Source organism: Chitinophaga terrae (ex Kim and Jung 2007), from assembly GCF_900107795.1.
In the GTDB taxonomy this organism is placed as follows: domain Bacteria; phylum Bacteroidota; class Bacteroidia; order Chitinophagales; family Chitinophagaceae; genus Chitinophaga; species Chitinophaga terrae.
Map to the genome: position 1 here is coordinate 1 of NZ_FNRL01000033.1, position 57,671 is coordinate 57,671.

56 protein-coding genes are annotated in these 57,671 nt (G+C 45.4%); 26 read left to right on the forward strand and 30 right to left on the reverse strand.

The genetic code is table 11. The features are described 5' to 3' along the window. The 5 genes from BLV62_RS24470 to BLV62_RS24490 form a co-directional block, all read right to left on the reverse strand. The coding region (locus BLV62_RS24470) for a transposase (RefSeq protein WP_211118336.1) at positions 1-376 on the reverse strand (376 nt) is incomplete at its 3' end. A 204-nt stretch (positions 377-580) separates the two neighbouring features. Continuing rightward, positions 581-2,239 carry a L,D-transpeptidase family protein gene (locus BLV62_RS24475; protein ID WP_089765190.1) on the reverse strand — a complete coding sequence of 553 codons (1,659 nt, stop codon included), beginning with the start codon at positions 2,237-2,239 and terminating at the stop codon, positions 581-583. A 155-nt stretch (positions 2,240-2,394) separates the two neighbouring features. Then, the gene (locus tag BLV62_RS24480) at positions 2,395-3,945 is read right to left on the reverse strand and encodes an Rne/Rng family ribonuclease (RefSeq protein ID WP_089765191.1); all 1,551 of its coding nucleotides are present in this window, start codon (positions 3,943-3,945) and stop codon (positions 2,395-2,397) included. Between the two features lie 457 nt (positions 3,946-4,402). Then, positions 4,403-5,245 carry a tetratricopeptide repeat protein gene (locus BLV62_RS24485; RefSeq protein ID WP_089765193.1) on the reverse strand — a complete coding sequence of 281 codons (843 nt, stop codon included), beginning with the start codon at positions 5,243-5,245 and terminating at the stop codon, positions 4,403-4,405. Between the two features lie 24 nt (positions 5,246-5,269). Next, entirely contained in the window at positions 5,270-5,557 is a 288-nt protein-coding gene (locus tag BLV62_RS24490; protein WP_073084475.1) for an HU family DNA-binding protein, read from the reverse strand. Between the two features lie 220 nt (positions 5,558-5,777). On the opposite strand from BLV62_RS24490, the gene mutY reads away from it, so the two are divergent. The 6 genes from mutY to BLV62_RS24520 all read left to right on the forward strand — a co-directional run bounded on the left by mutY (position 5,778) and on the right by BLV62_RS24520 (position 11,696). Then, a complete protein-coding gene (gene mutY, locus BLV62_RS24495) occupies positions 5,778-6,851 on the forward strand; it encodes an A/G-specific adenine glycosylase (RefSeq protein ID WP_089765195.1) in 1,074 nt (357 codons plus the stop codon). Between the two features lie 195 nt (positions 6,852-7,046). After that, positions 7,047-7,505 carry a single-stranded DNA-binding protein gene (locus BLV62_RS24500; RefSeq protein WP_089765197.1) on the forward strand — a complete coding sequence of 153 codons (459 nt, stop codon included), beginning with the start codon at positions 7,047-7,049 and terminating at the stop codon, positions 7,503-7,505. A gap of 130 nt (positions 7,506-7,635) precedes the next feature. Continuing rightward, positions 7,636-8,979 carry a gliding motility-associated protein GldE gene (gldE, locus tag BLV62_RS24505; RefSeq protein ID WP_225889700.1) on the forward strand — a complete coding sequence of 448 codons (1,344 nt, stop codon included), beginning with the start codon at positions 7,636-7,638 and terminating at the stop codon, positions 8,977-8,979. A 23-nt stretch (positions 8,980-9,002) separates the two neighbouring features. Further along, positions 9,003-9,602 carry a gliding motility lipoprotein GldD gene (gene gldD / locus BLV62_RS24510; RefSeq protein WP_089765201.1) on the forward strand — a complete coding sequence of 200 codons (600 nt, stop codon included), beginning with the start codon at positions 9,003-9,005 and terminating at the stop codon, positions 9,600-9,602. Positions 9,603-9,665: 63 nt separating this feature from the next. Beyond that, the gene (locus BLV62_RS24515; protein WP_089765202.1) at positions 9,666-10,235 is read left to right on the forward strand and encodes a DUF3109 family protein; all 570 of its coding nucleotides are present in this window, start codon (positions 9,666-9,668) and stop codon (positions 10,233-10,235) included. Positions 10,236-10,319: 84 nt separating this feature from the next. Beyond that, a complete protein-coding gene (locus BLV62_RS24520; RefSeq protein WP_089765204.1) occupies positions 10,320-11,696 on the forward strand; it encodes a LutB/LldF family L-lactate oxidation iron-sulfur protein in 1,377 nt (458 codons plus the stop codon). On the opposite strand, the gene BLV62_RS24525 is transcribed toward BLV62_RS24520, so the two are convergent. The 7 genes from BLV62_RS24525 to BLV62_RS24555 all read right to left on the reverse strand — a co-directional run bounded on the left by BLV62_RS24525 (position 11,687) and on the right by BLV62_RS24555 (position 22,719). Next, on the reverse strand, positions 11,687-12,787 hold the full coding sequence (locus BLV62_RS24525) for an energy transducer TonB (protein WP_168927982.1): 1,101 nt from the start codon (positions 12,785-12,787) through the stop codon (positions 11,687-11,689). The two genes, BLV62_RS24520 and BLV62_RS24525, sit on opposite strands and share 10 nt — an antisense overlap. Before the next feature lie 13 nt (positions 12,788-12,800). After that, positions 12,801-13,358 carry an RNA polymerase sigma factor gene (locus BLV62_RS24530; RefSeq protein WP_168927981.1) on the reverse strand — a complete coding sequence of 186 codons (558 nt, stop codon included), beginning with the start codon at positions 13,356-13,358 and terminating at the stop codon, positions 12,801-12,803. A 132-nt stretch (positions 13,359-13,490) separates the two neighbouring features. Further along, positions 13,491-15,008 (reverse strand): bifunctional phosphoribosylaminoimidazolecarboxamide formyltransferase/IMP cyclohydrolase, encoded by a 1,518-nt coding sequence (purH, locus tag BLV62_RS24535; RefSeq protein WP_089765210.1) that lies wholly within the window; start codon positions 15,006-15,008, stop codon positions 13,491-13,493. Between the two features lie 167 nt (positions 15,009-15,175). Next, positions 15,176-17,230, reverse strand: a complete 2,055-nt coding sequence (locus tag BLV62_RS24540) for a ComEC/Rec2 family competence protein (protein ID WP_089765211.1) — start codon at positions 17,228-17,230, stop codon at positions 15,176-15,178. A gap of 469 nt (positions 17,231-17,699) precedes the next feature. Then, positions 17,700-20,516, reverse strand: coding sequence for a carbamoyl-phosphate synthase large subunit (gene carB, locus BLV62_RS24545; RefSeq protein WP_089765213.1), 2,817 nt, complete (start codon positions 20,514-20,516; stop codon positions 17,700-17,702). 271 nt (positions 20,517-20,787) lie between these two features. Beyond that, the gene (locus BLV62_RS24550) at positions 20,788-21,945 is read right to left on the reverse strand and encodes an MFS transporter (RefSeq protein WP_089765214.1); all 1,158 of its coding nucleotides are present in this window, start codon (positions 21,943-21,945) and stop codon (positions 20,788-20,790) included. A gap of 27 nt (positions 21,946-21,972) precedes the next feature. Then, positions 21,973-22,719 carry a DeoR/GlpR family DNA-binding transcription regulator gene (locus BLV62_RS24555; RefSeq protein WP_089765302.1) on the reverse strand — a complete coding sequence of 249 codons (747 nt, stop codon included), beginning with the start codon at positions 22,717-22,719 and terminating at the stop codon, positions 21,973-21,975. Positions 22,720-22,802: 83 nt separating this feature from the next. On the opposite strand from BLV62_RS24555, the gene BLV62_RS24560 reads away from it, so the two are divergent. Then, complete coding sequence (locus BLV62_RS24560) at positions 22,803-23,339, forward strand: 5' nucleotidase, NT5C type (RefSeq protein ID WP_089765216.1); 537 nt, start codon at positions 22,803-22,805, stop codon at positions 23,337-23,339. Positions 23,340-23,356: 17 nt separating this feature from the next. Here BLV62_RS24560 and BLV62_RS24565 read toward each other — a convergent pair whose 3' ends face one another. Beyond that, the gene (locus BLV62_RS24565; RefSeq protein ID WP_089765218.1) at positions 23,357-23,902 is read right to left on the reverse strand and encodes a hypothetical protein; all 546 of its coding nucleotides are present in this window, start codon (positions 23,900-23,902) and stop codon (positions 23,357-23,359) included. Positions 23,903-24,024: 122 nt separating this feature from the next. After that, a complete protein-coding gene (locus tag BLV62_RS24570; protein WP_089765220.1) occupies positions 24,025-24,615 on the reverse strand; it encodes a helix-turn-helix transcriptional regulator in 591 nt (196 codons plus the stop codon). Positions 24,616-25,048: 433 nt separating this feature from the next. On the opposite strand from BLV62_RS24570, the gene BLV62_RS24575 reads away from it, so the two are divergent. The 4 genes from BLV62_RS24575 to BLV62_RS24590 all read left to right on the forward strand — a co-directional run bounded on the left by BLV62_RS24575 (position 25,049) and on the right by BLV62_RS24590 (position 29,609). Further along, positions 25,049-25,324 carry a hypothetical protein gene (locus tag BLV62_RS24575; RefSeq protein WP_089765221.1) on the forward strand — a complete coding sequence of 92 codons (276 nt, stop codon included), beginning with the start codon at positions 25,049-25,051 and terminating at the stop codon, positions 25,322-25,324. A gap of 145 nt (positions 25,325-25,469) precedes the next feature. Continuing rightward, entirely contained in the window at positions 25,470-26,591 is a 1,122-nt protein-coding gene (locus tag BLV62_RS24580; RefSeq protein ID WP_089765223.1) for a tetratricopeptide repeat protein, read from the forward strand. Positions 26,592-26,693: 102 nt separating this feature from the next. Beyond that, a complete protein-coding gene (acs, locus tag BLV62_RS24585; protein WP_089765224.1) occupies positions 26,694-28,607 on the forward strand; it encodes an acetate--CoA ligase in 1,914 nt (637 codons plus the stop codon). 60 nt (positions 28,608-28,667) lie between these two features. Next, entirely contained in the window at positions 28,668-29,609 is a 942-nt protein-coding gene (locus BLV62_RS24590; protein WP_089765226.1) for an alpha/beta hydrolase, read from the forward strand. A gap of 168 nt (positions 29,610-29,777) precedes the next feature. Here the strand turns inward: BLV62_RS24590 and BLV62_RS24595 are convergent, their stop codons facing one another. The 6 genes from BLV62_RS24595 to BLV62_RS24620 all read right to left on the reverse strand — a co-directional run bounded on the left by BLV62_RS24595 (position 29,778) and on the right by BLV62_RS24620 (position 36,445). Further along, positions 29,778-30,341: a L,D-transpeptidase family protein gene (locus BLV62_RS24595; RefSeq protein ID WP_089765228.1), complete on the reverse strand. Its 564-nt coding sequence runs from the start codon at positions 30,339-30,341 to the stop codon at positions 29,778-29,780. Between the two features lie 116 nt (positions 30,342-30,457). Continuing rightward, positions 30,458-33,397 carry a M16 family metallopeptidase gene (locus tag BLV62_RS24600; RefSeq protein WP_089765229.1) on the reverse strand — a complete coding sequence of 980 codons (2,940 nt, stop codon included), beginning with the start codon at positions 33,395-33,397 and terminating at the stop codon, positions 30,458-30,460. Positions 33,398-33,551: 154 nt separating this feature from the next. Then, on the reverse strand, positions 33,552-33,824 hold the full coding sequence (locus BLV62_RS24605; protein ID WP_139170388.1) for a hypothetical protein: 273 nt from the start codon (positions 33,822-33,824) through the stop codon (positions 33,552-33,554). A gap of 114 nt (positions 33,825-33,938) precedes the next feature. After that, a complete protein-coding gene (locus tag BLV62_RS24610) occupies positions 33,939-34,880 on the reverse strand; it encodes an outer membrane beta-barrel protein (RefSeq protein ID WP_089765233.1) in 942 nt (313 codons plus the stop codon). Positions 34,881-34,904: 24 nt separating this feature from the next. Then, positions 34,905-35,939 (reverse strand): anti-sigma factor family protein, encoded by a 1,035-nt coding sequence (locus tag BLV62_RS24615; protein WP_089765235.1) that lies wholly within the window; start codon positions 35,937-35,939, stop codon positions 34,905-34,907. Between the two features lie 20 nt (positions 35,940-35,959). Beyond that, complete coding sequence (locus tag BLV62_RS24620; RefSeq protein WP_089765237.1) at positions 35,960-36,445, reverse strand: RNA polymerase sigma factor; 486 nt, start codon at positions 36,443-36,445, stop codon at positions 35,960-35,962. Between the two features lie 377 nt (positions 36,446-36,822). Here BLV62_RS24620 and kbl point away from each other — a divergent pair, with 377 nt between their 5' ends. From kbl to BLV62_RS24640, 4 genes are all read left to right on the forward strand, one after another. Continuing rightward, complete coding sequence (gene kbl, locus BLV62_RS24625) at positions 36,823-38,010, forward strand: glycine C-acetyltransferase (RefSeq protein ID WP_089765239.1); 1,188 nt, start codon at positions 36,823-36,825, stop codon at positions 38,008-38,010. 139 nt (positions 38,011-38,149) lie between these two features. After that, positions 38,150-38,935, forward strand: coding sequence for a penicillin-binding transpeptidase domain-containing protein (locus BLV62_RS24630; RefSeq protein ID WP_089765304.1), 786 nt, complete (start codon positions 38,150-38,152; stop codon positions 38,933-38,935). 181 nt (positions 38,936-39,116) lie between these two features. Continuing rightward, entirely contained in the window at positions 39,117-40,136 is a 1,020-nt protein-coding gene (locus BLV62_RS24635; protein ID WP_089765241.1) for a VWA domain-containing protein, read from the forward strand. 11 nt (positions 40,137-40,147) lie between these two features. Beyond that, a complete protein-coding gene (locus BLV62_RS24640; RefSeq protein WP_089765242.1) occupies positions 40,148-40,939 on the forward strand; it encodes a tetratricopeptide repeat protein in 792 nt (263 codons plus the stop codon). A gap of 106 nt (positions 40,940-41,045) precedes the next feature. Here BLV62_RS24640 and BLV62_RS24645 read toward each other — a convergent pair whose 3' ends face one another. Then, positions 41,046-41,825 (reverse strand): helix-turn-helix domain-containing protein, encoded by a 780-nt coding sequence (locus tag BLV62_RS24645; RefSeq protein ID WP_089765244.1) that lies wholly within the window; start codon positions 41,823-41,825, stop codon positions 41,046-41,048. 75 nt (positions 41,826-41,900) lie between these two features. On the opposite strand from BLV62_RS24645, the gene def reads away from it, so the two are divergent. Continuing rightward, on the forward strand, positions 41,901-42,422 hold the full coding sequence (gene def, locus BLV62_RS24650; RefSeq protein ID WP_089765246.1) for a peptide deformylase: 522 nt from the start codon (positions 41,901-41,903) through the stop codon (positions 42,420-42,422). A 294-nt stretch (positions 42,423-42,716) separates the two neighbouring features. On the opposite strand, the gene BLV62_RS24655 is transcribed toward def, so the two are convergent. Further along, entirely contained in the window at positions 42,717-43,583 is an 867-nt protein-coding gene (locus BLV62_RS24655; RefSeq protein WP_089765247.1) for a helix-turn-helix domain-containing protein, read from the reverse strand. A gap of 120 nt (positions 43,584-43,703) precedes the next feature. Between BLV62_RS24655 and ispG the strand changes: the two genes are divergently transcribed. The 6 genes from ispG to BLV62_RS24685 all read left to right on the forward strand — a co-directional run bounded on the left by ispG (position 43,704) and on the right by BLV62_RS24685 (position 49,550). Then, positions 43,704-45,653 carry a (E)-4-hydroxy-3-methylbut-2-enyl-diphosphate synthase gene (gene ispG / locus BLV62_RS24660; protein WP_089765306.1) on the forward strand — a complete coding sequence of 650 codons (1,950 nt, stop codon included), beginning with the start codon at positions 43,704-43,706 and terminating at the stop codon, positions 45,651-45,653. Between the two features lie 74 nt (positions 45,654-45,727). Beyond that, a complete protein-coding gene (locus BLV62_RS24665; RefSeq protein WP_089765249.1) occupies positions 45,728-46,048 on the forward strand; it encodes a hypothetical protein in 321 nt (106 codons plus the stop codon). A 243-nt stretch (positions 46,049-46,291) separates the two neighbouring features. Beyond that, positions 46,292-47,284: a c-type cytochrome gene (locus tag BLV62_RS24670; RefSeq protein ID WP_089765251.1), complete on the forward strand. Its 993-nt coding sequence runs from the start codon at positions 46,292-46,294 to the stop codon at positions 47,282-47,284. 2 nt (positions 47,285-47,286) lie between these two features. After that, the gene (locus BLV62_RS24675) at positions 47,287-47,712 is read left to right on the forward strand and encodes a DsrE family protein (protein ID WP_089765253.1); all 426 of its coding nucleotides are present in this window, start codon (positions 47,287-47,289) and stop codon (positions 47,710-47,712) included. Between the two features lie 9 nt (positions 47,713-47,721). Further along, on the forward strand, positions 47,722-48,636 hold the full coding sequence (locus BLV62_RS24680) for a molybdate ABC transporter substrate-binding protein (RefSeq protein ID WP_089765254.1): 915 nt from the start codon (positions 47,722-47,724) through the stop codon (positions 48,634-48,636). A 20-nt stretch (positions 48,637-48,656) separates the two neighbouring features. Beyond that, the gene (locus BLV62_RS24685; protein WP_089765256.1) at positions 48,657-49,550 is read left to right on the forward strand and encodes a LysR family transcriptional regulator; all 894 of its coding nucleotides are present in this window, start codon (positions 48,657-48,659) and stop codon (positions 49,548-49,550) included. Here the strand turns inward: BLV62_RS24685 and BLV62_RS24690 are convergent. The 7 genes from BLV62_RS24690 to BLV62_RS24720 all read right to left on the reverse strand — a co-directional run bounded on the left by BLV62_RS24690 (position 49,519) and on the right by BLV62_RS24720 (position 53,527). After that, positions 49,519-50,013, reverse strand: a complete 495-nt coding sequence (locus BLV62_RS24690) for a GNAT family N-acetyltransferase (protein ID WP_168927980.1) — start codon at positions 50,011-50,013, stop codon at positions 49,519-49,521. The genes BLV62_RS24685 and BLV62_RS24690 overlap by 32 nt on opposite strands. Before the next feature lie 52 nt (positions 50,014-50,065). Next, a complete protein-coding gene (locus tag BLV62_RS24695) occupies positions 50,066-50,818 on the reverse strand; it encodes a metal-dependent hydrolase (protein ID WP_089765259.1) in 753 nt (250 codons plus the stop codon). Positions 50,819-50,939: 121 nt separating this feature from the next. Then, positions 50,940-51,431 (reverse strand): lipocalin family protein, encoded by a 492-nt coding sequence (locus tag BLV62_RS24700; RefSeq protein WP_089765261.1) that lies wholly within the window; start codon positions 51,429-51,431, stop codon positions 50,940-50,942. A 126-nt stretch (positions 51,432-51,557) separates the two neighbouring features. Then, on the reverse strand, positions 51,558-52,046 hold the full coding sequence (locus BLV62_RS24705; RefSeq protein ID WP_089765263.1) for a hypothetical protein: 489 nt from the start codon (positions 52,044-52,046) through the stop codon (positions 51,558-51,560). Between the two features lie 104 nt (positions 52,047-52,150). Beyond that, positions 52,151-52,618, reverse strand: coding sequence for a hypothetical protein (locus BLV62_RS24710; RefSeq protein WP_089765266.1), 468 nt, complete (start codon positions 52,616-52,618; stop codon positions 52,151-52,153). Then, positions 52,609-53,121 (reverse strand): RNA polymerase sigma factor, encoded by a 513-nt coding sequence (locus BLV62_RS24715; protein WP_089765268.1) that lies wholly within the window; start codon positions 53,119-53,121, stop codon positions 52,609-52,611. Before BLV62_RS24715 ends, BLV62_RS24710 begins: the two co-directional genes overlap by 10 nt. Before the next feature lie 55 nt (positions 53,122-53,176). Next, complete coding sequence (locus BLV62_RS24720) at positions 53,177-53,527, reverse strand: hypothetical protein (protein ID WP_089765270.1); 351 nt, start codon at positions 53,525-53,527, stop codon at positions 53,177-53,179. A 120-nt stretch (positions 53,528-53,647) separates the two neighbouring features. Here BLV62_RS24720 and BLV62_RS24725 point away from each other — a divergent pair, with 120 nt between their 5' ends. Genes BLV62_RS24725 through recR form a run of 4 tightly spaced genes read left to right on the forward strand, consistent with a single transcriptional unit; the run spans position 53,648 to position 57,364 of the window. After that, entirely contained in the window at positions 53,648-54,655 is a 1,008-nt protein-coding gene (locus tag BLV62_RS24725) for a lipid A deacylase LpxR family protein (RefSeq protein WP_168927979.1), read from the forward strand. A 21-nt stretch (positions 54,656-54,676) separates the two neighbouring features. Then, entirely contained in the window at positions 54,677-55,201 is a 525-nt protein-coding gene (locus BLV62_RS24730) for a hypothetical protein (RefSeq protein WP_089765273.1), read from the forward strand. A gap of 45 nt (positions 55,202-55,246) precedes the next feature. Next, positions 55,247-56,707 carry an Ig-like domain-containing protein gene (locus BLV62_RS24735; protein WP_089765275.1) on the forward strand — a complete coding sequence of 487 codons (1,461 nt, stop codon included), beginning with the start codon at positions 55,247-55,249 and terminating at the stop codon, positions 56,705-56,707. Positions 56,708-56,743: 36 nt separating this feature from the next. Then, positions 56,744-57,364, forward strand: coding sequence for a recombination mediator RecR (gene recR / locus BLV62_RS24740; RefSeq protein WP_089765277.1), 621 nt, complete (start codon positions 56,744-56,746; stop codon positions 57,362-57,364). Positions 57,365-57,448: 84 nt separating this feature from the next. On the opposite strand, the gene BLV62_RS24745 is transcribed toward recR, so the two are convergent. Next, positions 57,449-57,655 (reverse strand): hypothetical protein, encoded by a 207-nt coding sequence (locus BLV62_RS24745; RefSeq protein ID WP_089765279.1) that lies wholly within the window; start codon positions 57,653-57,655, stop codon positions 57,449-57,451. Between the last annotated feature and the right edge of the window lie 16 nt (positions 57,656-57,671).

Genomic DNA, 57,671 nt, shown 5'->3' on the forward strand with positions numbered 1-57,671 from the left:
CAGAAATGTCCCGAAGGCTCATGCCATGGCCGTACATACCGATAATCTTATTCTCAAGGCTCTCAGCAAGGATGGTTTCGCGCTTTTTGATAATCTGTGGCTCAAAACTGCTTGCCCTGTCGCGGGGTGTCTCCAGGTCGATTGTACCATCCGCTGTTTTAAGCCGTTTGCGGTTTTTACCGTTCTTCCGGTTACCATTTGCACGCTGCTCATCGTCTAAATAGGCTTCCATTTCTCCCTCCAGCGCGGCTTCCAGAATATCCTTTAGCAGGGGGGCAAAAGCACCATCTTTACCAAACAAGGACTTGCCAGAGCGCAGTTGCTCCAAAGTCTTGCGTTTGAGTTCTTCGTAGTCAAATTTTTCTTGTTGTTCCATAAAAAAAAACTGTGTTAAAGGTCTTGTTTTTTTAGCCTTTGACACAGTTTATTTTACAGTCTCGGAGCGAAGATTGTGTAGTGTTGTACAACATAATTTTTCGTTTCCTTTGCTTCTTAATCAACTTCTTCTCCCTTTGCTTTCTTATTTCCCTTAAAAAAATTCCTTACGCCTCTTTGCCCCCCTTTGCCTCTTTGCGTGAAACTACCTGCGCGCGAATAGCGTGGAAGCCAACTTCGCATCGTGGCCGTATACGTCGTCACGGAAATTGAGTCGTCCCTTTTCATCCACAAAGGCGGTGAAGTAAACGATGTATACAGGTATCTTATCCTTGATCGTTACATACTTTTCTTTGTTGCCATTCATCGCTTCATCGATCTTCTGTTCTGTCCAGGAAGAGTCGTCGCGCAATAACCACATGGCTAAACGTTTCGGCTCCTGAACCCGGATACATCCATGGCTGAACGAACGTTTGTCTTCGCCAAACAGGTACCTGGCCGGCGTATCATGCAGGTAGATATTATATTCGTTAGGGAACAGGAATTTCACTTTACCCAGCGAGTTTTTGCCTCCTGGTTTTTGTCTTACTATGTATGGAAAATTCCTTCCTGAATACTTGCTGAAATTGATAGACCCCGGCGATACTACTTTCCCGCTGCCGTTTACGATCTCCATATTTTGCCTTGCCAGGTAGCTGCCGGCGCCTCTTTTAAGGCCCGGTAATACTTCGTTCGACAAGATGCCCGGAGGAACGTTCCAGTAAGGACTGAATACAATATACCGGAGGTCTTTGGTGAACACCACAGTGCTGGTACCGGGCCGGCCAACCACTACATTGCAGGACCAGTCGAGCCTTCCGCTGTCGTATACCATCATTTTGAACTGCGGGATATTGACAACTATATGGTCGGAAGTTGGATCGATAGGCACCCAGCGGAGACGCTCCATGTTCAGCAACACTTTCTGTATCCTTTGCTGCATAGGAACATTCAGGGCGTCCAGTACATTTTGTTTCAGGATACCGTCCACTTTCAGTCCCATCCTGTCCTGGAAACTGCGCAAGGCGGTATCCAGGGCTGCGTCAAACGTGTTGGTGCTGTCGTTGACCGGCAGGTCGCCCAGGGCATTCAGTTTTGCTTTTACTTCAGCTATAACAACTGCTGAATCGCCGCGTTTCAGGGCTTTCTGGGTCATTTTTATAGAGTCCCATTTCTGGTTGCTGACAGCGACCAGTTTTTTCAGTTTTTGTTTCAGCAGTACGTACTGGCGGTTTACCGGTTCTTCTTCCTCAAAGGTATTGTTAGGCTTGCGGGTCATAGAATCCAGCAGGCTAGCCATATCAATTTTCTTGCGGGGAATGAACCATTCCAGGTCTTTGGCGGTATCGGTAGTAAGTCCGCCCCAAACTTTGTTGCCATAGGCAAAGAACTGGGAGGTAAGCAGCAGTTCGATCCGGGGCGCGGAGCTGTCGCCCTGCTTCAGCGGTACTTCGCGGGTGAGCAGGGTATCCAGCACGGCCGGGATCAGGCTACTATCGCCGATGCCGTAGGCGGCGTCGTTCTTCATCATGTTAATGAAGTTGCCTGCCTGTTCTGTTAGTCCGTCCTTATTGATCCAGGCGTAATGGAAATCCCTATTCCTGTAGAAATTCAGGATATAGTCGTTGTACGCGTTGTAGGAGGGATTTGATTCCAGGAATTTGTGAGCGTAGTTGCTGTCGACGGTGAGATCGATGTAGGCTTGTTTTGTGTAGTGAGAAGTATCTCTGGCCTTAGATCTTTTTCTGGAACCGCTTTGTTGTACGCATGCGGTAGTAGCAACCAGGAACAGTAGTGTTAGTACGGTATAGATACGTATAGTCATAATGTAATGGATGTGATTAAAACATGACAACCAATTAACAGGGGTAAAGGGTCATTTGTTGGTAAATGTATGAAATATATGGAGTTATAAGCCAGTGTCGATAAAAAAACAACGCTACCGGGGGATGGTAGCGTTGTTTTGAATTTCTTTGGAATTTATAGTTTGATTTCCTCGTCGTTCGCATCGAAGAACCTGTATTCGGTAAGGTGATAGTTGGAGTCGGCTTTCAATCGTATCCATTTTTTGTAGTGGAAGTACCATTTCCACTGTTTAGATACCAGGAATCCTTTGGTCAGGTAAGCGTATAAGATCGGGTGTATTCTGATGGTTAATCCTTTATGTTGATGATTGAGGAGGTATTGGAGATTTTTCTCAATATCCTCGAGGATTAGCATGGAAGCACCTATTTTTCCGGTACCTCTGCAGGTAGGGCAATCTTCTGCTACGGAGATGGTGATTTCTGGTTTCACCCTTTGGCGGGTGATCTGCATCAATCCGAATTTGGAGATTGGCAGAATGGTATGTTTAGCCCTGTCTTGGGCCATGAATTTCTCCATGGCTTCGAAAATGGCTTTTTTGTTTTCGGGGAGTTTCATATCGATGAAATCGATGATGATGATCCCTCCCAGGTCGCGTAGTCGTAGTTGCCGGGCTATTTCGGCGGCGGCTTCCAGATTGGATGCCAGCGCGTTTTGTTCCTGGTTGTTGCTGGAGCTTTTGTAGCCGCTGTTCACGTCGATAACGTGCAGGGCTTCAGTAGCTTCTATAATGAGATAAACACCGCTATCGAGATTGACTGTTTTACCGAAAGAGGCTTTAACCTGGCGGGTGATGCCGAAGTTATCGAAGATGGGGGAACCGTTGTTGTAATAGTTAACGATATCAGATTTTTCGGGCGCAATTTTCTGGATGTACGTCTTGGTATCTGTATAGATGTTTTTATCGTTGACAACGATCCTGTTGAAGCTTTCGTTGAGCAGGTCCCGGAGGATGCTGGTTGTTTTAGTTTGTTCGCTCAGGATCTTTTGAGGGGCCTGGGCGCCGTTCAGGTTTGACTGGATATTTTTCCAGGTTTGAACGAGGGTAGTCAGATCTTCGTGTAATTCTGCCGTTTTCTTTCCTTCAGCCGCTGTTCGTACGATGACGCCAAAATTCGGAGGTTTGATAGCTTCTACGATTTTTTGCAGTCTTTTTCTTTCTTCGGAAGAGTGGATCTTTTTAGATACGGCAACAATATCGTTGAAGGGCGTTAACACGATAAACCTTCCTGGTAAAGAAATTTCGCAGCTAAGGCGGGGGCCTTTAGAAGAGATGGGTTCTTTCAGAATTTGTACGAGGATATTAGGTTTACCCCCTAAAACATCGGTGATCTTTCCAGTCTTAACAATTTCCGGTTCATTTTTAAATTTAGTGAAATCGAAACCATCGGGTGTTTTATCACTGATGGCCATTGCAGTAAATTTAAGGATGGAACGGATATATGGACTGAGATCCGTGTAGTGTAAGAAGGCGTCTTTCTCGAAGCCTACGTCGACAAATGCGGCATTTAAGCCGGGTATAAGTTTCTTTACTTTACCCAGGTATAAATCACCTACTGCGAAGTTAGGATTGCCACTTTCGTGATGTAGTTCGACAAGCTTCTTATCTTCCAGTAACGCAATTTCTACCCCTGTGGGAGCCGCATTTATAATAAGTTCCTTATTCAAGCGTCCAAAATTTTAACCTTTAAAACTTCACCTTTATGCTATGCACACGGCTATTGAGAACAGCTTACTGCATACCAAAACAATAGCTCACCATAAAAAGTCAGCGTATTTCTTTCACGTTCGTGATGATGGATTGCTTAAGGGTTCAGCGATCACTGCAGGTAATGTCCGGAGAAAACAATTGCGGAGTCTATGGAAACAACCTGCATGACTATAGCAATTTAAGAAGTAAATGCTAAAATCATGCAGGATATATGAAAATTTTTATCCGACTACCGCGCCGGGAGAATACCATGTTAGTATAAATGGCGGGAAACTGGAGTAATTATTTCTTCTTACTTTTATGCCGGTTCTTTCTCAGTCTTTTTTTACGCTTGTGAGTAGCAATTTTATGTCTTTTTCTTTTCTTACCGCAAGGCATACGCTGATACGTTTTTAAATGATTGAAAAATAAATATTATTTAATGCTTTTGATATAAGTATCTACTTCCTTTTTGAGCTCCGGATCGCTCATGAATTCTTTGCTTTTTTCAAACAATTCAATGGCTTTTGCTTTATCGCCATTGCTTTTGTAAGCTTCTGCCAGAACGAATAACACTTTTGCATTATCCGGATGTTTTGCCCTTACCCCTTCCAGTCTTTCTATCGCTTTATCATATTGTCCTGATGTGATAGCCAGATTTGCCAAAGTTACCTGAGCATCAATGTTATCCGGATGTGCGGCAACTACTTCTCTTAATTTGGCAACACCTTGCATAGGCTCTCCGGTACTCATATATACCATAGCCTGAGATATTTTTAAGGTATCGTTGTCAGGATTCAATTTAATTGCCTGGTCGTACAGGGAGATAGCCTGCTCGGCTTCCCATTTTGCTACACGTGGATCTTCAGCGTGTTGCAGGTGGGCAGAAAATAAATTGGCTGCAAAGGTGAGGCTTTTTTCGGAATTTTCCAACTTAGCGGCTTCGCTAAGATAATATGCTGCTACCGGGAGCTGGTTCAGACTGTCCCAAATATTGTACAGTTGACGGAATGCGGCGATCTGCTGGGATTTTACATCCCCGCGGACAACATTGGTTTCAATAGTATTAACCTGTAATAATTTTTCTGAAGGGATCTTACTCTTAGCTACAGAGAGCAGTTCAGAAAAGGCAATAGGTTCCACATCCTGTCCGCCCTGCGCTGGGGCAGCAGATGACATAGGTTGCTTGCCTGACCGGGGCACGGTCTTGCCAAAGGCGAATAATATCACCAATAGTGCTACCGCGGCACCTACCAGAAGAACTTGTGATTTTTGCATCGCCTAAAATATTAGGCTGCAAAATTAAGAACTTTTAAGCTTCTTTACCTCAGCAACAAATTCTTTCGACGGTTTGAACGCCGGAATAAAATGCTCAGGTATCTCCACAGCCACGTTCTTCTTGATGTTACGCCCAATTTTAGCGGCTCTTTTTTTAGTGATGAAACTTCCAAAGCCACGGATATAAATATGTTCTCCATTAGCCAAGGCTTCTTTCACCTCTTTAAACATAGCCTCCAGTGTGACTAATACATCAACTTTGGGGATGCCGGTTTTTTCAGCAATGTTGTTTATTAAATCAGCTTTTCTCATATGAAAGCGAGAGGATTACTTTACTCTCAAAGTTAACTTAAAATTTCTAATTGCTGAATTTTAAGCAAATAAATTTTATCATTTTTTCTTATAACTCGTATTGGCGATAAATACATTTATTTGCGTTTCAGAAATCTCTATCTGTTGAACCTAAATAGGGTTTTTTCTACAGCATTTGCCATATCAATATACTAAATAATTTTATTAAAATAATATATAAATGGGCTCAGGCGAAATTTTTTTTACGGAAAAATTACTGGAATGGAATAAAGAGCAGAATAATCGCAACATGCCCTGGAAAGGCGAAAAAGATCCTTACAGGATCTGGCTCTCCGAAATCATCCTCCAGCAAACCCGCGTAGAACAGGGCTGGCCCTATTACGAACGGTTTATCAGCCACTACCCTACCGTGCAACAACTGGCCGCAGCGCCCGAAGAAGAAGTCTTCCGCCTCTGGCAGGGACTCGGATATTACGCCCGGTGTAAAAATATGCTGGCAGCTGCCAGGGATATCACTGAAAATCACGGGGGTAAATTTCCCTCAACCTACGAGCAGATCAAATCCCTGAAAGGGATCGGCCCTTATACAGCCGCAGCAATCGCGTCTTTTGCCTTCAATCTTCCCCATGCTGTGCTGGATGGCAACGTGTACAGGGTACTCGCCCGCTTCTTTGGCATCGACACGCCTATCGACAGCCATGCAGGAAAAAAACAATTCGCCGGACTGGCGCAATCCCTCCTGCCAACCGATAACGCAGCCTCTTATAATCAAAGCATTATGGATTTCGGCGCCGTGGTATGCAAACCTCAGCAACCAGCCTGCGACGATTGCCCTCTTCAAAAAAAATGTGTTGCCTGCCATCAACAACTGATCAGCCTGCTGCCGGTGAAAACTAAAAAGATCCAGGTGAAAAAGCGCTACTTCAACTATATCATTCTTCAACACAACGATAATATTTATATCCGTAAAAGAACAGCCAACGACATCTGGCAGAATTTACACGAGTTTATTCTCGTGGAAACGGACTCTGCTACAGATATTACGGCGCTGCAATCTCACGCCATGTTTAAACAACTATTAGGAAACATTCCTTTCTCTATAGAAAAAGTTTCGGCTGTCTCGAAGCAACAACTTACACATCAAACCATCTTTAGCCAGTTTATCACCCTCCGGGTGGCGGATCTGCCAACATTGAACGGATATATTCCGGTACAGCAGCAGCAATTGAACAACTATGCGTTCCCAAAGACTATTACCACTTACTTAGAGCGTAACAGCTTACAATTGTTCTGACACACGCATAAAAATTAAAAATATACATTAAGCGCTAACCTACTTCAGCAGAGATTCGTAACGGCTAAATCCGTTACAATCGGCTGCCAGTAAAGAAATTTTTCCTGTCGATTAGAAAAAAATATTAACTTTAAGAAGGTTGTTTATTTATTTAAAAGAAGAACATTTTAACAACAGGCTAAAAAACCTACAACTATGAGAGGTGTTAATAAAGTAATCCTGATAGGCAATTTGGGCAGAGATCCGGACGTACAGTTTCTTGAAGGGAACATAGCAGTAGCTAAATTTTCGCTGGCCACTACTGAAACCTTTAAAGACAGGGCCGGCAAGCTCATCTCACAAACGGAGTGGCACACTGTGGTTTTATGGCGGGGACTGGCAGAACTTGCGCAGAAATACCTGCACAAAGGGAGTCTTGTTTACATTGAAGGGCGTTTACGTACCCGTAGCTGGGAGGACAAAGAAGGCAATAAAAAATTTGCCACCGAAGTTGTAGGAGACAACCTTGTTATGCTTGATAAACGCATGGACCTCAACAACCAAGATCACCCCATTGCTCACCACAGCGGCTCAGGTTCAGGTAGTGGAGACAATTATTCAGGACTGGATATTCCCCCTTCTCTGAATGAACCAGCAGATGATCTGCCGTTTTAAACGTTTCTGAAATATTAACTTGTGAACGCAAGTAATGCCGTATAAGGACATTACTTATATTTGCGTGCCGGGAAAGCAATTCCTTGAATTACTTTCCCATATTTCTGTTTTTTCACCAAAGTTGAACATCTTGGGTATCCTTTCGGCAAGCAACGTATCCTATTTATTACAAGCCAGTGCACCCATTGCAACTCCGAATGTAGTGGTGTTCCTGCTGGTAATTTTTGTCTTATTGCTACTTACCTTCATCGTTTCCGGTGCAGAAGTAGCTTTTTTTTCCTTGAATTACAAAGACTTAAATGTCCTTAAAACAAGGCAGAACTCTTCCGGCAAACTCATCACCAAACTGCTGGAAAAACCAAAATCATTACTGGCATCCCTGCAAATTGCCGGTATCCTCCTAACCATCGCGTTCATCCTCATCACCAATTACCTGGTAACCCAGATGGAAGACCTGCAAACATTGCCGGTTGTTTCGTTTGTGGTACGGATAGCCGCCATCTGCGTTATTCTACTGTTCTTCGGACAAATACTCCCAAGGGTCTGGGCCGCCCAGAACAACATACGTTTTGCCACCTATTTTGCCTGGTTCGTTAGCCTGATCCATGCAACCCTGGAACCGGTAAGCGATTTCTTTGTAAGCCTCAGCGGCAACATAGAAGCTAAACTGTTCCACCGGACAACCGGACCGGTCAACTACCACGAAATCGATGAAGCCATCGAAATGAGCGTGGACCCAACCGCTTCCCAGGAAGAAAAAAATATCCTCAAAGGCATTCTTAAATTCGGCAATATCACCGTAAAACAGATCATGAGAGGCCGGCTCGATGTTAATGGCGTGGAGTACGACAGCTCTTTTGACGAAGTGGTGAAACGGGTAGCCGATCTTCATTACTCCCGTTTACCCGTCTACAAAGAAAACCTCGACAATATAGTTGGCGTCATCCATACCAAAGACCTGCTTCCTCATTTGGATAAAGGTTCATCTTTCGACTGGCATGAAATCATGCGCCAGCCATTCTTCGTACACGGCCATAAACTGATAGAAGACCTGTTGTCTGAATTCCAAAGCCGCCGTATGCACTTTGCCGTAGTAGTAGACGAATTCGGAGGCACCTCCGGTATCGTAACCCTGGAAGATATTATGGAAGAAGTAATAGGGGATATTAAAGATGAGTTTGACGAAGAAGAATTCAATTACAGCAAGTTAGATAACTTCACCTATGTTTTTGAAGGTAAAACCATGCTGAATGATGTTTGCCGGATCATGGACCTCCCTCCCGATACTTTTGAAACAGTGAAAGGAGAAAGTGATTCATTAGGCGGACTGATTTTGGAACTCGCCGGAAAATTCCCTGAAGAAAATAGCGTTATTAACTACAATAATTACGATTTTACTGTACTTGAGGTCAATAAAATGCGTATCCAGAAAGTGCAGGTAACTGTTCGTCCTGATGCTTCTGAGAAAGTATAATTAAGTAGTTAAATAGAAAGACAATGCCGAATTTAAATGGAAAGACGCTGGTAGTAAGCGTCTTGTTGTTGCTTGCATTGGTTGCCTGTGATAACGTGCCAACTCCTAAGCCCAGGGGATATTTTAAGATCAGGTTCCCTGAAAGGAAATACAAGAAGTTCGATATGCCGGACTACCCTTATACTTTCGAATACCCGGAATATGCCAATATCGTTAAAGATACTTCCTTCTTCGGCGAAGCTCCCGAGAATCCTTACTGGATCAACGTTGATTTCCCTTCCCTGAACGGGAAGATCTATATGAGCTATAAGATCATAGGCGGCAAAAATACCTTCTCCAAACTGGTAGACGACGCCTTTAAAATGACCTATAAACATACTTACAAGGCTTCCTACATTGATGAAAATGCCATTCACACCAACAATAACGTGATGGGCACTTTTTATGAAGTAGGAGGCAATGCTGCCTCATCCAAGCAATTTTTTGCTACAGATTCTACCAGGCATTTCCTTAGAGGGGCTTTATACTTCGATGCCACGCCCAACGCAGACTCCCTGGCCCCGGTTTCCAAGTTCCTGGAAGAAGATATGTGGCATCTTGTAGAAACCCTGCAGTGGAGATAATTATCTAATGATGTAACTTTGTGAGCAGACGTAGCCTGCAATCGGGCTACCGACCCTTTTCAGATGATAATTATCGACGATAAATACATAAGTGACGAAGTAATTGAAGAGCAGTTCGTATGCAATCTGTCGGCCTGCAAGGGCGCATGCTGCGTGGCAGGTGACTGTGGCGCCCCCCTGGATAAAAACGAAACGAAGATTCTCAAAAAGATTTATCCTCAACTCAAACCTTACCTGCGCGAGGAAGGCATAGCAGAGATCGAGCAAACAGGCACCCACACTACCGATAAAGAATACGGCTATGTTACGCCCATCGTCAATAAAGGCATCTGCGCTTATGCCTCTATAGATGAACATGGCGTTGTTGGATGCGCCATTGAGAAAGCATACAAAGACGGAGCAGTAGATTTTAAAAAGCCTATCTCCTGTCACCTCTACCCCATCAGGGTAACGAAGTACGAATCGTTTGAAGCGGTGAATTATGATCACTGGGATATCTGCAAACCTGCTTGTAAAAACGGTAAAGCATTACAGGTTCCTGTCTATCGTTTCCTTAAAGAAGCGATCATCAGAAAATACGGCACGGAATTTTATGAAGTGTTGGACAAAATAGCAAGAAAACAGTACAAGTAAGGATTACTGGTTAACCGATATTCAATTATCGTTTCTAAAAATCCCAAATCCTGAATTATCTTTAATGAGGAATATCGCAGGCTTATGCATCAAATAGCAGCTACCTTTCTTGAGAAAAGTGAAATTAAAGCGAGTGACTTAAGTCATAGGGCTACCATCAACTTCAATATCGGCAAATACAACAATGCAGTAAAGAATGGCAAATTGCAATTCGCCGATCTGGCTGTAGCGCGGGAAAGAGCCAAGAATATCAAGTGGCGGGCTATTGAGCACCTGGATAATCACCTCGAAGAATTTGAACAGAACTTTACCCGCCGCGGAGGCAAAGTGATCTGGGCAGAAACAGCCGAACAGGTACAACAGGAAATACTGGCAATATGCAGGGCCAAGAACTGCAAAAGCATCGTGAAAAGTAAATCCATGGCTACCGAAGAGGTACACTTGAATTCCTTTATGGAATCCAATGGCATTGAATGCGTGGAAACCGACCTTGGCGAATATATCCAGCAACTCGATGGCGAACCTCCCTATCACATTGTTACTCCTGCCATGCATAAAAGCAAGGAAGACGTTGCCCGCCTCTTCGCAGAGAAGCTCGGTACCGACCCTTCTTTAACACCTGAACAACTTACGCTGGTTGCAAGGGAAAAACTCAGGAATAAATACCTCGAAGCCGAAATAGGTATCACCGGCGCCAACTTCATCATTGCAGATACCGGCTCTGTTGCCGTTACTGAAAATGAAGGAAATGCCAGGCTTACCACCGCCTTTCCAAAAACCCATATCGTATTGGTGGGTATTGAGAAGGTGCTTCCTTCTATCACCGACCTTGGCCTCTTCTGGCCATTGCTGGCCACCTACGGCACCGGGCAGCATGTAACGGCGTATAACAGCATCTTCAGCGGCCCAAGACAGGAAGGAGAAGTAGACGGCCCTGAAGAAATGTATGTGATCCTGATGGATAACGGCCGTACCAATATCCTGCAGGATACCGTAGCCAGGGAAAGTCTTTATTGCATTCGCTGCGGCTCCTGCCTGAACGCCTGCCCTGTGTACAAGAACATTGGCGGCCATACTTACGATACTACTTACAGCGGACCTATAGGATCTGTTATCACCCCGCATTTGCAGGGAATGGATTCGTATATGCACCTTAGTTTTGCGTCTTCCCTGTGCGGCAACTGTACAGAAGTTTGCCCTGTGCGCATCAACCTGCATGAATTATTGCTCCATAACAGGCAGAAAGCCGTGGAAGAGAACTTTACTTCCGGGGGAGAAAAGTTTGCCTGGTTTGTATGGAAGCAGGGATGTACCAGCAGAAAAATGATGAATATGGCCAGCGGCAAATGGAAGAATTTCTTTTTCCGCAGGTTCTTTTCCAAAGGATGGGGAGATAACAGGGAATTGCCTGTTTTTGCTGCAAAGTCGTTCAACCAGCTCTGGAAAGAACGTCATTCCTGATTTTTACCGGCTACAAATCTTATTTTTTGTGTAACCCTGGTTGGTTTACCGTCTGAAGACGGTTTCCAGGCCGGACCTTCTTTGATCAGCCGGATCGCTTCCTCATCGCATTCTTTACTCAGGTGATTCTTAATCCTGAAGTCCTGGAGCGAGCCATCAGGCATTACCACAAAAGATACTTTTACTGTTCCTTTAACATTATTCGGGTTCCTGGTATTGGATTTCAGGTAACGCTCATAAGCCGTTTCTCCATTCACGGGAACAGGCGATACATAGTCGGTAGTTGATGCTTCTTCATCCGCCGGGCGTTTGCCAGCCTTTACTCCTCTGACAACCACTGTTTCATTCAGAGAACTATTGCCCCGGATCACAATTTTGTTGTTGTTCCGGCCTGCCAGATCTCCGTTTGCAGAGTCATACTTCGGTTGGGGTGTGTAGCCGATAACTACCTCATTCAAATGCTTATTAGAATCCTGCACCTCAACTCCTGCTATCTTTCCTGATAAAAGACCTGCCGATGTTGAATCGGCTACTTCGGCCTGCTGTTCTGCAGCCACTGTTTTAGCGGCTTTCGCAACTTCTGCCATTGGGGCAGGAACCGGGGCCGGTGGTTTTGGCTCAGCCTTGGTTATTTGCCTGGCAGGTTTATTCGCCTGTTCCGGCGAATCTGCTTTTTCTTTATATGAATCGGCTGCTGCCAGGGAAGGGGCCGGGGTTGGCGCAGTATCGGCAGGTACTGCCTTCTCCTGCTGCACTGAAGCTACATTTGGCGTTACTTTCCTGGTTTGGTCAACCAGGTACCAGCCTAATCCCATTAACAATATAATAGCGGCTGCCGCTGCCATCCTGTACAGCGTCCTTATTTTGCCGCCGGCTCCGGCCTGCGGCTTTTCGGCCACTCTTTTGTTTAAGGCTTCATTTAAGGCTTGCTGATGAATACGCTGATCTGGGTTATGTTGTTCATACCCTTCCAATGCCTCGGCTAAAAACGGATCGTCCAACGCCTGCCGTTCGAGTTGGTGCATAGCCCGGTCGTCCAGCTCTCCAGCCAGGTACTGACGTATTAATTTAGCCAGCTCCTCCGAGTTCATATGTGGTTGACGATCAGGCATTTTGTTGCTCAATACATATTTTTAGATTACGCTTCCCGTTTTGAATATAACTTTTCACTTTATTCATCTCGTAACCCGTAATACTGCTTACTTCCCGGTAACTTTTCTCCTGAAGGTAAAACAGGTCAACGCTCCGTTTTTGTTCTTCCGGCAGCGTTTCCATGCACTTTTCCATCTGTTGAAGATGATCTTCCAGCGTTATTCCACCTTCATGATGATTTATTTCTTCATTTTCCACAACAGTAGTGTCGTCAATTGAGACTTGTAAAGATTCTTTATGTTTCATTGACCGGATCTTCATCAGGCAATGGTTCCTGGTCAGCACATGCAGCCAGCTTTTAAAGTTCTGAACTTCATACTGTTGCAGCTTGGTGATCAACTCTTCGAAGATCTGCATCACTGCGTCCTTACTTCCTTCTTCATCAAAATATTTCAGGCAAACACCGTACACCAACGACATATATCGCTGGTAAAGTGCGGCCAGGATGTCGAGATTGCCAGTTTTTTTATATTCCTGGATCAATTCGGCATCCGAAGCCTCCTGCATCATATTTTGGCGAATAAAGGACAAAGGGTCTTAAGTAATTAAAACAATACTATTAAATTTTTCCGAATATCTGATTGCCTAAAAAAGAAAGCACTAGCCAATGCCAGTGCTTTCAAATATTTGGTATACAACAAATTAGTGTCTGAAGTGACGCATACCGGTAGTAACCATCACCATTCCGTTCTGTTTGCAGTATTCGATAGAGTCGTTATCTCTAACTGATCCGCCAGGCTGAATAACCGCGTTGATACCATGCTCGTGGGCAATAGTAACGCAGTCATTGAATGGGAAGAAGGCGTCGGATGCCATTACCGCTCCTTTCAGATCGAAATTGAACTGGCCTGCTTTTTCGATGGCGTGACGGAGCGCATCGATGCGGGAAGTCTGCCCGCAACCTTTACCAATCAGCTGCTGGTTTTTAACCAGGGCAATGGCGTTAGATTTCAGGTGTTTAGCGATCAGGTTAGCGAATTCCAGGTCTGCTTTTTCTTCAGCAGTAGAAGGACGTGCCCCTACTTCATTCCATTCAATATAGTTTCCTTTATCGCTGTCTTGCAACAATACGCCGTTCAATACATTCTTGAACATGTATTTGCTTTGAACCGGTTGTTTTTGTTCCAGCAGGATGCGGTTCTTTTTAACCTGCAATACAGCTAATGCATCCGCATCGAAGCCAGGAGCAATGAGGATTTCGAAGAAGATCTCGTTGATAGATTCGGCTGTTGCTTTGTCAATAACCTTGTTAGTTACCAATACGCCGCCAAATGCACTTTCCTTATCTCCTGCCAGCGCCGCTTCCCAGGCTTCTTTCAGGGTATTGCGGGTAGCAACGCCGCATACGTTGGTGTGTTTGATCACCGCAAAAGTGGTTTTGCCTTCAAACTCCTGGATCAGCTGGCAGGCTGCATCTACGTCTACCAGGTTGTTGAACGACAGTTCTTTACCGTGCAGTTTATTGAAGACTTCATCCAGTTTGCCATAGAACACGCCTCTCTGGTGAGGATTTTCGCCATAGCGGTTCACCTGGCCCTGGGGAACAGAAACCTGGAAATAATCTCCCGGTTCGTTGTTCAGGAAGTATTGAGAGATCGCTACGTCGTAGTTCGCACAAACCTCAAATGCTTTGGAAGCAAAGTTCCTGCGATCCTGGATCGAAGTAGCGCCATTATTTTCTGTAAGTACTTTTTCCAGGTCAGCATACTGATCTTTAGAAGCAACGATTACAACATCTTTATAGTTCTTAGCAGCAGCGCGGATAAGGCTTACGCCGCCAATGTCGATCTTTTCAATGATGGCCTGTTCTTCTGAAGTGCTTTTTACTGTTTCTTCGAACGGATACAGGTCTACAATCACCAGGTCGATTTCCGGGATCTCGTATTGTTTCAGTTGCTCCAGGTCCTGTGGATTATCGCGGCGTGCGAGGATACCACCGAATACTTTAGGGTGAAGTGTCTTAACACGACCGCCCAAAATAGAAGGATATGCAGTCAGGTCTTCCACCGCTACACATTTCACTCCCTGTTCTTCGATAAATTTCTGAGTACCACCGGTAGAGTAGATTGTTACTCCCTGTTCGCCTAACTTTTTAACGATATTCTCCAGGTTATCTTTATAGAAAACGGAGATCAAAGCTGTTTTAATTTGCTTTTGCATGAATGGAAAACATTAGAATTTAATAACTAGAGGCCGTTGATCTTGGACCGAAAAGAGTCGCAAAGTTAATACGTAACAATCATTTTTCCATTTTCGTTCAGCCAGTTAGCCAGTGATATTTAGAGATTTAGATAATAGCTATTAAAAATCAGCTGATTTATAAAGTATCAATATTTCATATTTATCATTAAAGCTTTTTGCTCATCCACATCATAGTATGCTTGTTGTGCCTGCCGGCAGTCTGCCCGCCATTGTTCACGCTTATGCTTCCTTATACCGGCAGGCAATACCAGGAGTTTAAAATCGTATAGGCGCCGCAGTTGGGACAGGCGACTGCTGGTCTGGTCTGTTACCACCAGGTAATCCAATTTCAGGGGTTGCCTGGTATAACAACGTGGCAGGGCGCCGGCCAGCATGATCCTTTTTCCTCCAAAAGCAATATAGTTGCCGTAATGCGATAGTTTTAAAGTGGCAGTTACTCCCAATGCCGATCTTGCCAGGCGCACCAATTCCGGCAGCGTATCTGTTGTTGCCAGGTGCATGGCTTTATTTCCCTGTATGCAGTCTATAATCGTTTGCCTGGGCGAATGATAGACCATCAGCCATTTTTGCTCCCGTATCCTGAGCTGCCAAAGCGCTTCATCTGCCGCCATTCCCCAACAGCAAAGCAATGCGAACAGGCAACCCTGTTTCCAGCCACGCATCCACCAACCGGCCAAGCTACAGATAAGCCCATAACACAACCACATTTGCAGGGCGCTAAAATGAATTCCTTCAATAACAGCTCCGGGCAAATGGCCCAGCCAACTGATGACCCGGTTCATAAAATGGATCAGCCAATACACTGCCTTTCCCATCCAGGCCGCCAGCAACGGGAAAGGAACAAGCATCAGTAAAAATGCTTCCAGGTAAATAACAACTGTAGACAAAGGAACCGCAACCAGGTTAGCCAAAAGGAAATAACTCGGAAACTGGTGAAAGTAGAACAAAGTAACCGGAGTGGTTAATAATTGCGCCGCCAGTGAAATGGCGACGGATTGCCAGATCAGTTTAATAAATTTAGACCTGGTGCTTACCAGTTCATAAATACGGTTATAGAACAGCATAATACTGCCTACTGCCAGGTACGATAGCTGGAATCCCAGGTCGAAGAGCAGGTAAGGATCATAACTTAATACCAGGAAAGCGGAGGCTATAAACGTGTTGTAGCTATGCCCCTGCTGTTGAATCACGAATTTCCCTGTTACCATAACACTGCACATTACCACCGCTCTTAATACAGAAGCGGAAGCGCCGGTGATCAGTGCAAACGTCCATAATACAAAAAGGATAATAACTGCCTGGAGCAGACCTGTATATTTTCGTATAGGCAAGAACTTTAGTAACACCAGCAGCGAACTGTATAGCAATGCCAGGTGCATTCCTGATATCGCAATTACATGCACAATACCGGCGTTGGAGTAAGCGCGGGCCACTTCTTTATCCATATCCTGCCGGTAGCCAATCAATAAGGCTTCCGCCATCCCGGCTTCGGGACCGTTTCCTATGTATTTTTTCAGTTGTTGCAGGCACCAGCCGGCCAGGTTTTCAATCCAGTCGGTGTGCCGACGGGTTTGCAGCGGAAAATAAGCAGCCTGGGTGATGTATGCCTGGCAGAATAGTTGCTGCCGGGCGCAGAACTGTTCGTAATCGAAGCTTCCGGGGTTCCCGGAATTAGCGATCCTTTGTGGAACCGCCCTTGTTAAAAAGCGGCTGCCTTTACGCAATTGAAGTTGTTTTGGCCAGTAGAGGATCAGCTGACCGCTTGTTGAAACCAACCCGCAAGGGCCAATAACGGCACTCACCATACCCAGCGCTTTGTATGAATTAGCCTTTTCTTCCGGTAAGGAATTTACTTCTATCAGCAGGAATGCTCCCCCTGCATACCTGTTGCCGAAATAACGGCGATCCTGTTTAATATCTACCTTCCAGGTTATCCAGGCGCCGGCAGCAAACAATAACGCCAATACAATAAAACCGGATATTGCGTTGTAATATCCTTTGGTTGCAATTGGCAGGTTTTGCAGCAATACCAGGCAAACGATGCAACCAATAAAAACACATTTTATGGCCGGAACGGGCAGCGGATAATATACCTGCCCCAATATGCCTCCTGTGAAAGGAAGGATAAGCCGAATAAAAGGATGGCGATTCCAGGGACTAACAACGCTCTCAGGTTCCATAGAAAAAGGTTAACTAACGGCTGTAAAAATAGGGAATGAAGCACCTCGAAATGTTTTACGAATGTTAAGACCCGCCTGTCTTCCAGCCATAATATTTATATATGAACACTTGAAAACTTGCTGAAAATAGCCTGCAAACTCATTAGATTAAAAATTGATACTATATTTTTAATATATTTAAAATCAATTATTAAAATATTATAGTTTCACTCATCTGTTATTAATTAGTTAACATCTCTTTTAAATATAATATTATTTGTAAAATGCATTACCGGTCACGCTATATGGATTGTATCAAGATTCAATAGTCGTGTCTTTAATGGTTATTTTGAGGGAAAAGAAGGAGCCTGATTTTCATCAGGCTCTGTTTTTTTAAAGGACTATATCAACAATTTTATTGTGTGAGCATAAAAACAAAGGGCTGTCTCTACCTGGTAGAAACAGCCCTTTGCCCGTTATGTGAATACCCTTACTTGCTCAGGTACATGCTCTTTTCTTTGAACAGTTGTCTGAAGTACGGATCGCGCAGATCTTTAATAAAGCGGATAGCTTCACCGGTAGATTTCATTTCAGGTCCGAGTTCTTTGTTTACACCCGGGAATTTATTGAATGAGAACACTGGTTCTTTGATCGCAAACCCTGTAAGTTTCTTTTCGATCTTGAAGTCTTTCAGTTTTTTCGCACCGATCATCACTTTGGTAGCAATGTTCAGGTATGGTACCTGGTACGCTTTGGCGATGAAAGGAGTGGTCCTGGAAGCACGTGGGTTAGCTTCGATCACATACACGTTGCCATCTTTGATCGCGAACTGGATGTTGATCAACCCGCGGATGTTCAGCGCTCTTGCGATCTTCTCTGCATAATACTCCATAGTAGTTACTTCGATCGGCGAGAGGTTGAACGCTGGCAGCAATGCATGGCTATCGCCACTGTGGATACCTGCCGGCTCTATGTGTTCCATTACACCCATCACATGGAAGTCGGTGCCATCGAAGATACCATCGATCTCTGCTTCCTGGCAACGATCAAGGAAGTGGTCGATCAGGATCTTGTTACCCGGCAAGTGTCTTAACAGGCTAAGTACTGATTCTTCCAGTTCATCTTCATTGATCACTATACGCATTCTTTGTCCGCCCAATACATAAGAAGGACGCACCAGTACCGGGTAACCTACTTCCTTGGCTACTTCGATAGCTTCGTCGGTATTGTAAGCGGTACCGTATTTAGGATAAGGAATACCTAAATCTTTCAGCATGTCGGAGAAACGGCCCCTGTCTTCAGCAATGTCCATATTGTCGAAAGATGTACCGATGATCTTAATGCCATTTGCTTCCAGGCGTTTCGCCAGTTTCAAGGCTGTCTGTCCACCTAACTGAACGATCACACCTTCTGGTTTTTCCAGGTCGATGATCTCCCTGAGGTTTTCCCAGAATACCGGCTCGAAGTACAGCTTATCTGCCATATCGAAGTCGGTGGATACGGTTTCAGGGTTGCAGTTCACCATGATCGCTTCGTAACCGCAATCCTGGATGGCTTGCAAACCGTGCGTACAGCAGTAGTCGAACTCGATACCCTGACCGATCCTGTTAGGACCTGATCCCAGTACGATGATCTTTTTCCTGTCGGTAACCTTGCTTTCGTTCTCTGTATCGAAGGTTGAGTAGAAGTATGGCGTTTTAGCTTCGAATTCGGCACTGCAGGTATCTACCATTTTGAAGGTACGGTTGATGCCTAATTCTTTACGTTTCGCATATACTTCGTCCTCGTCGCAGTTGCCCAGGATCACTGCCAGCTGCGCGTCGGAGAAGCCCAGTTTCTTGGCATCTCTCAACAGTTCTGGCGTAATGGTTTCGAGGTCCAGTTCTCCCAGTTGCTTTTCCATGTTCACGATATCCTGGATCTGGTTCAGGAACCAACGATCGATATACGTGAGCTGGTGAATATGTTTTACAGAAACACCTGCCATCAGCGCATCTTTAATACGGAAGATGCGATCCCAGGTCGGGCGTTTCAGTTTTTCCATCAGTTGTTCAGACTTCATCAGCGACTTGCCATAGTAGCCAAGACCCAGTGCATCGTTTTCGAGGCTCTGACAGGCTTTTTGAAGCGCTTCAGGGAAGGTGCGGCCGATAGCCATTACCTCGCCTACAGATTTCATCTGAAGACCTAAAGTATCGTCTGCTCCTTTGAATTTGTCGAAGTTCCAGCGAGGCATTTTTACGATCACGTAGTCTAATGCCGGTTCAAAGAAAGCTGAAGTAGTTTTTGTGATTTGGTTTTCCAGTTCATCCAGGGTGTAGCCAATTGCCAGCTTAGCGGCAATTTTAGCGATAGGATAACCGGTTGCTTTGGAAGCCAGCGCAGAGGAGCGGCTTACGCGGGGATTGATCTCGATGGCGATCAGTTCTTCGGTTTCAGGATTGAGAGAGAACTGTACGTTACAACCGCCGGCGAAGTTACCGAGGTCGCGCATCATCATCATTGCCTTGTTACGCATATCCTGGAATGCGGTATCACTGAGCGTCATTGCAGGAGCAACAGTGATGGAGTCGCCCGTGTGAATACCCATCGGATCAAGGTTTTCAACGGTACAGATAATAACTACGTTGTTGTTTTTATCTCTCAGGAGTTCCAGCTCAAATTCTTTCCAACCCAGTACTGCTTTTTCTACGAGCACTTCGTGGATAGGAGAAGCTTTCAAACCACGGTCGAGCGCTTCATCCAGTTCATCTTTACTGTGAACGAAACCGCCGCCGGTTCCACCCAGGGTGAAAGAAGGACGGATCACTAACGGGAAACCTATCTCCTGTGCAAATTCTTTTCCTTCCAGGAAAGAGTTGGCAGTTCTGGCAGGAGCTACAGGTACGCCGAGCTGGATCATCCACTGGCGGAACTGTTCGCGGTCTTCCGCTTTATCGATCGCTTTAATGTCGACCCCAATCAGCCTGACATTGTTTTTCTCCCAGATGCCCAATTCATCAACTTCTTTACAGAGGTTGAGTGCGGTTTGGCCGCCCATGGTCGGTAATACGGCATCGATCTGGTTTTCTGCCAGTATCTGTTCAATGCTTTCCACGGTTAATGGCAGCAAATAAACCTTGTCGGCCATCATTGGATCCGTCATAATAGTAGCCGGATTGGAATTAATCAAAATCACTTTAATTCCTTCTTCCCTTAACGAACGTGCCGCCTGGGATCCAGAATAATCAAATTCGCAAGCCTGCCCAATAATGATGGGTCCGGAACCAATAATTAATACTGACTTGATAGATGAGTCTTTTGGCATTTGTGTAATCTATTGAAAATGAAAAACCAAATTGATCTTTCTGCCGTATGAGGGACCAAAAAAATCGTGCAAAGTTACGGAGAATGAAACTTTTTACACAATCTTTTTTATCAAAAAGTATAGTTTTTTCTAAGGCGGAGTTTGTTTCTCTACAGATTTAGAGAAAATAATATGTTTAATTATTAATTTGTGAGAGAAAGCATCCCCGGCTCATGTCTATCAATTCTTCCATCCATCATCATAAAATACGGCCTGCGATAGTGGTATAAACTCAATCCACTTTTATCCGCGCCGACATTACAGAAATAGACGCACCCATTACCGCGATCAATGCAAAGGCGATCCGCAGGTTGGTAGCCTGTGAAACAAATCCAATCAGTGGCGGTCCGAAAAGAAAGCCGAGGTAGCCGATGGTAGAAACGGTTGCCAGGGCCATACCGGGAGTCATGATCTTAGAACGCCCTGCGGCGCTGTATACCAGCGGAACTACGGCAGAAACGCCCGCGCCCACGAACATAAATCCTATCAGGGAAGGGAGGAAATAAGGCGCTAATACTGCGATCATCAATCCGGTTGCGGTGAATAAACCGCTGCCCAGCAACATCTTCTTTACTCCAAACCTCGTGGTCAGGTAATCGGCTATAAACCTGCCGGAGGCCATGGTACTCATGAACGCAGCATAGCCTGCTCCCGACAACCCGGGTCTTACTTCCACTACCCTTCTGAAATACACGCCGCTCCAGTCGAACATCGTTCCTTCGCAGATCATGCTGCACATGGCAATTATACCCAGGGTAAGGAGGAAAAGATCAGGTTTACCGAATAAAGATGGCGCATTGTTCTCGCTGCGGATGTTGGACAGCAGGTGATTCATTGCTATCCCAACTATAGTCCATGAAATCAGGGTAATGATAAGAAAGTGATATAAAGGGGCAAGATGTAATCCTGTCATCAATGTTCCGATGGCAGCGCCGGTGAAACCTGCTACGCTCCACAAACCATGAAACGAAGCCATAATGGAACGGCCGTATAATGCTTCCACTCCTACTGCCTGCGTATTCACGGCAATATTTGCGAGGTTGCCGCAAAACCCGAAGAATACAAGGAAAATGCTAAGCTGCCAGCTGCTGTGCGCCAGTCCAAGTACCGGCAACACTATAGAATACGCGATAGCCGCCAGCAGCAACACCTGCCGGCTTCCATACTTGGAAACAAGGATACCTGCAATAGGTAACGATATAATAGAGCCTACCGGTAAAGCCAGCAAAACTCCTCCCAGCCCGGCATCGTTCAGTTTCAGCATCTGCTGAATATCCGGGATGCGGGACGCCCAACTGGCAAAACATAGCCCAGTCAGGAAGAATAAAGAACTTACAGCAATCCGGGCTGCTCTCTTATTGTCCACTATCATTGTGACATCTGATAACATCTTCGACAGAATAAGGAATTAAAGATTTTAAATAACCTGAATTCCAAGGTTTATATATGGCTTAACGGATGGAAGATCCGGATTATCTGTTACGATCGTATCCAGATCTGTAATATTACATACTTTGAATGGTTCTGCAGTACCCATTTTATCGGTTGTGGATAAAGCGATGGTTTTATAGGCCGATGCTACCATCACACTTTTAACATCCGCTTCCCCGAGTTCCAGCCCTGTTACGCCGGCTGTAGGATGCAGGCTGCAGATGCCTAAAAAACAGATATCCGCTCTTACTTTTTCAAGCATCCTGATAGTGTCGAGCCCTCCTGCTGTTTGCGAGTCTTTTCCTATCAAGCCCCCTGTAAAAACAACTTCGATCACCGGGTGCTCAATCAGTTGAGATACGATAGGGACGCTGTTCGTGATAACCTTGATATGCAGATTGGGGGGAAATAATTTGACGAGGGTAAGTGTGGATGTACCACCATCGAGGATGATCGTTTGCCCGTTGTGCAGGAATTGCAGGGCTTTTTCCGCCATGTTGCGCTTATCATCCTGGTGATGTTTGATCCTGTCTTTAAAGGAATAAGGATTGGGAGAATGGGGAATAGCGCCTCCCCTAACCTTGATCAGCTGGCCGGTTTGAGCTAAAGATTCCAGATCGCGGCGTACAGTATCTTCCGATACCTGCAAATCGTTGCTTAGTTCGGTTTGCAACACTTTATGATCTGTTTGTAGTTTACGGAGGATATAATCCAGCCTTTCTTCCTTCAGCATAAAACTGCCATTTTTTGCAATATTATGAAATATTCTGCAATATTTCGCAAAATATCGCATAACTTTGCACAAAACCGCAAATTATGGCAAGAATAGCAATTGACATGGACAACGTAATGGCCGATCTGACTCAGCATTTATTAGACGTATATGAGCAACAGTATGGCGTGTCCATTGATCCGGCTGCTTTGGACAACGTTCCGGAAGGCAGCGCCTTTCCTGAAGGGGTAGCTTACAAAATATTGCAAACACCCGGCTTTTTCAGGGGCATCCCGGTAATGAAAGACAGCCAGGAAGTGATCAAAGCATTGAGCGAGCAGCACGAGATATTTGTTGTTTCGGCAGCAATGGAATTCCCGCATTCCCTGACTGAGAAACTGGCATGGCTGAACGAACATTTCCCGTTCATCAGTTGGAGAAACATTGTGTTTTGTGGAGCTAAAACAATTGTGGAAGCAGATTACATGATAGACGACCACGATAAGAACTTAAGTACATTCAAAGGAAAGCCGTTGTTATTTACAGCTCCGCATAACCTGTTGCTTACTGATTACCGCAGGGTAAATAACTGGAAAGAAGTAGCAGAATATTTTGCATTAGATACAGCTCCGGTTGTTTGATATAGGCAGGGGGGAGCTTATTTCGAGACGATAGATTCCAGATCCATTATTTTTTGCTCCAGTGTCGCGATCTTACGGATATGCTGATGATTGGCCTCGCAAACATCGAGATAAGCCTCCCTCCAGTTAATTTCCTGGCTGAAAAGCTGAGGTGTTTCAAGGAACGAGAGATCGGGGAATAAGCCGGAGAGCTTCTCCAGTTGCAACGCACTGAATACAGGCGCATCTACCCATTCGAAAAGTTGCGAAGGCGATAACTGTAACGATTCTGCGAACCGCTCGATCTTCATCCCCAGCTTTGCCAAATGCAGCAGCAGCAATTCGCCCTGGTGACATGGCGCGCCTTCAATCGAACTCCAATGGTAGAATTCTTCCTGGGAAACGGGAACAGCTGCAAGCAATGCAGCGAGCTTACTTTTTTTGATGTTTGCCTGCCAGAAATAACGATACAGCCCCTGGGGACTCATACTCACTTTTTTAGCATACTGCAGGATAACCACTTCTTTACGCCGCAGAATTCTTCTTAACCTGGCTCCTTCATGGATAGTGTATGGAACGGACATGGTTTAATGGATTATTTGGGTATTACTAGGTTATTTGAGTACTTACAAATGTAACATATTCACGATCTAAATAAAAAATAAAAAATCAAAGTAACGTCCACATTATCAGGGTATAAACACATTTATTTACGGTGTCCGGCGAGCTCTTTTTTAAGCTGTAAGATCTCTTCCCGTTGCTGCAGGTTCTCTTTCAGCAACAGGTTATTTTCTTCCAGTAATTTGTAATACTTCTCTCTTAATATCATCAGTTCCTCATTCTCGGCAAACCTTGTTCCCTCCTGTATCATACCGGGATTAAGGAAGGCTTCAACCGTCATATCAAGTCCTTTCGCCACGCGATCCAGTTCATCGGGTGAGAAGGAGTCCTTTTCAAAAAAATTGTACATCGTCCGCCGGCTGATCTTCAATCGGCCAGCGAGTTTGCTCTTGTTCAATCCCTTCTCGGCAATGATCTGTTGCATGCGGTTGCCATGATGCAACTGGGAACCATTCATCTGCAGCCCGCTATTCCACCTGAGAAATTCTTCGGGGGTAATTCCTATGAGCGAGCAAAAACGTTCCATTGTACTGCGCTTCATATCGCTTTTCCTAAGATGGTAGTGCGCAATCTGGTTTGTGAAACCTGCCATCTCTGCAAAATCAACGATCTTAATCTTCTTATGTTTCAGGATTTGTTTTAGCCTTTGACCCATGTGTATCAAACTCGACTGCATGCTATGTACAAAGTTTTAAAAGATGTTTATCGTATAAATTAAGAATTATTATTTCACAATGTGATTAAAATTATCAATTTAACGAAAAAAATATAATACTGATAAGTATTACAACGGTTAACGGACCTTCCGGGCAGCAAGTTTTTGGAAAGAAAAAATGAGAAAGATTGAGGCAAAATGATCATTTATCTTACCTAATGTGTAAATTCTACACGCAATTGTACAGGGGTATTAAAATCTTTTAACGCCGGAGTTTCAGGATAAACACCTATTTTTATTGGAGCAAAAGAGGCATTAAATTTTTTTAACAAAATAAAATTTAATGGTTATAATTGCACTTTTGTAAACATTTATATTGACAAATTCAACAATTTTAAAATGAAATCCAATTTTCGTCATCATTTCTTTTGTTAACCATATCTAGTAAACCACCATGACAACAGAACAGAAAAATATGCTGCTCGACATCCACACCATGCTCTCAGACTTTCCTGTAATGTTCAGAGAAAAGGTTTGTGAAGAATGCAACTGGAGTACTCCTACCTTTTACAGAAAAATGAGGGGGAAAGACAAGCCAAGTCCTAACGAGAATGGCAAGATCATTCCGGCTTTAAGTAACGCCGAAAAACAGAAGATCGCAGAGATCATGGAAGAAGTTTTCAGTCACACGGCAGAACTTCTTGCTAAATACAAGAAGCCGTCAAAATAACCTGTTTACCTACATCCTGCGTCTGTGAATCAACCATTTCGTTTGTTGTAAAGCCTCCCCCAATGGAGGCTTTATTCATGCTGTCCCTGTATAACTAATTTTTTAGTTTTAAAACTAATTATTTAGTTTTAGGAAAAAGAATGCTATGAAATATTCGCCGATACTACTCTGCCTGTTGCTCGCGCTTCCCACCTTCGCTCAGCAAAAGATCGATAAAACCGCAGTGATGGAGCTGCTCCAGAACCAACAATACCAGGAAGCGCTTAACTACATCAAACCCAGGATAGACACAGGCAAAATACAGGACATCTCGCTATATGCTTATACCTCGTTCCTCGCAGGCCACCTCAAAGAAGCCATAGAAGGATACGAGAAAATTTTAAGCATAGACAGCAACCATATCACCGCACATCAATACCTGGCCAGCATATACCAGGACAAACCGGTCTACGCCCTCCCGCATTACCAGCGACTTGCACAGCTCCAACCCAATAATGCCAATGCTTTGCGGCAACTGGCCTTTTGCCTGTTCGCCAACAAACAACCCGATACCGCCTTCTCCTTCCTGGAAAAAGCCTACCTGCTCAATTCCGCCGACCCCAAAACCGCAGCCAGGCTGGCAGAAGAACTGGCAGATAAAAAGAACTACCAGCGCGCTGATAGTATCCTGTGCGCTTTTATGGAGAAAGATACCACCCAGACCATTGTAACAATGACGGCTATACGTGTGGCTTACTGGCTGAAAGACTACAACAGGTGCGCCACGCTGGGCGATCAGCTGATCAGGGAAGGATACTGTTCTCCCAATACTTTCAGTTATGTGATCTCCGCCTGGTATAACCTGAAACAATATGACGACTGCCTCAGGATCTACGACTATCTCAACTCCAACAATTCCGCATCCGAAGGTATCATTTACTACGCTGCATTGGCTAATACTGAATTAAAAAATTATGCGGAAAGCAATACACTACTGCAAACGTGTATAGACCTGGCTATGTCCAAAAGCCTCGACGATTATTATGCGGGAAAATCTGTTAACTATGAAGGCCTGAAACAATATAAAGCCGCTATTGCAGCTCTCGACACAGCCTGGTACCTGTTCCGGCAACCATTGCGGCAATACGGCATCGGCCGTATTTACGATGTACAATTGAAAAACAAACCGGCTGCCATCCGCTACTACAAACGCTATTTGCAAACTCCGTCCACCGGCCCACAGGAAAAAATGATCCGCAAATACCTGGAATCTTATATCGGGAAATAACTTTTTAAATTTTTAAAATATCTATAGTAAACCATTCAGGTTTTCGTAAATTGTAAGCCCGTTAGGAAAAACACGAATGTATAATCAATAAATCACGGTGCTATGTCGTACCCATACCAGATCAAGAGTTTCGAAGAATATCAGCAAACTTACCAACAAAGCGTTATGGACCCGGAAGGTTTCTGGGCAAATGTTGCAGACCATTTTTACTGGCGTCGGAAGTGGGACAAGGTATTAGAATGGAATTTCAAAGACCCCGAAATAAAATGGTTTTCCGGTGGAAAACTGAATATTACAGAAAACTGTCTGGATCGTCACCTGGGCACTTTAGCGAATTCTCCTGCTATCATCTGGGAGCCCAACGACCCTGAAGAACGTCATCGCGTTCTTACTTACCGCGAGTTGTACAACAAGGTTTGCCAGTTTGCCAATGTATTAAAGAACAATGGCGTTAAACGCGGCGACCGGGTTTGTATCTATATGGGTATGATACCTGAATTGGCTATCGCAATGCTGGCCTGCGCCAGGATCGGGGCTATTCACTCCATCGTTTTCGGTGGCTTCAGCGCACAATCCATTGCCGACCGTATACAGGATGCGCAATGCAGCCTCGTTATCACCTGCGATGGCGCGTACAGGGGCGCTAAAGATATCCCGCTGAAATCCGTGATCGACGACGCTTTGATGAGCTGCCCGTCCGTTAAAAAAGTGATCGTTTGCACCCGTACCCGCACTCCTGTCAGCATGCTGAAAGGCAGGGACGTTTGGTGGGAAGACGAGATCAAACAAGTAGAAACAATGGGAAATCCTGCCTGTCCGGCTGAAGAAATGGACGCAGAAGATTTACTCTTCATCTTATATACTTCAGGTTCTACAGGTAAACCTAAAGGAGTGGTGCATACCTGCGGCGGATATATGGTATACGCCAATTACACTTTCGTAAATACTTTCCAGTATCAACCGGGAGAAGTTTACTTCTGTACCGCCGACATTGGCTGGATCACAGGACACAGCTATATTGCCTATGGCCCGTTGAGTGCCGGCGCTACTACCCTGATGTTTGAAGGAGTACCTACCTACCCTGACGCCGGCCGCCTTTGGGAGATCGTAGATAAGTTCCGTGTGAACACCCTTTATACAGCGCCAACGGCTATACGCAGTCTAATGAGTTTTGGCCTGGGACCGGTGAACCATAAGGATCTCAGCTCCTTAAAGAAACTGGGAAGCGTTGGTGAGCCAATCAACGAAGAAGCATGGCATTGGTTCAAAGATCATATCGGAAAAGGAAGATGCCCGATCGTGGATACCTGGTGGCAAACAGAAACAGGGGGTATTATGATCACTCCTATTGCCGGTATCACCAAAGAGAAACCAGGATATGCCACCCTGCCTTTGCCTGGGGTACAACCGGTGTTGGTAGATGAAAATGGTAAAGAGCTGAAAGGAAATGGCGTAAGCGGGAACCTCTGTATCAAATTCCCATGGCCTGGTATGCTTCGCAGCACCTATGGCGATCATGAACGTTTCCGCAAAACTTATTTCTCTACATACGAAAATATGTACTTCACCGGCGATGGTTGCCTTCGCGACGAAGATGGCTACTACCGTATCACCGGCCGTGTAGATGATGTACTGAACGTAAGCGGTCACCGTATCGGCACCGCTGAAGTGGAAAACGCCATCAACATGCACGCCGGCGTAGTAGAAAGCGCCGTGGTAGGTTATCCGCACGATATAAAAGGACAAGGCATCTATGCATATGTGATCATGGAACGGTTAACACATGATCCGGACCTGACAAAGAGAGATATCGCGCAAACCGTGTCCAGGATCATCGGGCCTATTGCCAAACCAGACAAAATCCAGATAGTAAGCGGATTGCCTAAAACCCGCTCTGGTAAGATCATGCGCCGCATTCTTCGCAAGATCGCAGAAAATGAGCTGGACAACCTCGGAGATACTTCTACCCTGCTGGATCCTGCAGTCGTAGACGAAATAAAGAGAGGAAGACTATAAAATAATCACTTTAAAAACAGCCGGTAAGCATTAACTTACCGGCTGTTTAATTTTGATCCCTTGAAGCGCGTATTTAAAATAGGATTCCGGACACTGTTGGTACTGGTTGTTCTGCTGAATATCATTGCTGCATTTCATGCATGGCAGTTCACCCATTTTTACGATGAAAAAGGCCGTGTTAACAAGCTGCCGGAAGCCATGAGTGTCAGCGAGAAAGTAAGGATGATCCTCTTCGGCGTTCACATAGCAAAATCCGCCACTACCCGCTATCCTACCGTTGCTTACGAAACAGTTACCCTCCAGACTACCGATAACCTGAAACTGGAAGGCTGGTGGATACCCGCTGCCAATCCTGTTGGAACAGTGGTAATGTTCCACGGCTACAATGGCAATAAAGGAAATATGCTGCCGGAGGCCGACTATTTCCGCAGCCAGGGCTATAATACCTTCCTGATAGATTTCAGGGCGCATGGCAACAGCGAGGGCCTTACCTGCAGCGTGGGGTATAAGGAAGCGGCAGATGTAGCTGCTGCTTACCGGTATGCGGATAAAAGATCAGGCAAGCCAATCATTCTCTGGGGTGTAAGTATGGGCGCCGCCGCTATTTTAAAGGCCGTTCCTGAATACCATCTTTCTCCTGAAAAGCTGATACTGGAATCGCCCTTTGCCACGCTTACAGACGCTGTAAAAAGCAGGATGAGAGCAGTTCACATTCCTCCTACTCCCCTTTCACAGATCCTCACATTCTGGGGAGGGCTCGAACAAGGCTTCTGGGGGCCAGGTTTCAAACCTGCAGCATACGCACGGGATATTCATGTTCCCGTGTTATATTTTTATGGCGCGAAAGATATAAGAGTAGAAGCCCACGAAACCCAGGCCGTCTTTTCAGGACTGGGCACTCACGATAAAAAGCTGTATATCTTTCCGGAGGCTGGCCACCAGTCGTTTTGCCGGTATGATGCCGTTACCTGGAAACAACTGGTAGGCGAATTCCTTAAATGAAAAAAGCACACACCATACGAGTGGAGTGTGCTCTTCACAGGATTCTGACCCGCCATGTATATTTGAGTCATGGTGCCAATGAGCAGCACCACTAGATGCCGTCATAAACCTGCTGAATAAAATTACAATATGTGGCTGCCATAAGGAATCACCGCTGAAATATTTACTTCAACGGCGGATCACCACCGGCGTTCCTACTTTAATAACCTCGTACAATTCATTCACATCTGCATTTTTCATGCTGATGCATCCCAGTGTCCAGTTGATTTGCCCTTCAACGTAATTATCCCTGATCCCTGAACTGTATTCAACTCCATGAATCCCTATCCCTCCGCCGATAGAGGCATTGGGAGAGATCTTCCCCGCCGCCTGCAGCTGGTGGAAACGGTCCCAGGACGATTCGTTCGGGTAATCCAGTAACATAAAACGGCTCCAGCTCTTATCAAATCGTTTGCTGAGTATGTGGAAGGTGCCTTCCGGCGTTCTTCTGTCTCCCTCCATCATTTTATTACTCTGGTCTTTATTTCCAAAAACAACTTTATAGATCTTGCGCAACGTTACATCTTCATACAAATACAAACGATAATCGCTTTTATCGATCAGCAGGAAGATCTTATCCGGATCGATATTCCCCGAATTAATATTTACGTGATACAGATCTGGTTCTTTTATAAATCCGCCAAGCGGAAGCAGCAACATGACTGCCAGCCAGTTAAAGCACAGTCTCTTCATAGGATAAAAAAATACCGGGAATTTAACGCAATGGAAGCTTTAATTATTGTTTTCTTGTGGCATAAAAAAGGGGCAAAGAATTTTCATCTTTGCCCCTGTAAAGAAAATAGCGGGTATTAATATCCAAAAATTTCTTCTAAAGAAAGTTTTTTAACCTCTCCGTATTTCTTCAGATCATCCTGGTTGATCTTCGCTTCAGAAGCCAGTATACAGTAAGTATAAGGCTTGTTCGCCAGGTATTGATTATGGAATTGTTTAACGTTATCGAAGGTCATACCATCGATAGACTCGTACACCTGTTTACGGATATCATAATCCAGGCCCAACTTTTTAGCGGCAAGGTAACTGAAGATGATACCATCGTTGGTGATCCTTTCTGTTTCAATATCCTGCTTCATGCCTTCTTTAGCTGTAGCCAGTAATTTATCTGAACGTGGCAGATCGTTCATGAGGCCATTCATGGCTTCAATAGCATCGTTCATTTTATCGGCCTGGCTGCCTACGTAGGCAAGGGTAGAATAACGTTCTCCTTTCTTATCAGGGCTGTAGTAAACTGCGTAGGTAGAATAGGCTAACGCTTTGGATTCACGGATGGTCTGGAATACCAGTGATCCCATACCGCCGCCGAAATAGGAGTTGAACAGGGAGATCAGGCCTGTTTTGGCCGGATCGTAAGCATCGTTGTTCCTCAGCCAGTTCACTTCAGTTTGCACCATGTCGTAGTTGGTGAACAATACCTGGTTCTTATCCTGGTTTGTTTTGGTGAATACGACGGCTGGCGGAGCCGGGGTGAAGCTCGCAGGCAGGGTATGCAATTTCTTGATATCTGCAGTTGCTTCGTCAAGAGATTTCGGTCCCCAGTAAATGATAGTATGTTTATAATTAGTCAGGGAATGAAGAATATTTACCAATTCAGTTGCAGTAATTGCTTCTAATTCAGCCTGGCTCAATGAATAGTTAAATGGATTCTTAGGTCCGTACATCGCGTAGCTGTTCAATCCTTTCAGGATAGCGCCTTTGTTCAGTTTGCTGTCGGCGCGCGCCTTTTGAATGCGGCCTTTCAACGCAGCCAATGCAGCTTCGTTTGGCTGACAGTTAGCGATGATATGTTCGAAGAGGCTAACTGCCTTATCGAAATTCTCCTGCAATCCTGTGATGCTGATAGTTGTGTTTTCGTTGGTTGCGCTTACGTTGAAATTACAGGCGATGTTGTAGAACTCTTTACTGATCTGTTCTGCAGAGTACTTGTCTGTGCCGAGGAACTGCAGGTACTGGGCGGCCAGTGCGAGTTTTTTATCGTTCCAGTTTCCTACATCAAAACGATAGTATAACCTGAACAGGCCATTGTCTTTGTTCTGTACATACAGTACATCTGCATTGCCGATAGAAGATTTCTGGATATCCTTCTGGTAGTCCAGCCACTGTGGTTTTACCGGGGTAGCAGGCATTTCAGCTATTTTCACCAGGAATGGGGATTGCGCTTCCCTGTTCACTTCCACTGGTGTGATAGCTGGTTTTTCAACCTTCTGGATGTTCTTGTCTTCTCCTTTGCGTTTGTAAACGATCACGTAGTTGTTGCCGAAATATTTGTTGGCAAAATCCACGATCTGTTTTTTGGTAACATTGCCCATTTCATCAACAAAGGCAACATCGGAAGTCCAGTTCTTTGCACGGCTTTTAATGAAAGCGTCCATCAGGCTGGTTGCGCGGTCGTTGTTGCTTTCCAGGCTTTGGATCTCGCTCAGCTTATAGTTGTTTACAATGGCTTTTACAAGGCTTTCATCAAAATCGCCTTTTTTCAGGATGTCCAGTTGGCTAAGGAGCAGGCTTTTAACTTCGTCGAGGGTCTGGCCTTGTTTGGCTTTACCGCTCAAACCGAATACAGAATAATCCTTCAGGGTAAGGTTGCTGACGCCGGCGTTCAGTACTTTCTGTTGTTTGTTGATGTTCAGGTCTAACAGTCCGGCTTTGCCGTTCTGAAGGATAGCTGAAATAACGCCCTGTATCAGTGTTGATTTAGTGTCCAGCGCTCCTGGTGTGCGGAAAGCAATTTCAATGCTTTCGGCATCGGGGCCATAAACTTCTTTTACGACAGGCGAAGTGATAGGCGCTTCGGGAGCCGGTTTGTATTCCTTAACCGGTTTAGCTTTCATGTAACCAAATTGCTGATCAATTGTCTTGATCACGTAATCAGGATCAAAATCTCCCGCCATTACAATGGCCATATTATTAGGCACATAGTAAGTGTTGTAGAAGTCGCGGATCACTTTCAGGTTTGGATTCTTCAGGTGTTCTACAGTACCGATGGTAGATTGCTGGCCATAGTTGTGGGTAGGGAATAATGCTGCCAGCATTGTTTCATAGACTTTCCGGCCGTCGTTATCCAGTCCCCTGTTCTTTTCTTCGTAAACAGCTTCCAGTTCTGTGTGAAACAGGCGGAATACGGGGTCGCGGAATCTTTCTGCCTGAACGGCGAGATATTTGTCGATGGCGTTCGACGGAATATCTTCTTCATAAATAGTTTCTTCAACCCAGGTGTGGGCGTTTGTGCCCTGGGCGCCCATACCGGCCATCATTTTATCGTATTCGTTGGCGATAGCATATTTCGCGGCTATGCCTGAAACGCTGTCGATGGCATGGTATACTGCTTTGCGGGCAGCGGGGTCGGTTGTTTTGTTGTACTTGTCGTAGAGATCAGAGATCTCGTTGATGAGGGGTTTTTCTTTTGCCCAGTCGAGAGATCCGTACTTTTCAGTTCCTTTGAATAACAGGTGCTCCAGGTAGTGGGCCAGGCCGGTGTGGTCTTTGGGATCGTTGTTACTTCCTGCCCGGGTACCGATAAGGGTTTGAATCCTTGGCTCTTTTTTGTTAACGCTAAGAATTACAGTCAGCCCGTTTTTCAATGTGTAGAAGCGGGCTTTCATCGGGTCGTTTGTTACGTACTTGTAGGTGTACCCTCCGGAAGTAGCCTCTTTCCATTGGTATTTTTCCTGGGCGGTGGCCCCCAGGATCGAGCATGCAAATAGCAATACTAATACGACTCTTTTGAGACTCATACAATTAGTTGGTTTTTGTAAAATAATTCCATCAAATATACCGGAAGTGTAAAATATTAATTGTTAAAAAGCAGAATAATATATGAGCGGTAGGCATAGGGGTTCGCCCGGAAATCTCCCGGCGCCTGTAAAAAGGGGTTAATAATCAGTACCGTTATGGTATATTATTATCTAGCAATTCACCAGATTCTATTTCCTGCAAGAGGGTAGTTTGCCTGATCTGGGCGAAATTATTGGTTAGTGAATCTTTTTTGCTCCTGTACACTTTTTTCCTGGCCGTAATACTGGCCCTGTTTGCGTAAACAACAGGCGTCACCAGCGGTTTTCCTGATCTCCTGTGATTTTTAGCTGGCACTGCAACCGGAAAAACAAGGGCTACAGGTAATTGTTCGGTCATCTGACTGGGGGCTTCCTTTTCGACTTTCACACCTAAGATCCGTTTATCGGAGGAGTGAATCAAGGCAATACAACCAATGCATGTCATCAAAGCAACAAATGATCGCATAAAGACAATTTAGGACTGGTCCGATTAAAAAAACGATTAAAATCCATTCAAGCGCAACCCGATTGAAAATGGATACTGTTGTAACCCGTAATCGTGTAAAGGAGTTAAAGCAAAATTCCCGTATAACTTAACCGGCCCATAACCCAACTCACTTGTCAAACCAAATCGCCATTTGTTAAGATTAAAGTCATCGGTTTTTCTCACCTTTCCTCTCTCTTCACTGATTTGCTTGGTTCTTGATTTGAGAAGATAACCACCGGAGACGCCAAAGCTTGCCTGGAATGCGCGACCAGGACGAGCGGGGTTAGAATTAAAGTTCAGCATTAGCGGAATAGAAATGTATTCGGCAAACAGCTTATTCTTTGAAAATTCTACGGTATCTCGGATTATTTGTGTCGGGTAACCCGGTAAGTACGTAATACTCCGGGCGTACCGATAGTTATTCATCTCCAATCCCAGAGCATATAACAAGTTAAGTTTGTGTTTTGTTATGTTCAACCGCTGTTGAAATAACCAAATATTAAAATTGATCGATTTTCCGGTTATAAGTTTAAATTCTGAGGGGGTTAATGGATTACTTGCTTCGCGGGGTGCAAAGTTAGCTAACGCAGCAGGGGAATAATCGTAAGCCCTGTTGACAACAGAACCCTGGGCTCCATTGTAATACATGTAGTTATTGGGGTAATAATTGATAAAGCTTGCCCCGCCGTAATCGCTTTTATCTATGTAATTATTAAAGCCTATATCAAATACAAACCATTTGGTATGTAAGTTCCTTTTCAGCTTATTACGAGCATAAGCCGTATCCCTATAAAATTTATAGCTGTTACGGCCTTTTTCATTCCTGCTTTTTAAAATGATCAATCCTTTTATCTGGATTGTATCGGTGCTGGGGGTATCCTTCGTTTCCGTCTTCTGCGCACTGACCCATTCGCCACATAAAACAAGTAACAAAATGAGTAAAATTCTATGCTTCATATGCTATTTTCCAACATTTATAGTTCATTTCCGTTTCCGGGAGAAAAGCTTCGCCACATTGGTAACTTTGTCTAAGATCTTACTATCGCTGCCACTTACAGAAATGATCAGTTCACCGGGAGGCGACTGAGGCGTTTCGATAGCGGCAGATTTATTATCATCGATATTATTATTCTTTGCACTGATAGGGGTGTTAACGGCCAGTACGGCTTCTTTCTTTACCTCGGTAACCCCGGGATCAGCAGCGGCGCTTGCTACATCCTGCAGGTGTTGGGTAACTACTTCATCCACGGCATTACGTTGAGGGGGCATTTGCGATATTACCGCAGCAGTTGCCTGGTTGGAAACCGGCGTTGTTGCCTGTTTTGCAACCTTTTCCTTTACAGTTTTGACAGCAGTTGCAACCGGCGCTTTTTGTTTCGGTACTGATGCGTCGGCCAATGCAGGCGCCGGGGAAGCGGCCTTTTCTTCAGCAGGCTGGGCAGTTGCAGGTTCAGGCGAATCCACCACCGCAATAGTTTTTGGTCCTTCAGGTACGGTGGCCGGTTGTTGAGCAGGCAGCAACCAGAATATCAAACCTGCCACTACTGCGGCAGCGGCAGCGCTCCAGCCAATCCGGCGATAAATAACACCCGGTTTACGCGTATGACGGTAAAGGGATGCTTTGTCAGGAAATACTACAGAAGTATCCGGAACCAGTTTGGTCCTGGAAAATATTTCGAATTCCTCAGCCGCTGCAGGATTGTTACCCAGGTATTGTTTTACTGAATCCAGTTCAGCCCCGGCAAGCTCTCCATCCAGGTAACTGAGCATCAAGGCCCGTTCTTCCTCTGAAATATCGGCTGCAGCTGTATTTTTATACAGAACTGATTTATTATCAAATGTTACAGAAGTGTCCGGAACTATTTTAACTCCTTCCAACAAATCCAATTCCTGTTGTAAATGGGGGTATTTCAGCAGGAATTGCTGCAATACTTCCACTTCAGCTTCTGTCAGCTCCCCATCTATGTAGCTGAGAAACCAGGATTCGTAATTTGATATGTTAAGGTCGTGTGACAAATCGATAAATTATAAAATTTCTATATAACATTTTCCATTTTTACCAGGTAATTTTTGAGGTGGATCCTTGCCCTGTGTAAATAAACCTTTACCTGGGAAGGGTTCAGGTCCATCATTTGTCCGATCTCCTCGTATGAGTACCCCTCATAATCTTTCAACAGGATCAGGGACCTTTGCACCTCGCTCAACCTGGCTAATGCCTTGTCTATCACTTCTTTGGCATTGCTTATTTTATGCTCTGCCACTTTCTCTTCCTCTTTGAACTGGTCTACCAACGTTATCCTCTTCACCTTGCGCACATGATCGATCATATTGTGGTAGCCTACTGTAAACAGGTATGACTTTGCCTTTTCAAAAGGCACATCCTGGCAGTGCTTCCACAATATCTCGAATGAATTCTGTACTACGTCTCTTGCATCTTCCGCATGGTCAAGATTTTTTATGATAAAGCGGAATAAATTATCCGAATACAGATCCACGCATTTATTGTATTCCTTTTCCGTCATTCCGTTGGTGCGGGATTTTTAGTGCGAAGTTCCGACAAATACGTTAATACCAAACATAAACACATCCTTTTCAGTTACCCACACCAACACCCTAAAGCCAGTAAATTCTCTCTCAGTTGCAGTAACTTGAACATTTGATGCTGAAAAACAATGAGTTATTCTATAAATTATGTTTTAACTTAGGAAAATTACTCATTTCTTTAATTTCCGCATTCATGGCGTATATAGTCATGATAGTACTATGACGGAATGTATATCTTAAATGTTACACCTCAGTCAAACTTTTTACCAATATCTCCGTTAGGTATTTACGCCTTGCAGAATCGTAATACTTTTAACGACATATATCGGAAGATCCATTAAATATTGCATTTATTATGAATGAGAAGTTTATAACCCGGCTGCGGGAAGAACTCGGCGATATCGAAAAAGCCGGCCTGTATAAAAGAGAGCGTATCATTACATCTGAGCAGGGAGCTGAGATACAGGTAGGCGGTAAAACTGTATTAAATTTTTGTGCGAATAACTACCTGGGGCTGTCTTCTCACCCCACCGTGATCAAAGCGGCGAAAGACGCCATCGATACCCACGGTTATGGCATGAGCAGCGTCCGTTTTATCTGCGGAACACAGGATATCCACAGGGAACTGGAGCAGAAGATCGCAAAATTCCTCGGCATGGAGGATACTATCCTTTACGTGGCCGCTTTCGACGCCAACGGCGGCGTATTTGAGCCCCTGTTCAATGAACAGGATGCCATCATTTCCGATGCCCTGAACCACGCTTCCATTATCGATGGCGTTCGTCTTTGCAAGGCGCAGCGCTACCGTTACGAACATAACAACATGGCCGACCTGGAAGCCAAACTCCAGGAAGCCAAAGACTGCAGGAGCCGCATCATCGTTACCGACGGCTCTTTCAGCATGGACGGCACCATCGCCCAGCTGGACAAGATCTGCGACCTGGCAGATAAATACGACGCTATCGTAATGTCGGACGAGAGCCACTCATCCGGCTTCCTCGGTAAAACAGGTCGCGGTACCCACGAATACCGCGGTGTTATGGGCCGGGTAGACATCATCACCGGCACCCTGGGTAAAGCCCTGGGCGGCGCTTCCGGCGGTTTCACCAGCGGCCGTAAAGAAGTGATAGATATCCTCCGCCAACGCAGCCGTCCTTACCTGTTCTCCAATTCCGTTGCGCCTTCTATCGTTGGCGCTTCCATCGCGGTACTGGACATGCTGAGCGAAACTACCACGCTCCGCGACAAACTGGAATACAATACCCAATACTTCCGCAATAAAATGACCGAAGCCGGTTTTGATATTAAACCCGGCGACCACCCGATTGTACCGGTAATGCTGTACGATGCAGTACTGGCAGCAAAATTTGCCGACAAATTGCTGGAAGAAGGCATCTATGTAATAGGTTTCTTCTACCCTGTGGTACCAAAAGGCCAGGCCAGGATCCGGGTGCAACTAAGCGCCGGTCATGAGCAGGAACACCTCGACAAGGCCATTACCGCTTTCACCAAAGTGGGTAAGGAATTGGGAGTTATCAAATAAGTTGTTAGTATGAAAAATCGCAAGGGGCCATCTTTACTGAGTAGGGATGGCCTTCCTTTTTCCCCGTTTTGTAAATAATCAGGGTACGGCAGGTAAAAAGGCGGTTTTGCTTTACTTTTGCGTTCTAATTTCTTTAAATATGCTGACGAAACGACTTGGCTGGGTATTATTAGCTATTGGACTATCGCTGACTGCCTGTGCGCCCAATAATGTAAAAACTGTTAAAGAATGGGAAAAATATTTCGCTCAACATAAAGTGGAAGGCACTTTTATGTTGTTTAACAACAGCCAGGGCGTGTTCAAAGTATATAATATCGACAGGGCGTCTCAACGTACCAGGCCTGCTTCGACCTTCGACATTTTCAGCTCTTTGATCGGTTTTCATACCGGCGCTATTAAAGACAGCAACATGGTTGTACCTGTTGAAGCTGTGAAAGACCTGACAATGGCGCAGGCGTTCAAAACCAACGCAGATCCCTATTTCCAGGAAGTAGCCCGCCGCATTGGCCAGCCTGTTATGAAATCGTGGCTGGATTCTGTTAAGTACGGGAATATGAAGATCAGCCGCATAGACACTTTCTGGCTGGATAATTCCCTGGAAATCTCGCCGGACGAGGAATTAGGCTTTGTAAAACAATTGTATTTCGACAAGCTCCCATTTGCAAAAACTACCATGAAAGCCGTAAGGGATGTAATGCTGATGGAAAAAACACCAAAATATGAGCTGTCGTACAAAACCGGGTTTGCAACAAAAGACACGAAAAAACAGGGCTGGATCGTTGGCTGGGTAGAAGAGAACCGCCATCCTTCCTTTTTTGTGCTGAACATTGAAACGGAAGATCCGGCTGTTGATATCCCCAAAGCCACAATGACTATAGCAAAGGATATCCTTACGGATGCCGGTTATTTTAAGGGCGAAATGTAATTTTGCTTATCATACATACCGAAGGCCGGGAGCAGGGAACGCTGACTTCCGGCTTTTTTTATGCCGGAACCGTTAAAAAAACGATAAATCCCCCGCTGGTGGTCTTGCAATCCGTGACAAAAAAATTATTTTTGATAACTTACTTGGTTTACTACCGGTAACGGATATCTTAAAATCGAATATGTTACGATTTCAGCATAGTGAATATTTATGGGCTTTAGTGCTCTTATTGGTTCTGCAGGCGGCCTTCCTGGGCGTATCCTGGTGGAAACGCCGCTCTATCCGTCGTATGGGCGACCCTGCGCTGGTGGAGAAATTATTTACAGGCTATTCGCGTAAACTATTTGTAGTCAAATTCCTCCTGATCTTCCTGGCCTTCTTTTTCGGGGTGATTGGCCTGGCCAATTTGCAGAAAGGCAGCAGGATGGAGAAGATCACCCGTAAAGGCGTGGATGTGATGATCGCCCTGGATGTCAGCAAAAGTATGCTGGCCACAGATGTGCAGCCAGACCGGCTGACCCGCGCCAAACAACTGATCAGTAAGCTGATGGATAAGCTGGATAATGACCGCATAGGCCTCGTCGTGTTTGCCGGCAATGCCTACCTGCAAATGCCCTTAACGGTCGATTATTCTGCGGCTAAAATGTACCTCAGTACCGTTAACCCGGAAATGATCCCCACGCAGGGTACCGCCATCGGGCAGGCGATCAGCACAGCTAACGATGCTTTCAATAAAAAAGAAAGAAAACATAAGGCGCTCATCATCATTTCCGATGGAGAAGACCATGACGAAACCGCCATACAGAAAACCAAAGCGGCCTTCGAAAGCGGGGCGGTGACCAACACCATAGGTATCGGTTCTGTTACAGGGTCGCCACTCCCCGATCCGGAAACCGGTGGGTACAAAAAAGACAGGCAAGGCAATACCGTTATTTCCAAACTGAATGAAGACGAACTGAAGTCGATCGCTGCAGCGGGAAAAGGGATCTATCAGCATCTCGACAATAACACAGACGATGTGGTGAATACCCTGGCCAATAAGATAGATAGCATGGAACAGAAAGAATTCGGGGAAAACATCTTTACAGATTATAACAGCTATTTCCAGTATTTCCTGGGGATCTGCCTGGCACTTCTCCTGATAGAATTCTTTATTCCTGAAGTGAGGTTTTCGAAAACTGCCGCTAAACCGGCAGCTTAACTGATAAAGACATGAAGAGCAAGTACCTGAAATATAGTTTTTTGATTATTTCCTTGCTGGGCGCTATGATAGCCAACGCCCAGAGCGGAACAAACGCCCTTATTCGTAAAGGAAACGATCTGTATAAAAAACAACAATATACAGATGCGGAAGCTGCCTATAAAAAGGCCCTTGAAAAAGATGCGAAATCGGCCGTTGGCAGCTATAACCTTGGCAACTCGCTATACCAGCAAAAAAGATACGACGATGCCCGCGCACAGTACGCCAACAGCCTGAAACTGGGCGAACAACCTGCCATGAAATCCAGCGCCGATTACAATATCGGCAACACTTTCATGGAAGCAAAGAAATGGGAAGAAAGTATTAAATCGTACAAGCAGGCCCTCAAATTGAACCCTGCCGATGAAGACGCCCGTTACAACCTGGCCTATGCACAGGCCATGCTGAAAAAACAACAACAAGGCGGCGGCGGAAATAACGACAAGGATAATAAGAAAGATAAAAAAGACCAGAACAAGGATCAGCAAAATAAAGATCAGCAGAACAAGGATAAAGACAATAAGGACAAAGACAATAAAGACCAGAAAGATAAAGACAAACAGAACCAGGATAAAGACCAGCAAAACAAGGATCAACAGGATAAAGACAAAGAAGACCAGCAGAAACCTGCGCCGCAACCAAGTAAACTGAGTAGACAGGAAGCTGAAAGGTTATTGCAGGCGCTCTCACAGGAAGAGAAAAAACTACAGGATAAAGCCAAGAAGCTGAAAGGCCAGCAAGTTCCGGTAGAAAAAGATTGGTAACAGAGGTTGTAAATCAAACGTTGACACAGTGTATTTTACACTCAATATAAGGATCGCCGGACCTCCGGTCCGGCGATCCTGTTTTAATTAATTAACACCAAGGTCTTTAGTTTTTTAGGGACGAAGGAATTGTTCCGGTAAATTTCCTGTAGGCCCTGATAAAATGGGGCTGATCGTAATATCCTGCTTCCATAGCCACTCCCGTCAATTTCTCCTCCTTCCCCATTATCGTATAGGCGTAGAGTATTTTTATGTTGTTGATATACCACTTAGGAGTAACGGAAAGATAAGACCTGAAATTCCTTTCCAGCCATTTATAATTTACATTCAAAAGCGCTCCCAATTCTTCAACCGTTATATCTCCCTTGCGGGATTTGATAAGGCTTACAGCCCGTTTAAGGAGATGGTTCCCGGTAGCTGCCGGTTTCCGGCGCCGGGACAGGAAATCGTCTAGCAGCGCTACCCTCCTGTTCATCCGCCGTTCTTCCATCAATTGCACTCTCAATTGCCGCCATGCGCCGGGCAAGGGCTTAATTCCGGTGTCCAGGTCTTCGAAGAAATCAACAGCATCAGCTTCAAACTTTATCACCAAAAAAGTAGCCGTGGTTTTTAATAATTCCAGGTAGGTATTCTCCCATATTCCCCTACAGATAAACCCATACTGAATATCTGCATACTGGCTGCCGGATAGCCTCACAGGCTCGTCCGACAGCAGGAATACAGCGCAAGGGGCGCCGTCGAGCGCCGCCAGCAGCTTATTCACTCCTTTTGCCGTATACCAGCAATAACATTCCACAGCTGCCTGCAATGCTGCAAGCGGCAAACAACGTTTTACAGTTGCTGCAGAATGGTTGTAAATTAGATGTGTCAGGATATCTACGGGCATAGATTAAAGGTAAAACAGAGTTGTCTAAAATTTACAATTTCCTCCCCTTTTCAACTGTTTACTTTGGGTAAAAAAATGATACTACCAATTGTCGGATATGGCGCCGACGTGCTTCGCAAAGTGGGCGCCCCGGTCGAACGAACAACAGCAGGATTGCAGCAGTTGATCGAGGATATGCGTGCAACATTGATCAATGCAAGAGGGGCCGGGCTGGCTGCGCCCCAGGTAAACCGCTCTTTGCAATTATTCCTGATTGAGACGCCCGACCATACAGGCGTTTTCATCAATCCACGCATCCTTCATTACAGCGCCGACCTGGTTACAGACAGTGAAGGATGTTTAAGCATTCCTGGTATTACCCAACAGGTGAGCAGGTCGAATACAGTACAGGTAACCTGGCAGGACGAGGCCTTTCATGAACATAGTGGAACGTTTCACGGAGAAACTGCAAGAGCCATCCAGCACGAATACGATCACCTGCAGGGAAAATTGTACCTGGACAGGATCTCCGCACTTCAACGACAGCTATTGAAAAACAAATTGCAGTCAGTTTTGAAAAGAAAAGTCAAAGCCCCATATCCCATGGTTTGGGCATAAGAAAGCCGGAATAGGAGTATTCCGGCTATTTTACCTAAACCTACAAACTGTTACTGGTGTAACAATTCTCTTTACCGTTTTAAATATATAGGAAGCAAGCTTCCTTACTAATCCCTGGTCTGGTCGCTATTCGGCTTGCTTCCCGGTTTAAACACACAGTTATTTTTCGTACAGAATTATAGCATTTCATTATGTCTTTTGAAGGAGGAAACGGGTTAGCGCCTTGCAAAAACAATCTGCAAAGATACCGGTAGCCGTTGGCCGCCGTTAGGACAATAAGCCTATTCACTTGTACTATTTGAACATGATGTCCCTGAATTCCTGTGGGGAGATCCCTGTATTATTCCTGAAAAAACGGCTGAAATAGGCAGGGTCTTCAAATCCAAGCTCATAACAGATCTCCTTAATGCTTCGGTGACTGAAAGAAAGTTGCCGCTTCGCTTCCAGTATGATCCTGTCGTGAAGCAGTTCTGTTACAGTTCTTCCGGTAAATTCCTTGGTGATCTCGTTGAGCCTTTTAGGAGTTAATGAAAAAGCCGCCGCGTAATAGGCAACCTGGTGTTCGGTGCGGAACTGCTGCTCAAGCAGCCGGCGGAGCTGCACCACTCTTGCATCGTAAGTTCCCGGAAGCAAATGACCTTCCGAATTGCGTAATTTCTCGCGCTCGGTCAGCAGCAGGAAAGCGCTCAGGTAATGCTTCTTGATGCCGTAACTATGGTCATCCAGGTTGTTCTGTTCCCGCAGGATGAGTTCTACAAGCCCTTTCAGGGATTCGCTGGCTGTGGTGTTCAGGCATATAGGGCTATACCCCTGCCAGGAATCGAACAGGGTAGTAAAATCGAAAAGGGTTTCCCTATCCTGCCGGTTGGTGAAATAGAACTGTTCAGTAAAATAAAGGCTATAGCCCTGGCTTCCCGAATCATCGATCTGGTGTACCTGGCCTGGCCGCAGCAGGAAGATCATATCATCCTGTACTTCGTACCAGACAAAATCTACCATATGCCGGCCTTTACCCCTTATGAACCAAATGATCTGGAAATAATCGTGGCGATGAGGGAGATTGCTGTATTCTCCCTTAAAAGCCTCAAAGGGCGCTACTCCAAATTGACCTTGTTGGGGCAGGTGCTGATAAGGAATATCTATATGTTTGTTAATTAACATAAGAATGTTCAAAAATACAGTATTTATACTGCCTGGCGGGTGCCGTTCGTGGAATTTATTATGATTTAAGACCAGATAGGTTTATTAACTTTGCTTCCGCAGGAAAACAGAAAAAAATCTATGCAACATTATTGCAACTCTCTTACAGAATACAAACGACTGGAAACGCTCGAAGTAAAGGTCGGTGATCTGCTCATTGGAAATAACCATCCTATCAGGATACAAACAATGACCACTACCGACACGATGGATACAGCGGCCACTGTTGCCCAGGCTATCCGTTGCATCGAAGCGGGTGCTGAACTGGTACGTATTACGGCTCCCAGCAAAAAGGAAGCTGAAAACCTGCTAGCAATCAAACAAGCTTTACGCCAGCAGGGGTATCATACCCCGTTGGTAGCAGATATACATTTTACGCCGAATGCCGCAGAAATTGCCGCACGTATAGTAGAAAAGGTGAGGATCAACCCGGGCAATTATGTAGATAAAAAGAAATTTGAGCAGCTGGAATATACAGATAGCGAATACCAGGAAGAAATAGACAGGATACGTGAACGTTTCACCCCACTGGTAAAGATCTGCCAGGAACATGGAACAGCAATGCGTATAGGAACCAACCACGGTTCGTTGAGCGACCGCATTATGAGCCGGTATGGCGATACCCCGATGGGCATGGTAGAAAGCGCAATGGAATTCCTCCGTATTGCAGAAGACCTCCGTTACCGCAATATCGTTCTGAGTATGAAAGCCAGCAACCCACAGGTAATGGTGCAGGCTTACCGCCTGCTGGTACATACCATGCAACAGGAGCTGGGCCACTGCTATCCTTTGCACCTTGGCGTTACGGAAGCCGGCGATGGAGAAGACGGCCGTATTAAATCCGCTATCGGAATAGGTACATTGCTGGAAGACGGGATCGGCGACACCATCCGGGTTTCCCTGACAGAAGATCCTGAATTTGAGCTGCCGGTATGTAAAGACATCGTAAAACGGTATACTAACCGCAACGACCAAACGAAGTTGCAGCCGGTAGAAAACATTTCTTATTCTCCTTTCGAGTATAAACGCCGGGCAACCATTGCGACCGAAAACCTGGGCGACAAACAGGTTCCTGTAGTAGTGGCTGACTACAGCCGGTTTGCCGCGCTGCAACCGGCAGACCTGGCGGCTATTGGTTATAACTACGACGAACCTACGGATAAATGGAATATCGGGGATGCGGCTGCCGATTATATCTTTACAGATACTTTGCCGGCTTTTGCATTACCTGGTACATTAAGAGTGATCACGAAGGCAGATAACTGGAAGACGCTGGCAGATAAGAGCGCCGCCCTTCCACTGTTTGACGCAGCATCTTATAACGCAGCCGGCGAAACAGCAGCTGTCAACTTCGTAAAAGTTGATTGCCTGGCATTGCAGGCGCCGGAAAATGAAGCCTTATTCACCAAACTGGCGGATGCAAAAACAGCGGCCCAAACTGTTCTGGTAGCCGAGGCTACAGGCAGCATGGCTATGGCCGCCATCAGGCGCCTGTTCATTCTCCTGGAAGAAAAACATATTGCTTCGCCTGTTATTGTTCACGGCATCAGCCAACAGGCAACTGCAGACGAACACCTGATACATCATGCCGTAGAAACAGGCGCATTGCTGCTCGACGGCTTCGGCGATGGGCTGTGGCTCACCAACAACCCTGCAACCAAGGAAGATGCAGCCGTGCTTAATAACATCGCATTCGGAATACTACAGGCTACCAGGACGAGGATATCAAAAACTGAATATATCAGTTGTCCTTCCTGCGGCCGTACCCTGTTCGACCTGCAGGAAACCACTGCACGTATCAGGGCCGTAACCCATCACCTGAAAGGCGTGAAGATCGCCATTATGGGCTGTATCGTAAACGGGCCCGGCGAGATGGCGGATGCCGACTTCGGCTATGTAGGCAGCGGAGTAGGAAAAATCACCCTCTACAAAGGAAAAGAGATAGTAAAGAGAGGATTGAACAGCGATGTAGCCGTAGCAGAACTCATCAACCTGATCAGGGAGAATGGCATGTGGGTAGAGAAGAATTAAATATAGCTTAAAAAGCGGGCTGGCAGGTTTAACAAATGAAAAAAATGCTTAATTTTTCATAAAACATATTCATTATGAAAAAGCTACTCACTGGTTTGTTGGCGTTGATCATGGGCGTTAGCGTTACCATGGCTCAAACACCCGACAACTCCAAGAAAGAAACCAAAGCTGCAGCTAAAACTGAAAAGAAAGCCGAAAAAGCTGAAAAGAAAGCAGAGAAGAAAGAAGCCGCTGCTACTGCATCTGCTTCCAAACTGAAGAAAGACGGAACGCCTGACAGAAGGTTCAAAGAAAATAAACAGGCAGCTGCCCCTGCTGGTCCTACCAAGAAAGACGGCACTCCTGATATGCGTTATAAGGCGAACAATAAAAACGCTGGCAAGAAAAAAGCCTGACACCACAATTACCTTATTCTTTCAAAGCACCCGCAACAACGCGGGTGCTTTTTTTTGCCGCTCCTCCATCCTATTCCCCGCTTAATCTAAAAATCGACCACTTTTTTTACTATTCTATTAATTTCAAAATTCGTTCACAACGCTATAGTTATAACCATTTGTTATAGGTGATAGTTATAAGTAATTTGCCTCAAAGGCAATACCCATCTACTTTTGCAACATATCACCAACCTGTAATTCACGATGGAAACCACGAAAATTCAACGTTACAAACGGATCATTTCCGGTGTACTCTGTTGCCTGGTACTTTTGGGATTAGTAACCGGGATTGAAACATTCTTATTGATGATCCCGGATCACCCGCCCAACCAGGGAACCACTGTTGCCGCGGCGGCGCCAGGCGACCCGCTGTGGCAACCGCCGCCAGCCAAAAGCATTCCCGCCGGCCCCAAAGGAGAAAGTATCCTTTACGGCCAGTCGCTGATCCGACAAACCGCTCAATACCTGGGACCTAAAGGAAGCGTTTTAAAGATCAGCAATGGAATGAACTGCCAGAATTGCCACCTCGAAGCCGGCACCAAACCATTTGGCAACAACTACAGCCTGGCTGCTGTTACCTATCCAAAATTCAGGGCCCGCTCCAACAGCGTTGAAACGCTTTACAAAAGGATCAGCGATTGTTTTGAACGAAGCCTGAACGGTAAAGCGCCCGATACGGCCAGCCGCGAAATGATGGCCATCAGGGATTATATAGAATGGGTAGGCAGCGGAGTAACAAAAGGCGAAAAGCCTAAGGGAAGCGGCATCAAATCGCTACCTTTCATGTCTAGGCCCGCCAACCCTGAAAACGGCGCTAAAGTATATCGCCAACAGTGCCAGAGCTGCCATGGGGCACATGGCGAGGGAGTAAAGGATGCAGAAGGCATTGCATTCGTATACCCGCCACTGTGGGGACCTGAAAGTTACAACGATGGAGCAGGACTTTACAGGCTGTCGAAGTTTGCAGGTTATGTAAAATATAACATGCCTTACGGTACCGACTATACGGCCCCGGTGCTGAAAGACGAGGAAGCCTGGGATGTTGCCGCCTTCGTAAACTCACAGCCCCGGCCGCATAAAGACCAGACGGCCGACTGGAAAGATATCAAACAAAAACCTGTCGATTTCCCATTCGGGCCTTATGCCGATAACCTGACAGAAGAACAACATAAATACGGACCTTTTAAAAAGAACTGACCATGAACTTAAAAAAATTTGCACTGCTGTGTATCTGCTGTTTTGTATTTGCCCTGCCACAGGCGATGAGCCAACGTACCTCCAAATACAAAGCTGTATACCAGCTAAACAGTGACGATGACAAGACTATCAGGAATACGCTGCGAAATATCAAGAATGCCCTGGAAGACCCGCGTTTAAAAGGGAAAGTAACTATTGAACTGGTAGCCCATGGCGGCGGTGTTACCGCTTACAAAAAAGACCATCCCTATGAATCGCTGTTGCAGGAGTTGAAAGATAAAGGAGTAATACTGGTAGAATGCGAGAATACCCTCAGGGAAAGGAATATCTCCAAAGAAGAGTTGTTTCCTTTCATCCAGTTCACACCCAGTGGCAACGGAGAACTGATCATCAAACAGGCCGAAGGCTGGGCCTACGTACACCCTTAAACGAAAATCATGAAAAAGATCACAGGAATATTCATCTTCATACTTGCCGCCCTGGCGGTTAACGCGCAGGATCACCGGTTTGATCCGCCCTGGAACGAGCCGCCGGCTGCAGGAGTGCACTTTACAGTTCCGGGAGTAGACAATGCACCCGACCTCTATGGCGATATTATTGATCCGCAGCTGGTTGTTTTCTTTGCCGGCAATCAATTTATGGTCATCGATTCGCTGATCCACGATTTCAAGAAAGCATATCCCCAATACCAGCGTGTATTTGCAGAAACATTGCCTCCCGGCATTCTTGCACAACAGATATTAACCGGCAGCCTGGTAATGGGAAATATGAGGATAGACATCAAACCAGATATCTATACCGCCGGCAAAGGCAGGATAGACCAGTTGAAAGACAGTTTCTCACTAGTAAAGAACTATGCAGGCAACAAACTGGCCATCATGGTACAGAAAGGCAATCCTAAAAAGATCAAAGGATTGACCGACCTGGGCGCTGCCAACGTGCAGGTGAGCATGCCCAACCCCGCCTGGGAAGGCATAGGGAAACGGATAGAAGAAGCTTACATTAAAGCCGGCGGCAACTCCCTGAAACAGGCAATCATGGATACCAAAGTAAAGCAGGGATCTACCTGGCTCACAAAGATCCATCACCGGGAAACGCCTATGCGCATAATGTACAGGCAATCTGATGCCGGCCCCGTATGGTATACAGAAGCGCATTACCAGCTGCTATTGAAGCACCCCGTTGACATTGTGCCGGTGCCGGAGCAGCATAATATTCACGCCTCCTACTGGGCGGGTATCCTGAAAAGCGCTCCGCATCCACAGGCGGCAAAAGACTTCCTGGATTTTATGCTGAGTGAAAGAGGACAGTCTATTTACCGTTACTTTGGTTTTACGGGCCCAGACATCTAGGGATTTTGTATTTTTATTGCATGTTCGATTTCAGACTAAAGGTATTTTATACCGTTGCCAAACGATTAAGCTTCACAAAAGCTGCAGAAGAATTATATATTTCCCAACCCGCTGTAACCAAGCATATACACGAGCTGGAACAGCAACTGGGCATGGCGCTGTTTGAACGGATAGGCAATAAGATAAAACTTACAAGAGCTGGTTTGCTCGTATTGCATCATGCCGAGATCATCTTCACTGATTACCGGAACCTGGAATACGATGTAAACCAGCTAAAACATATGCAGGGCGGTATTTTGCCCATCGGCGCCAGCTCTACGATCGCCCAATACCTGTTACCTCCTGTACTGGCAAAGTTCAACCAACGGTACCCTGATGTAAAAACCTCTCTCATCAACGGCAATACCGAACAGATAGAACAGGCGCTTTTTGAAAAGTCGATACAGCTAGGCATTATTGAAGGCAGTTCCAGGAATCCGCTGCTGAAATATGTTGAGTTTGCGAAAGATGAGATTGTGCTGGTAGGCAATTCAGGGCATACCTATGGCAACGGAGAACCCTTGTCGGCAGCCGATCTGAAGTCTATCCCGCTTTTGATGCGTGAACATGGATCGGGTACCCTGGAGGTAATTACCGAAGAACTGAAAAGACTTAAACTAAAGATAACTGATCTGAATGTTGCCATGTATATGGGAAGTTCCGAGAGCATCAAATCATACCTCCATCACTCGCCCTGTGCGGCCTTTATATCGTTGCAGGCAGTACAACGGGAACTGGAAGCAGGTGAATTCAAGATCATCCCTATAAAGAATTTCAAGCTGGTAAGAAAGCTGCACTTTATTTACCTGCAGGGGTTGCAGGACAAGCTTTGCCAACTGTTCATCAAGTTTGCGCGACAGAACCTGGCAGATTAGTACGCCGGTTTATAAGCTCCCAGTATTGCATTTCTCCATCAATGCCGGTAGCTTTCATTCCCAATGCCGTTAATACCTTAATGGAACCGATGTTGGATAAATGACTTTCGGCAACCAGTTTTTTTACTTCAGGTTGCCCGAAGGCCCATTGCACCAATGCGGTAGCCGCTTCTTTCATGTAACCGTTCCGCTGGTACTGCGGAAGCAGGGAATAACCAATCTCTATCACGCCGTTTTCGTCCGGCCTTCCTTTAAAGCCTACTTCCCCTATTACCATCTTCATCTCTTTATTGACAATGATCCACATCAGCCAGGGAAAAGATCTTGGATCGTGCTGCAGCAGTTCGATGAAATGCGGCAGCATCTCCCGCAGCTCCTGTTGGGGCCAGTTGTCTGGCAACGTTGCAGACAATTTATCTGCCGCATGCGGGTGCCGCAGATAGATCTCTGTCAGCAGTGGCAATCTGCACGGATAAATCAGTAGACGGTTGGTTTGAACAGGTAACATGTAAACACTACCAATTATTTGGCTGAATATGGCTGGTGTCCAGTGTTTCGCCAGGCTTTAGCACATGGATCTCCAATCGTTGAATATCTTCCGTAAGCGCTTTCAGTTTCTCGGGAGTTCCGGTCAGGGATGGCATACTACCATAATGGCAGGGAATTACGTGTTTTACCTTGAGCAATCTTGTAGCAAAAGCCGCTTCCAGTGGCCCCATGGTAAACCTGTCGCCTATCGGCAAAATAGCAATATCAGGTTCGTAAATCTCGCCGATAAGTCCCATATCTCCGAATACGGAAGTATCGCCTGAATAGTAGACAGATACATCGTCGCTCATCCAGATTATAAACCCGTTTGTAGCGTGCGGATACCCGGTTTTGCCACCTGGGAGGTTAATATGGGCGTGATGGCAGGCGTTGGTCATGGTAACCTTTACATCCAGCAATGACACGGTGCCTCCTATATTCATTCGTTCAAACACATGATCAGGTACGCCGGCCATTTCTTCCAGGTATAGCCGGACCATTGGGTTCGCAATAACCTTTGGTGATTTGTTCAGAATAATATCAGCAAGCTTTACGTCCAGGTGATCTCCGTGTCCGTGCGTGATAAGGATAAGGTCTACTCTTTCGGGAACCTTCAACCCCTCAGGCAGCGCGGGATTATTGGTATACCATGGATCTACAAGTATGACGTGGCCCTCGGGAGTGGTGATCTGGAAGCTTGCATGCCCCAGGAACTGAATTTTTGAATGCCGGGTACTCATATTTCTGATGCTAAACGTTTATTCTAAATATACCATTATTCAGGTAAAGGATGCTTTTAAAAATAACAGCCTGACGAACAGAGATCCGTCAGGCTGTTATGAATAATTTGTCCGTGTTCAACTATCTGCGTTGTAATGTGTAGATAATTGCAGCGTTGGTATTTTCGAAATTCACGTTTGCTCTCCAGGTCATGATGCTTCCTGCGCCGGTAACCTGAACTCTGTAACCTTCGGTAACGTTCTTGGCTTTATCGCCGCTGTACAGCTTTTTAAACCCGAACATAGTTACACCGCCTTGTTTGGTTAAAGACCATGCAATTTTTTGAGTTACAGGATTGCAACCGTTTTCAGTTGATGACAATGTATAAGAACCCATTGCATAGTTGTCTGGTAAAACCCATTGACTACCAATAAAGCATTTCGCATCCGCTTCGTCGAATACGGTAACTTTAGCTTTGTCGGGGATTCCTTCATATTTAATATCAGTAAGCACCCAGTTACCTTTTACTGCAGCTTTATTGATATCTTGAGTAACACCTTGTTTAGGAGAGCAGGAAGATGCAATAATGGCTACCAGTGCCAGAAATAGTGCTGCAAAGGAAAGTCTTTTCATTTGAATTGTATTTGTTTGTTTAATTGCCACGTATTCAACATATAGTTAACCTAAAAGGTTCTGTACTACTGCAAAATACCTCGGCAAGTTCAGCATTTACAAGAAACGTACCAAATGAAAATTTCGTTATGGAGCCTGCGAGCCGGCCGACTGGACTTTTATTTTAATTAGTGCATCTTCAAAGCGGGTCGATTGGCGATAGAAATGCCAGGTACTGGCAGCCAATGCCATGATAATGATTACCATTGCTATTAACACACATCTCCACCAGATACTGACAGTCATACGTCTTTTCCAGAATGGTTCAAGTATATAGGTATCTTTAGGGGGCGGAGTATGATAACGTTGGTATCTGCCGGTATTTCCATCCGGTCCGTTATTGTTGGCATCATCGGTTTTAAAACGATTGAGAATGATACTTCCGAGCGCGACGGGCGGCATTTCACCTTCTTCCACCAGCTTATTTTCAATCCTGATCTCAGCAGCGGCAAATTCAACATCGAGTATCGGGTAAACCCGCCTCAACGCAAAAAGCTCTGCATCTTCCTGCGCAGAGGTAAGGCCGAGCAGATAGCGCTCAATGATCCCACTTTCAATATATTCATGAATATTCACTTCACAACTTGCAAAAAGCTGAAAAAGATATAGATATATATTTATATACGTTTAACTGGAGTGCTCCGGATTCTCAACAAGTGAAAATAAGAAAAATAAAATCATCACGAAGCGGTTACCTGCTCCTGTTGGAAAACAGGATGCAGGCTGCTATGGTTTTCCTGTGTTTGTCTGTATTTCAGGTAATAGAAAATGGCGAGGAACAGGAAAACCTTAGACATGATAAAAAAAATAATGAAAAAGATCTTCCACCATTTATGAACAAGAATATGATTCTTGTCCTGGGGGTGAATATTGATAAAAGTATAATTGGAGCCTGGGTCCGGTTCAGTATAGGCATTCCCGTTTTCCCAGCGAACTCGTTGTAACACCCTGTCTTTTAGCTCCATAGGAGGCAAAGGCGACTCATCGAACGCGGCTCTTTCCAGGCGGCGTTCAACAATATCAATTTCTGTATCCAGCTCCGGATACAAACGCCTCATATGCTGCAATTCATACACCTCTTCCTCCGTTGCCAGACCCAGCACATAAGACTCAATGATACCGCTTTCGATGTAAAATTTTAGTTCCAATTGCTTTTCAGATATTGTCTGAAAGATCGCATTGCTTCCTTCAGGGTTTCATTTATTTGCTCGTCCGGCTGCGCCATAATACGAGCTATCGTTGCTACTGATAATCCTTTGAAAAAACTTAGTCGAAAAACCTGTTGCTGATCGGTTGGTAAAAGAAGATAAAACTTCTGCAGGATACCTTCCTCTTGTTTAATCAATTCGGCCCCTGTTAAAGCCGAGTCAGGTATCATTTCCTGTATCGCATATTCGCGGGTTTTCCGCATTAACCAGGTAAATAAAGAATGATGCCCGGAAGTATGGAAAGAACCAATGTGATGAAAGGCCCAATTATATACCCTTACTATTACATCCGCCGCTTTAGTCTCTGTCACAACCAGCTGTAATGCTATGCTGTACAGTGCTCCGGCATACTTGTCATACAACCACTCCTTTGCTGCGGGATCTCCAAGAGCCAACCTTTCAATGAGCAATTGCTCATTAATATGTGCCAAATCTCGCCTCAAAGGATATGATACCGGTTTTGATTGCTAATATAGAAAAATGTGTGGTAACAGCCAATTAAGGGGCCATTTTAAGCAGAAATGGACAAATGGGCTTTATAAGTGCATGCAATAAAGCCAATATTGCTGACCATAAACCGGCTCCAGTTCCCGGGCGGGTATATATGGTTGGGTTCCCTGATGGCACTAAGAAAACCACTCCTGTCATTCTTCCATCTATCCTCGCCACAAATGTATCCGTGCCCGTTAATAACGCAGTTATCCGGTCGCGGTCTTTCAGGTTACCTTCCAGCGTTGCCCAGTTTTCCGGAGTTAAAACCTGCCGGAACTGGCTGTAACTCTCCGATAACAGGGAAATGATATCGGTAATGTTACCGGGGGTAGCCTCATGTAATTGAAGTATATCCATTGACGTTATCTGTTTAACAATTTTATTTTTCACTTGTTGTTGTATACTTATCCCCCCATCACAGGGAGCAGCTTGAAAAAGATGCGTTCAAGATATTTAGATCATCCTGAACATTGGTATATGAAGCGATTACTATCCTGTTTACTTCTTTGCCTTCCGGCGCTTTTCGCTACCGCACAGGTAACACAGGATGCAACGCGCCAACTGCAGATCTTTGAAGACGACGATTATTTCAATATCTGGGGACGGGGAACCGACAGGGCATATAGTAATGGCAGCAGTATCGCTTACCTGTATATGAAAAACAAGCAATCCACTTTTCTCGATAAATGGCTGCTTCACCAGGCGGGGGCCGATGGCATCAATGTATTTGAATGGGACCTGATGCAGATCATGATCACCCCCAATCAAATTGCTGATACTTCTTACCAGCCCAAGGATTTCTATTATGCAGGCGCCTTATTCGCCACCCATGCCCTCAGCTCTTATAATCCTATAAAAAAATATGGTTTCCGGACAGAGATCGTTTTCGGAGTGATGGGCCCCTGGGCGCTTGCCAGGGAAACCCAGACCTTCTTTCATAACCTCATCAACTACCAGCCACCCCGCGGATGGGAAAACCAGGTGCCTAACGCTCCCCTGCTGAACTATAACTTCAGCTTTGAGGTCATGCTCTGGAACCCTGTTAAGGCATTGGAAGTGATCGGAGGGCTTGACGCCAAAGCAGGCACCATGACCACCAGTGCAACCCTGTACTCTTACCTGCGTTATGGCCTGATCAACCCCTACTTCGGAGATATTGATCTTAAAACCGCTACCAGTCGCAGGTTCCAGCTTTATGTAATGGCCAGGCCCCAGGTTTCTGTTATCGCATATAATGCTTTGCTACAGGGAGGTATATTCAGGTCGACCAGCGGAAACTTTGAAGAACTGGCCGGTCAGCAACGTACGCACATGCGGAATTTTACCATAGGGATGGATTACGGGATCGGCATCGTGATCAAAAGAACCACTATCAGCTATACCCAGAAAACCCGGACTGAGTGGATGAGCGGAACAGGAAAACATTCTGTTGGCAACATCACGCTAACTATTCCCATAAGCCGTAAAACCATTCCGGGGAAATAATGTTATTCTAAAAAACAAACCATGATGCATTACCGCTTTTCAGCCATCGTTTTATTGTTCCTCCTGGCATCCTGCGGGGGAAATAACCAGAAGATCAACCAGACCGATACCACTCTTGATGTTTCCGCTACAACCAGCGGACAATTGGATGTAAACCCTTTATCCGGCTACTTTGTGAAGAACACTATCCAGGTGACAGATAGCCTGACGTTCTGGATCGTAGACAACCAGCAGGCTTTCGACAGCCTGTTTGGCGTAGCCAAAACCATGAATAACACCATTACCCAACCTGATTTTGGTACCCAGGTAGTTGTAGCCGCCACCATGCCTCCTTCCTGGTATAATACCCGGATAGAACTGGCGGCAGCAACGCTCGACGACGCCACCAATAACGCCACCATGCGCTTTGCCACCGCATCAGATGCAAACAAGAGCAGTTCCTCCATTACCCCCCTCTGGCTGGGTACTGTACCTAAAAACGGGAAACAGACTTTTAACTTCTATAACGGGGATAAACTGGCGACCAGTATTACAACAATTCAGTAACGAATTTTCACATTTGCCTTTCTGCTTTCTCCTTATCTTCGCTCCATGAATCAATTTTTCAGGAGCTGGACATTCTGGCTGATGTTTATTTTCGTTTCGGTTTTATTTACAAGATGCGCCAATATAGTTCCGCCAAGCGGCGGCCCTAAAGATACCCTGGCGCCGGTATTGCTGAAATCCACCCCTCCGGATTCATCGCTGCATTTCGACAGTAAAAAAGTGAATTTCATTTTTGATGAATATATAGAGTTGGATAATGTAAACGATAAACTGATCGTATCTCCCACCCTGGCCAGGCAACCCATCGTAACTGCCAAGTTGCATACCCTGACCATAGAGATCAAGGATACGCTGAAACCTAATACCACTTATACTTTTAACCTCGCAGATGCGGTAAGGGATATCAATGAACGGAATGCAATTCCTGATTTCCAATACGTGGTTTCGACAGGCGACTACCTTGACAGCCTGCAGGTGACAGGCACCATTATCAATGCCGAGTTGGGAACTCTCGACAGCAACGTGGCCGTAATGTTATACCGTGGCCTTGAAGATTCTATCGTTACTAAGGAAAAACCTGTATACTACGCCAAATCGAAAGGCGATGGCTCGTTCAGGTTTAAGAACCTGGCGCCGGGCACATACAAGATATTTGCTTTGAAAGAAGAAGACAGGGATCTTCAATACAGCCAGCCTTCTGAACAGATTGCCTTCATCGAAGCTCCTATTGTACTGGAAGATAAAAACATTTCAGGCGTTAACATGCTGTTGTTCATGGAAAACGACAGTACAATAAAGCCTGCGCCGGAGTTTGTGGATTCTACGGAGGTACAGCAGGAAGAAGACACAGAGAAGAAGAAAAAGAAATTGCCAAAGCTCGCTGCCACCGCTCAGCTTAATAATGGCCTGCAGGAATTGCCGGCGCCGTTGAAGCTCACCTTCAGCCTGCCGCTCCGCAACCTGGATAGCAACAGGATTATACTGGGAGAAGACAGCGCCTATACGCCTGTTACTTTTACCAGCACCATGGACTCTACAAAAACCTCTTTATCTATTGGTTATCAATGGAAAGAGGGCAATCCATACAGGTTGATCATTCCGAAAGACGCCGCCACCGATACTGCCGGTCAGCAGATGGCAAAAGCGGATACTATTGCCTTCAGGACCAAGAAGAGCAGCGACTATGCCATCTTCACGGTTACGGAGCTGAACATCAGCGACAGCGCCAGACAGGCCATCAACGATACTTCTATGCATTACGTGGTGCAGCTGGTACAGGATAAGACTATCAAATATTCAGGTACTATTGTGAACGGAAAATGGAGTCAGCGCTTTATTACACCGGGCGAGTATGAGATCAGGCTGCTGTTGGATAAGAATGGCAACGGGAAATGGGATCGGGGCAGTTACTTCAAAGATCCTAAACGACAACCCGAAAGGGTGATCGTTATTGAGAAAGTGAATCTCAAAGCGTATTGGACAGTACCTAAGAAAATCAGCATCTGAGGCCAGGGTACACTGCATTATTAGTAACTTTGTAATATGGTTTTTTCGTCTGCATTAATAGAAAACGCGGTAAATGAGTTTGCCAAATTACCGGGTATCGGTAAAAAAACGGCCCTTAGGTTGATCTTACATTTATTAAAGCAGGATACCGCACAGGTGCAACAGTTCAGTGATGCTATTGCACGTATGCGCCAGCAGATCAAATTTTGCAAAGTATGCCATAATGTATCAGACGCAGATACCTGCGGCATCTGCAGCAATCATTCCCGGCAACGGCAGGTGGTTTGCGTGGTCGAAAGCATCCGGGATGTAATGGCCATCGAAAATACCCAGCAATTCAATGGTTTATACCACGTGCTGGGAGGCATTATTTCGCCGGTTGACGGGATAGGACCCGATCAGCTCAATATTCACTCGCTGGTTGAACGCGTTCAGCATCAAGGTGTTGAAGAGGTTATTATGGCGGTTAGCCCTACCATTGAAGGAGATACCACCATCTACTATCTTTCCAAAAAGTTGAAAGACTGGCCTGTTAAGATCACTACTATTGCCAGGGGAATTGCCTTTGGCGGCGAGCTGGAATATGCCGATGAAATGACGCTGGCAAGGTCTATCAGTAACCGGCTCCCTCTTGAAAGCTACGTCCAGAACAAATAATCTTTATTATATACAAAAAAATACGGGTGCTCAACAGCACCCGTCTTCGTTTAACCTGTAATTCCACGTTATGAAAAAGGTTGATCAGCGCTTCTCCTTCTCAGCAGAAGGCTGAAATAATGTATGGTTGGTTTCTGATTGTTGTTGCAGTTCTTTCCACCGCTGCATTTCATACTTGTTGATAAAGCATACCTTGAATACTTCCGGCTGGCCGCTGTTGGTTGGTACCGGTTGAAGACCCAGGCTGGCCAGGTGTTTATGCAGGGTATGGATGTGTTCTGATATTGTCATATCTGAATCAGTTTTG

Excerpts from the sequence above, each read along its gene's own strand:
- BLV62_RS24680 (WP_089765254.1), top strand. The coding sequence starts at position 47,722 with ATGAAAAAGATCACAGGAATATTCATCTTCATACTTGCCGCCCTGGCG.
- BLV62_RS24640 (WP_089765242.1), top strand. The coding sequence starts at position 40,148 with ATGAAGAGCAAGTACCTGAAATATAGTTTTTTGATTATTTCCTTGCTG.
- BLV62_RS24645 (WP_089765244.1), bottom strand. The coding sequence starts at position 41,825 with ATGCCCGTAGATATCCTGACACATCTAATTTACAACCATTCTGCAGCA.
- BLV62_RS24620 (WP_089765237.1), bottom strand. The coding sequence starts at position 36,445 with ATGACGGAAAAGGAATACAATAAATGCGTGGATCTGTATTCGGATAAT.
- BLV62_RS24725 (WP_168927979.1), top strand. The coding sequence starts at position 53,648 with ATGAAGCGATTACTATCCTGTTTACTTCTTTGCCTTCCGGCGCTTTTC.
- BLV62_RS24555 (WP_089765302.1), bottom strand. The coding sequence starts at position 22,719 with ATGCTGAAGGAAGAAAGGCTGGATTATATCCTCCGTAAACTACAAACA.
- BLV62_RS24550 (WP_089765214.1), bottom strand. The coding sequence starts at position 21,945 with ATGTTATCAGATGTCACAATGATAGTGGACAATAAGAGAGCAGCCCGG.
- BLV62_RS24735 (WP_089765275.1), top strand. The coding sequence starts at position 55,247 with ATGAATCAATTTTTCAGGAGCTGGACATTCTGGCTGATGTTTATTTTC.
- BLV62_RS24720 (WP_089765270.1), bottom strand. The coding sequence starts at position 53,527 with ATGGATATACTTCAATTACATGAGGCTACCCCCGGTAACATTACCGAT.
- BLV62_RS24655 (WP_089765247.1), bottom strand. The coding sequence starts at position 43,583 with ATGTTAATTAACAAACATATAGATATTCCTTATCAGCACCTGCCCCAA.
- BLV62_RS24520 (WP_089765204.1), top strand. The coding sequence starts at position 10,320 with ATGCATCAAATAGCAGCTACCTTTCTTGAGAAAAGTGAAATTAAAGCG.
- kbl (WP_089765239.1), top strand. The coding sequence starts at position 36,823 with ATGAATGAGAAGTTTATAACCCGGCTGCGGGAAGAACTCGGCGATATC.
- BLV62_RS24675 (WP_089765253.1), top strand. The coding sequence starts at position 47,287 with ATGAACTTAAAAAAATTTGCACTGCTGTGTATCTGCTGTTTTGTATTT.
- BLV62_RS24475 (WP_089765190.1), bottom strand. The coding sequence starts at position 2,239 with ATGACTATACGTATCTATACCGTACTAACACTACTGTTCCTGGTTGCT.
- BLV62_RS24565 (WP_089765218.1), bottom strand. The coding sequence starts at position 23,902 with ATGTCCGTTCCATACACTATCCATGAAGGAGCCAGGTTAAGAAGAATT.
- BLV62_RS24595 (WP_089765228.1), bottom strand. The coding sequence starts at position 30,341 with ATGAAGAGACTGTGCTTTAACTGGCTGGCAGTCATGTTGCTGCTTCCG.
- BLV62_RS24500 (WP_089765197.1), top strand. The coding sequence starts at position 7,047 with ATGAGAGGTGTTAATAAAGTAATCCTGATAGGCAATTTGGGCAGAGAT.
- BLV62_RS24525 (WP_168927982.1), bottom strand. The coding sequence starts at position 12,787 with ATGAACTCGGAGGAGCTGGCTAAATTAATACGTCAGTACCTGGCTGGA.
- BLV62_RS24730 (WP_089765273.1), top strand. The coding sequence starts at position 54,677 with ATGATGCATTACCGCTTTTCAGCCATCGTTTTATTGTTCCTCCTGGCA.
- BLV62_RS24490 (WP_073084475.1), bottom strand. The coding sequence starts at position 5,557 with ATGAGAAAAGCTGATTTAATAAACAACATTGCTGAAAAAACCGGCATC.
- BLV62_RS24635 (WP_089765241.1), top strand. The coding sequence starts at position 39,117 with ATGTTACGATTTCAGCATAGTGAATATTTATGGGCTTTAGTGCTCTTA.
- BLV62_RS24560 (WP_089765216.1), top strand. The coding sequence starts at position 22,803 with ATGGCAAGAATAGCAATTGACATGGACAACGTAATGGCCGATCTGACT.
- BLV62_RS24610 (WP_089765233.1), bottom strand. The coding sequence starts at position 34,880 with ATGAAGCATAGAATTTTACTCATTTTGTTACTTGTTTTATGTGGCGAA.
- BLV62_RS24600 (WP_089765229.1), bottom strand. The coding sequence starts at position 33,397 with ATGAGTCTCAAAAGAGTCGTATTAGTATTGCTATTTGCATGCTCGATC.
- BLV62_RS24665 (WP_089765249.1), top strand. The coding sequence starts at position 45,728 with ATGAAAAAGCTACTCACTGGTTTGTTGGCGTTGATCATGGGCGTTAGC.
- def (WP_089765246.1), top strand. The coding sequence starts at position 41,901 with ATGATACTACCAATTGTCGGATATGGCGCCGACGTGCTTCGCAAAGTG.
- BLV62_RS24485 (WP_089765193.1), bottom strand. The coding sequence starts at position 5,245 with ATGCAAAAATCACAAGTTCTTCTGGTAGGTGCCGCGGTAGCACTATTG.
- BLV62_RS24540 (WP_089765211.1), bottom strand. The coding sequence starts at position 17,230 with ATGGAACCTGAGAGCGTTGTTAGTCCCTGGAATCGCCATCCTTTTATT.
- BLV62_RS24670 (WP_089765251.1), top strand. The coding sequence starts at position 46,292 with ATGGAAACCACGAAAATTCAACGTTACAAACGGATCATTTCCGGTGTA.
- mutY (WP_089765195.1), top strand. The coding sequence starts at position 5,778 with ATGGGCTCAGGCGAAATTTTTTTTACGGAAAAATTACTGGAATGGAAT.
- BLV62_RS24515 (WP_089765202.1), top strand. The coding sequence starts at position 9,666 with ATGATAATTATCGACGATAAATACATAAGTGACGAAGTAATTGAAGAG.
- BLV62_RS24685 (WP_089765256.1), top strand. The coding sequence starts at position 48,657 with ATGTTCGATTTCAGACTAAAGGTATTTTATACCGTTGCCAAACGATTA.
- BLV62_RS24575 (WP_089765221.1), top strand. The coding sequence starts at position 25,049 with ATGACAACAGAACAGAAAAATATGCTGCTCGACATCCACACCATGCTC.
- BLV62_RS24630 (WP_089765304.1), top strand. The coding sequence starts at position 38,150 with ATGCTGACGAAACGACTTGGCTGGGTATTATTAGCTATTGGACTATCG.
- gldD (WP_089765201.1), top strand. The coding sequence starts at position 9,003 with ATGCCGAATTTAAATGGAAAGACGCTGGTAGTAAGCGTCTTGTTGTTG.
- purH (WP_089765210.1), bottom strand. The coding sequence starts at position 15,008 with ATGCAAAAGCAAATTAAAACAGCTTTGATCTCCGTTTTCTATAAAGAT.
- BLV62_RS24695 (WP_089765259.1), bottom strand. The coding sequence starts at position 50,818 with ATGAGTACCCGGCATTCAAAAATTCAGTTCCTGGGGCATGCAAGCTTC.
- BLV62_RS24570 (WP_089765220.1), bottom strand. The coding sequence starts at position 24,615 with ATGCAGTCGAGTTTGATACACATGGGTCAAAGGCTAAAACAAATCCTG.
- BLV62_RS24580 (WP_089765223.1), top strand. The coding sequence starts at position 25,470 with ATGAAATATTCGCCGATACTACTCTGCCTGTTGCTCGCGCTTCCCACC.
- BLV62_RS24745 (WP_089765279.1), bottom strand. The coding sequence starts at position 57,655 with ATGACAATATCAGAACACATCCATACCCTGCATAAACACCTGGCCAGC.
- ispG (WP_089765306.1), top strand. The coding sequence starts at position 43,704 with ATGCAACATTATTGCAACTCTCTTACAGAATACAAACGACTGGAAACG.
- BLV62_RS24700 (WP_089765261.1), bottom strand. The coding sequence starts at position 51,431 with ATGAAAAGACTTTCCTTTGCAGCACTATTTCTGGCACTGGTAGCCATT.
- acs (WP_089765224.1), top strand. The coding sequence starts at position 26,694 with ATGTCGTACCCATACCAGATCAAGAGTTTCGAAGAATATCAGCAAACT.
- BLV62_RS24530 (WP_168927981.1), bottom strand. The coding sequence starts at position 13,358 with ATGATGCAGGAGGCTTCGGATGCCGAATTGATCCAGGAATATAAAAAA.
- recR (WP_089765277.1), top strand. The coding sequence starts at position 56,744 with ATGGTTTTTTCGTCTGCATTAATAGAAAACGCGGTAAATGAGTTTGCC.
- carB (WP_089765213.1), bottom strand. The coding sequence starts at position 20,516 with ATGCCAAAAGACTCATCTATCAAGTCAGTATTAATTATTGGTTCCGGA.